This window comes from Flavobacterium sp. DG1-102-2 (assembly GCF_033042555.1).
GTDB lineage: Bacteria > Bacteroidota > Bacteroidia > Flavobacteriales > Flavobacteriaceae > Flavobacterium.
The window spans coordinates 113,116-170,786 of the sequence record NZ_JAWLIK010000009.1 but is presented as its reverse complement, the minus strand read 5'-3'; the positions used below and the strand labels follow the sequence as shown (position 1 = coordinate 170,786).

44 protein-coding genes (2 of these 44 only partly in view) are annotated in these 57,671 nt (G+C 40.9%); 18 read left to right on the top strand and 26 right to left on the bottom strand.

The window, feature by feature from the left end; genetic code table 11:
• On the top strand, window positions 1-478 hold the 3' portion of the coding sequence (locus R1T16_RS13800) for a hypothetical protein (RefSeq protein ID WP_317501700.1). It extends 449 nt beyond the left edge of the window; the window shows 478 of its 927 coding nt (coding positions 450-927); its start codon lies off the left edge, out of view; its stop codon occupies window positions 476-478.
• A gap of 46 nt (window positions 479-524) precedes the next feature.
• On the opposite strand, the gene R1T16_RS13795 is transcribed toward R1T16_RS13800, so the two are convergent.
• On the bottom strand, window positions 525-1,916 hold the full coding sequence (locus R1T16_RS13795; protein ID WP_317501699.1) for a recombinase family protein: 1,392 nt from the start codon (window positions 1,914-1,916) through the stop codon (window positions 525-527).
• Complete coding sequence (locus tag R1T16_RS13790; protein ID WP_317501698.1) at window positions 1,916-2,824, bottom strand: ParB/RepB/Spo0J family partition protein; 909 nt, start codon at window positions 2,822-2,824, stop codon at window positions 1,916-1,918. The genes R1T16_RS13795 and R1T16_RS13790 overlap by 1 nt, the downstream gene beginning before the upstream one ends.
• Before the next feature lie 482 nt (window positions 2,825-3,306).
• Here R1T16_RS13790 and R1T16_RS13785 point away from each other — a divergent pair, with 482 nt between their 5' ends.
• Genes R1T16_RS13785 through R1T16_RS13775 form a run of 3 tightly spaced genes read left to right on the top strand, consistent with a single transcriptional unit; the run spans window position 3,307 to window position 5,466 of the window.
• A complete protein-coding gene (locus R1T16_RS13785) occupies window positions 3,307-4,590 on the top strand; it encodes a hypothetical protein (protein ID WP_317501697.1) in 1,284 nt (427 codons plus the stop codon).
• Window positions 4,583-4,909, top strand: coding sequence for an STAS-like domain-containing protein (locus tag R1T16_RS13780; protein WP_317501696.1), 327 nt, complete (start codon window positions 4,583-4,585; stop codon window positions 4,907-4,909). Before R1T16_RS13785 ends, R1T16_RS13780 begins: the two co-directional genes overlap by 8 nt.
• Window positions 4,910-4,944: 35 nt before the next feature.
• Window positions 4,945-5,466, top strand: coding sequence for a hypothetical protein (locus R1T16_RS13775; RefSeq protein WP_317501695.1), 522 nt, complete (start codon window positions 4,945-4,947; stop codon window positions 5,464-5,466).
• A 119-nt stretch (window positions 5,467-5,585) separates the two neighbouring features.
• Here the strand turns inward: R1T16_RS13775 and R1T16_RS13770 are convergent, their stop codons facing one another.
• The 4 genes from R1T16_RS13770 to R1T16_RS13755 all read right to left on the bottom strand — a co-directional run bounded on the left by R1T16_RS13770 (window position 5,586) and on the right by R1T16_RS13755 (window position 9,710).
• Window positions 5,586-6,812: a BT4734/BF3469 family protein gene (locus R1T16_RS13770; RefSeq protein ID WP_317501694.1), complete on the bottom strand. Its 1,227-nt coding sequence runs from the start codon at window positions 6,810-6,812 to the stop codon at window positions 5,586-5,588.
• A 123-nt stretch (window positions 6,813-6,935) separates the two neighbouring features.
• The gene (locus R1T16_RS13765; RefSeq protein ID WP_317501693.1) at window positions 6,936-7,241 is read right to left on the bottom strand and encodes a helix-turn-helix domain-containing protein; all 306 of its coding nucleotides are present in this window, start codon (window positions 7,239-7,241) and stop codon (window positions 6,936-6,938) included.
• Between the two features lie 177 nt (window positions 7,242-7,418).
• On the bottom strand, window positions 7,419-8,429 hold the full coding sequence (locus R1T16_RS13760) for a hypothetical protein (RefSeq protein WP_317501692.1): 1,011 nt from the start codon (window positions 8,427-8,429) through the stop codon (window positions 7,419-7,421).
• On the bottom strand, window positions 8,430-9,710 hold the full coding sequence (locus R1T16_RS13755) for a phage integrase SAM-like domain-containing protein (protein ID WP_317501691.1): 1,281 nt from the start codon (window positions 9,708-9,710) through the stop codon (window positions 8,430-8,432).
• A gap of 313 nt (window positions 9,711-10,023) precedes the next feature.
• Between R1T16_RS13755 and R1T16_RS13750 the strand changes: the two genes are divergently transcribed.
• Both R1T16_RS13750 and R1T16_RS13745 read left to right on the top strand, forming a co-directional pair.
• Window positions 10,024-10,314 carry an RHS repeat-associated core domain-containing protein gene (locus R1T16_RS13750; RefSeq protein WP_317501690.1) on the top strand — a complete coding sequence of 97 codons (291 nt, stop codon included), beginning with the start codon at window positions 10,024-10,026 and terminating at the stop codon, window positions 10,312-10,314.
• The gene (locus tag R1T16_RS13745; RefSeq protein ID WP_317501689.1) at window positions 10,278-10,874 is read left to right on the top strand and encodes a hypothetical protein; all 597 of its coding nucleotides are present in this window, start codon (window positions 10,278-10,280) and stop codon (window positions 10,872-10,874) included. The genes R1T16_RS13750 and R1T16_RS13745 overlap by 37 nt, the downstream gene beginning before the upstream one ends.
• A 1,360-nt stretch (window positions 10,875-12,234) precedes the next feature.
• Here the strand turns inward: R1T16_RS13745 and R1T16_RS13740 are convergent.
• The 3 genes from R1T16_RS13740 to R1T16_RS13730 form a co-directional block, all read right to left on the bottom strand.
• A complete protein-coding gene (locus R1T16_RS13740) occupies window positions 12,235-13,290 on the bottom strand; it encodes an Omp28-related outer membrane protein (protein WP_317501688.1) in 1,056 nt (351 codons plus the stop codon).
• A 57-nt stretch (window positions 13,291-13,347) separates the two neighbouring features.
• On the bottom strand, window positions 13,348-14,109 hold the full coding sequence (locus R1T16_RS13735) for a T9SS type A sorting domain-containing protein (protein ID WP_317501687.1): 762 nt from the start codon (window positions 14,107-14,109) through the stop codon (window positions 13,348-13,350).
• 103 nt (window positions 14,110-14,212) lie between these two features.
• Entirely contained in the window at window positions 14,213-15,688 is a 1,476-nt protein-coding gene (locus R1T16_RS13730) for a T9SS type A sorting domain-containing protein (RefSeq protein ID WP_317501686.1), read from the bottom strand.
• Between the two features lie 333 nt (window positions 15,689-16,021).
• Between R1T16_RS13730 and R1T16_RS13725 the strand changes: the two genes are divergently transcribed.
• The 3 genes from R1T16_RS13725 (at window position 16,022) to R1T16_RS13715 (ending at window position 19,568) form a co-directional block, all read left to right on the top strand.
• On the top strand, window positions 16,022-16,498 hold the full coding sequence (locus tag R1T16_RS13725) for a TlpA disulfide reductase family protein (protein ID WP_317501685.1): 477 nt from the start codon (window positions 16,022-16,024) through the stop codon (window positions 16,496-16,498).
• Window positions 16,499-16,502: 4 nt separating this feature from the next.
• The gene (locus R1T16_RS13720; protein WP_317501684.1) at window positions 16,503-18,203 is read left to right on the top strand and encodes a DUF6029 family protein; all 1,701 of its coding nucleotides are present in this window, start codon (window positions 16,503-16,505) and stop codon (window positions 18,201-18,203) included.
• A 384-nt stretch (window positions 18,204-18,587) separates the two neighbouring features.
• Window positions 18,588-19,568, top strand: a complete 981-nt coding sequence (locus R1T16_RS13715) for a Gfo/Idh/MocA family oxidoreductase (RefSeq protein WP_317501683.1) — start codon at window positions 18,588-18,590, stop codon at window positions 19,566-19,568.
• Between the two features lie 53 nt (window positions 19,569-19,621).
• On the opposite strand, the gene R1T16_RS13710 is transcribed toward R1T16_RS13715, so the two are convergent.
• On the bottom strand, window positions 19,622-21,940 hold the full coding sequence (locus tag R1T16_RS13710; RefSeq protein ID WP_317501682.1) for an Ig-like domain-containing protein: 2,319 nt from the start codon (window positions 21,938-21,940) through the stop codon (window positions 19,622-19,624).
• Window positions 21,941-22,145: 205 nt separating this feature from the next.
• On the opposite strand from R1T16_RS13710, the gene R1T16_RS13705 reads away from it, so the two are divergent.
• On the top strand, window positions 22,146-23,141 hold the full coding sequence (locus tag R1T16_RS13705; protein ID WP_317501681.1) for an AraC family transcriptional regulator: 996 nt from the start codon (window positions 22,146-22,148) through the stop codon (window positions 23,139-23,141).
• Window positions 23,142-23,181: 40 nt separating this feature from the next.
• Here the strand turns inward: R1T16_RS13705 and R1T16_RS13700 are convergent, their stop codons facing one another.
• A complete protein-coding gene (locus tag R1T16_RS13700; RefSeq protein WP_317501680.1) occupies window positions 23,182-23,772 on the bottom strand; it encodes a hypothetical protein in 591 nt (196 codons plus the stop codon).
• A 183-nt stretch (window positions 23,773-23,955) separates the two neighbouring features.
• Here R1T16_RS13700 and R1T16_RS13695 point away from each other — a divergent pair, with 183 nt between their 5' ends.
• Complete coding sequence (locus R1T16_RS13695; RefSeq protein ID WP_317501679.1) at window positions 23,956-24,828, top strand: helix-turn-helix transcriptional regulator; 873 nt, start codon at window positions 23,956-23,958, stop codon at window positions 24,826-24,828.
• Here the strand turns inward: R1T16_RS13695 and R1T16_RS13690 are convergent, their stop codons facing one another.
• Window positions 24,829-25,578, bottom strand: a complete 750-nt coding sequence (locus R1T16_RS13690) for a DeoR/GlpR family DNA-binding transcription regulator (RefSeq protein ID WP_317501678.1) — start codon at window positions 25,576-25,578, stop codon at window positions 24,829-24,831. It abuts the gene before it with no gap.
• A gap of 107 nt (window positions 25,579-25,685) precedes the next feature.
• Between R1T16_RS13690 and R1T16_RS13685 the strand changes: the two genes are divergently transcribed.
• The gene (locus R1T16_RS13685; protein WP_317501677.1) at window positions 25,686-26,228 is read left to right on the top strand and encodes a 5' nucleotidase, NT5C type; all 543 of its coding nucleotides are present in this window, start codon (window positions 25,686-25,688) and stop codon (window positions 26,226-26,228) included.
• A 46-nt stretch (window positions 26,229-26,274) separates the two neighbouring features.
• Here R1T16_RS13685 and R1T16_RS13680 read toward each other — a convergent pair whose 3' ends face one another.
• The 12 genes from R1T16_RS13680 to R1T16_RS13625 form a co-directional block, all read right to left on the bottom strand.
• Window positions 26,275-27,753 (bottom strand): alpha-L-fucosidase, encoded by a 1,479-nt coding sequence (locus tag R1T16_RS13680; protein ID WP_317501676.1) that lies wholly within the window; start codon window positions 27,751-27,753, stop codon window positions 26,275-26,277.
• A 10-nt stretch (window positions 27,754-27,763) separates the two neighbouring features.
• Window positions 27,764-29,275 (bottom strand): family 43 glycosylhydrolase, encoded by a 1,512-nt coding sequence (locus R1T16_RS13675; protein ID WP_317501675.1) that lies wholly within the window; start codon window positions 29,273-29,275, stop codon window positions 27,764-27,766.
• Window positions 29,276-29,359: 84 nt separating this feature from the next.
• Window positions 29,360-31,597 (bottom strand): glycoside hydrolase family 3 C-terminal domain-containing protein, encoded by a 2,238-nt coding sequence (locus R1T16_RS13670; protein WP_317501674.1) that lies wholly within the window; start codon window positions 31,595-31,597, stop codon window positions 29,360-29,362.
• A gap of 17 nt (window positions 31,598-31,614) precedes the next feature.
• Window positions 31,615-33,780: a glycoside hydrolase family 3 C-terminal domain-containing protein gene (locus R1T16_RS13665; protein WP_317501673.1), complete on the bottom strand. Its 2,166-nt coding sequence runs from the start codon at window positions 33,778-33,780 to the stop codon at window positions 31,615-31,617.
• Between the two features lie 3 nt (window positions 33,781-33,783).
• Window positions 33,784-35,784: a glycoside hydrolase family 97 protein gene (locus R1T16_RS13660; RefSeq protein ID WP_317501672.1), complete on the bottom strand. Its 2,001-nt coding sequence runs from the start codon at window positions 35,782-35,784 to the stop codon at window positions 33,784-33,786.
• A 100-nt stretch (window positions 35,785-35,884) separates the two neighbouring features.
• Window positions 35,885-38,284: an alpha-xylosidase gene (locus tag R1T16_RS13655; protein WP_317501671.1), complete on the bottom strand. Its 2,400-nt coding sequence runs from the start codon at window positions 38,282-38,284 to the stop codon at window positions 35,885-35,887.
• 28 nt (window positions 38,285-38,312) lie between these two features.
• A complete protein-coding gene (locus R1T16_RS13650; RefSeq protein WP_317501670.1) occupies window positions 38,313-40,790 on the bottom strand; it encodes a glycoside hydrolase family 2 TIM barrel-domain containing protein in 2,478 nt (825 codons plus the stop codon).
• Between the two features lie 59 nt (window positions 40,791-40,849).
• Window positions 40,850-41,701 carry a hypothetical protein gene (locus R1T16_RS13645; RefSeq protein WP_317501669.1) on the bottom strand — a complete coding sequence of 284 codons (852 nt, stop codon included), beginning with the start codon at window positions 41,699-41,701 and terminating at the stop codon, window positions 40,850-40,852.
• Window positions 41,702-41,728: 27 nt separating this feature from the next.
• Window positions 41,729-43,321, bottom strand: coding sequence for a RagB/SusD family nutrient uptake outer membrane protein (locus tag R1T16_RS13640; protein WP_317501668.1), 1,593 nt, complete (start codon window positions 43,319-43,321; stop codon window positions 41,729-41,731).
• 10 nt (window positions 43,322-43,331) lie between these two features.
• On the bottom strand, window positions 43,332-46,439 hold the full coding sequence (locus tag R1T16_RS13635) for a TonB-dependent receptor (RefSeq protein WP_317501667.1): 3,108 nt from the start codon (window positions 46,437-46,439) through the stop codon (window positions 43,332-43,334).
• A 47-nt stretch (window positions 46,440-46,486) separates the two neighbouring features.
• Entirely contained in the window at window positions 46,487-47,812 is a 1,326-nt protein-coding gene (xylA, locus tag R1T16_RS13630) for a xylose isomerase (RefSeq protein WP_317501666.1), read from the bottom strand.
• The gene (locus R1T16_RS13625) at window positions 47,781-49,307 is read right to left on the bottom strand and encodes a xylulokinase (protein ID WP_317501665.1); all 1,527 of its coding nucleotides are present in this window, start codon (window positions 49,305-49,307) and stop codon (window positions 47,781-47,783) included. Before R1T16_RS13625 ends, xylA begins: the two co-directional genes overlap by 32 nt.
• 247 nt (window positions 49,308-49,554) lie before the next feature.
• Between R1T16_RS13625 and R1T16_RS13620 the strand changes: the two genes are divergently transcribed.
• Both R1T16_RS13620 and R1T16_RS13615 read left to right on the top strand, forming a co-directional pair.
• A complete protein-coding gene (locus R1T16_RS13620; protein WP_317501664.1) occupies window positions 49,555-50,274 on the top strand; it encodes an NUDIX hydrolase in 720 nt (239 codons plus the stop codon).
• Window positions 50,275-50,492: 218 nt separating this feature from the next.
• Window positions 50,493-51,401, top strand: coding sequence for an IS1595 family transposase (locus R1T16_RS13615; protein WP_317501663.1), 909 nt, complete (start codon window positions 50,493-50,495; stop codon window positions 51,399-51,401).
• Between the two features lie 54 nt (window positions 51,402-51,455).
• Here the strand turns inward: R1T16_RS13615 and R1T16_RS13610 are convergent, their stop codons facing one another.
• A complete protein-coding gene (locus R1T16_RS13610) occupies window positions 51,456-52,454 on the bottom strand; it encodes a substrate-binding domain-containing protein (RefSeq protein WP_317501662.1) in 999 nt (332 codons plus the stop codon).
• A 101-nt stretch (window positions 52,455-52,555) separates the two neighbouring features.
• Here R1T16_RS13610 and R1T16_RS13605 point away from each other — a divergent pair, with 101 nt between their 5' ends.
• The 4 genes from R1T16_RS13605 to R1T16_RS13590 are packed head-to-tail and all read left to right on the top strand — an operon-like array spanning window position 52,556 to window position 57,566.
• A complete protein-coding gene (locus tag R1T16_RS13605) occupies window positions 52,556-53,611 on the top strand; it encodes an aldose epimerase family protein (protein WP_317501661.1) in 1,056 nt (351 codons plus the stop codon).
• 15 nt (window positions 53,612-53,626) lie between these two features.
• Window positions 53,627-54,796, top strand: coding sequence for a galactokinase (gene galK, locus R1T16_RS13600; RefSeq protein WP_317501660.1), 1,170 nt, complete (start codon window positions 53,627-53,629; stop codon window positions 54,794-54,796).
• Between the two features lies 1 nt (window position 54,797).
• Window positions 54,798-55,847, top strand: a complete 1,050-nt coding sequence (locus R1T16_RS13595) for a UDP-glucose--hexose-1-phosphate uridylyltransferase (protein WP_317501659.1) — start codon at window positions 54,798-54,800, stop codon at window positions 55,845-55,847.
• A gap of 48 nt (window positions 55,848-55,895) precedes the next feature.
• Complete coding sequence (locus tag R1T16_RS13590) at window positions 55,896-57,566, top strand: sodium:solute symporter family transporter (RefSeq protein ID WP_317501658.1); 1,671 nt, start codon at window positions 55,896-55,898, stop codon at window positions 57,564-57,566.
• Window positions 57,567-57,633: 67 nt separating this feature from the next.
• On the opposite strand, the gene R1T16_RS13585 is transcribed toward R1T16_RS13590, so the two are convergent.
• On the bottom strand, window positions 57,634-57,671 hold the 3' portion of the coding sequence (locus tag R1T16_RS13585; protein ID WP_317501657.1) for a hypothetical protein. 634 nt of this gene lie beyond the right edge of the window; 38 of the gene's 672 nt are visible here — the last part of the coding sequence; the start codon falls outside the window, past its right edge; its stop codon occupies window positions 57,634-57,636.

Below are 57,671 nucleotides of genomic sequence, written 5' to 3'. Positions count from 1 at the left end.
AAACTGGCTGTCTGATAGCATGAGTAACTTTATAAACCATTATGTACAGCAAGAAAAGCAGACTGTATTGATTGAAGAACAAAAAAGAAAGGAGCTAACCAGTCAGATAGCAAACGAAATGAACTATAATGTCGGGGGCTTTACTACAAATGATGTTACTGAAGAAAAATATAACCCATATACTAAGACCTATGAAATTGTAAGCAAAGACACTTCGCTTACTAAAGTCTATTTTGACATAGGCTACCTCCATTATTTTAGACAGGCGTACAGTGGTTGGAGATTATATACATGGAAATATACCCACGCTGCCGATAATTACCACATCATTACTGATATTAATACGGGAACTCAAATAGAAATTGGCAAATTGTTTGACTGGATAATATTCTCAGAACAAAAAGTTGGTGATGTATATACGAAAAGATACATCTATCGAAACTTAAAAAAGGATAAAACGGTTGTGCCCAAATACTGAGATTAACAAATCTTTAATTCCCGCTCACAAGGCGAATTTTTTTATTTCATATCGTAGGATACTTCTTATTGTATTTCTTGCAGGAGGTTTTAAGCTGGTGGATTAGTAATTTAGTAGTTTCTTCAATTCTACTACTTTCTATTTTTGAAGCATTATACAAATGGTTATTCTTAGAAAGGATAAGATAGTTTGAGAGGGTAAAATCTTTTATAGAAAGTAAAAAAAAGTCATCTATCATTTTCTTCGTGTCTGGAACAACACTTACAGCCAAAACATTGTCAAATCTTCTATTTTTTTCCGTAATTAAAAAGCAATACAACGGGGTATCATTGTTCTCATGCCTTATACTGAAAATAATTGGTAGTTCCGATAAAACTTCATAAGCTTCAAAATACAACAACCCTATATTCAGTAACCATTGAAATATATCATTCCTAACTAATTTCCTTGCGTGTTTAATAGCATTAATCCCTTTTCTATAATTACTGGGAAACATCCAGTATAATCGTTCTTGACTATCTTTAAAGATTTTCTCATTTACAACTGCTTTAAACGCATTAGGCACTATTACCCATTCTGAGCGAGGATTTCTATGCGATTTCTGCTTTAACCTCCCCCAAGTTTTGTTATAAATACGAGTACCTACATAAGTTTCGTTATTAAGAATTTTTACCACCTTTGACTTATCCCATAACTTATTATTGGCTGACAACACATTTTTTTTATTTAAGTATCCGACAATATCATGTATCTCGTATTGCTCATTTACAAACAAATCAAATATTTCTTTTACGGTTTCCGTTGTTTCATCGCCTCTTGGGGTAAAAGAAACTCTTTCATTTGCAATTTGCTTGTGTTCTCCCATATTTAAAATACGGATTGGTTTTTTGTTTACATCGAGCAACTGTCGCACCATCCCATAGGCTGCCGTCCCACCTGCTGAATAGCCTTGTTCTGAAACTTTTATACATCCATAAAAAACTTTTTCACTCAGTTGCCGACTATATTCTGCCGCCATATATCTTTGAAGAGAAGTCTCTAAACTCGAAATAAGTGGATTATTGGCGTCGGGAAATCCTCTGGAAACATACACCACTTCCTTTCCAAATTTCGTACATAGGTGAGTATAGTACGCTGCTTGGTCTTGGTCTTGAAATCGCCCCCACCGTGAGACGTCATAAACAAGCACATAGTCAAAAGGTATGGCATTTGAATTTTCAATCCAATTTGTGAACAGGCGTTCAAATCCGGGTCGGCTGGCAAGCAGTCCACTTTTTCCTTCGTCCGCTTCTTCATGAATAATTTTTATGTTATTGTCACGAGCAAACCGCTCAGTGTACTGCCGTTGAATAGCTACTGAGTTTTCTTGTTTATCCTCTGCTGAATGTCGATAATAAGCAATCGCTTTCTTATCAACTTGTTTAAAAGCACCTAACATTAGTACATAAAAGTTTCCATAAGCTTATATAGTTCTGTAAATGCTGTTTGTTCTTTTTCAGTCAATTTCATGTCTACATTCTTTTTCCCACTTAATTCTTTTATTAAACTCTGAATTTGGGTTGATATACCTGACAGTCGTGTCAACTCACTTAAATGTTGCACAGACATTTTAGGTTCTGAAAGAAACTGCTCGATATAATCTTCGTGTAAGGAAGCTGTCATAAAAACCCCTGACAGGAGAGAAAAATCACGTTGTCTATACAATAGGTTATCGCTTATTTTTTCAAAGAGGATTTTTACAATGTCATCTATCTGAAACTGTTTGATTCTTCTTAGGTTTTTCAGCACTCGGATAAAACCTATTCGTTGATACTCTTTAAGATTATATTGAGACATCAATTCCAGATAATCCATTCTTGTGTTTCTTAAATCTTCGAAATGGTATAGGTTTTTTTGAGTTATGCCGATTAAATCAGCAATTTCTTTTGGACTTGCTTTTTGATACTCAGTTTTAATTCTATTAATCGCATTTGCTTTTTCGATAGGTCGCCAGCTTCTACGATTATTTTGCATTTCGTATCTCCGAGCCTCAAATTCCCCATCGTTCATTTTTGGGTATATGCGACATGGAACTGTCTTAAATTCCAATTCTTTCGCACAAGCAAACCTTCTATGCCCATCCATAATAATGTATCGCTCTGGAGTAAGCTCACTCACTTTAATAGGCTCTTCTATTCCATAGCGCTTGATTGACTTTAGAAGATGAGAATGGTCACCTCCACCCCTCAATTCAAAGATTTTACGTGGTTGGTTAGGGTCTGTTTCAACTACATCAACAGGTAGCTCCAGAAATGTAAGTGGATAAGACTTAAAAGTGTCAATCAAGTTATTGCTGTCTTCACTCATAATAATACTGTTTTAGTTTTTGACGTAACTTATGAATCAGAAATATACCATCTGTATTTCAGTTAGTTATAAAAATTAGATTAAGCTTCGGTTAATAAAGTGGAAGAAATATGTAATTTCAGGAGAAGTTAGAGAATATCTTTATAAAGTAATTGTCATTAGCATAATAGACAAACAGAACAAAACAGGAATATAATTAAGATATCACTGTAGAATATTTATAAGGCTGCTAAGATGTCGGCTTAATAAAAACCATCTTGGAAGTCTTGTTTCGACTTTTCAATTTTGGTATGTGAAAAAATTAAATAACTTTACTTGGATAAGCATCATAATAATCAACAACACATTATTAATTTATTAATAATAACATTCATTTGAAAGACACGTACACATCTCTGAAGTTATCACTCAAAAGACATAGAAGAAATCTAAGGAGTAAGAAGAAAAAAAAACTACGCCGATACGAATATAATAATGACTACTTGACCCTGAAAAAAGAGCTGCAGGGTGATTTTTCATATGAAAATCAATTAGTAAAGTGGTTGCCTTATAACTTAACATATATACTCACGCATGAGCAAGCAAAATTTTTTGAAGACGTTGCTTTAACTTCTTCGTTTAGCGATTTGTATACTGTAAAAGTCCCAAAAAACTTTTGTCTTATCTCAAACTCGAAAATATCTTATAAATTTATTAAGGAACTAACGGCAGTTCTTTTGTCGGACAGATATCGGCAGGTTGAAATCGATTACCACGATTGTAAATCTATTGATTTATCAGCGCAAATTTTTATGGATATTATCCTACAGGATATTCACAGATTTATAAATAAACGCAATAGGCATAGGAAAACTCGAGCCTTTATAAAAGGCATGTCTGGAATCAATATAACAAACCCTGACATTCAAAAAATTTTATTTTCAGTCGGCTCGCCAGCAATAATCCATAAAAAAACTCATTACTTTAGTGATATTGTTACCTATAAGCTATGCACTCATAATAAAGCCTCTGCAAAAATAGAGAATGCAAAACGTAAAGAAATCGATACTACAGAATTGGTAGAGTATGTAATTGCATCACTTAAGACTTTAAATAAAACCCTCACAGGAGATAGTTTGGAAGATTTAAGTACTGTTATTGGTGAAATTTTGATTAACGCAGAAGAACATTCTACTACAAATTATAGGTTTTCAACCGGCTACTTTCAAAAAATTGATAACGAAAAGTTAGACAGTGCTTACGGAATTTTCCATTTAGTTATAATGAATTTTGGAGAGTCTATATATGAAAAGTTCCTATCTCCAGAGTGTACCAACACTGCAATATTATCAAAAATGAAAACGTTATCTCAAAAGTATACTGTAAATAATTGGTTTACTCAAAAGTTTGAAGAGGAAACATTATGGACATTATATGCATTGCAGGAGGGCATAACGTCAGTTTCCACTACTAAGTATAGAAGGGGTAATGGCTCAATTAGATTTATCGAAAGCTTCTTTAATTTAAAGAGTTTAGATAGTGAGGATGATAAAATTTCGAGATTATCCATCCTTTCCGGGAATACAAATATTATCTTTGATGGTAAATATAAAATATCTGAGAAAATTGTTGGCGCCGAAAAATTTAAGGTTATGACTTTTAATTCAAGTGGTAATATTGAAGACAAGCCAAATAAAAAATATGTAAAAAGGGCTTCAAATTATTTCCCAGGAACAATTATTACTGCAAAAATATTAATTTCTAAAGATGACATCGAAAATGAATAATGTTATAGATTTAGAGCTGTTTAGAACTCCTCAATCAAAAATTTTTACTGGTAGGGATAGGGGTGAGCAAGTCCGTGTTGAATCGGGAATTGATGAACTTAGTAAGTCTTTCGATACCATTGAATTTATAATACCAGATAATCTCTTTTCTATAAATCCCTCTTTTTTTGAAGAGTTGTTTGTAAATGTTGTTACTGAACTTGGGGAAGAACGTTTTTTTAGGAAATTTCATTTTACTAACAGAGGCTCATATTCTTATGAAAAACCACTCAGGGAGGCAATCAATCGAATCCTACGAGAAAATACAGCTTTGGATTAATGTTTATTGATGTCGAAGTTGTACTTTACAAGTGCATGTCCGCTGGAGAAGATTCTGGTTTATTAGACGGAGCTGACAAAGTTGCCAATATAGTAATAGCCACCTGTACATTTTTCTTTTCTATCTATATATACTATAAAACATTTAAGAGAGACGAAACTAAAGATGCTGAAAATAAAAGATTAGAGCTGTTCAAAACGTTGATATTAGAGCATAACTTATCACATTTTTATGCTTTTTTCGATAACATTATTAGCCATTCAAATGTCCTTCTAACTCGAGTGCTAACACCACAGGAGAAGATGGCTATCAACGACAATTACCTTGATGAACTTCATAATTTTAGAATGAGATTCTATGATATGATAATGGCTATTGATGCAGACTTGTATTCATCAATCAAAAATGAATCAGATAATCTTGTGGACGAACTAACAGCTCATTTATCAAGCTCAACACTTAGCCTTCATTTACCTTCCGTTTACCAACACAACATTATTACTACTGTAAGCAGATATAGGACGAGCATTTTAAAAAAGATGTACGAGTTTAAATAATTGTATCCCCTATAAAGTGTGTATGTTCGAGAATGATGTGCAAGTGATAAGAAATAGAGGCATTATAACTTAATAAAAGCAGGGTTAACCTAAATACTGGCAACCCTGCTTCCGGTTCTTTATTCTCGCTCTAAGAAATCAATATAGCTTCGGAATTCGTTCCAATATCTCTTTATTGTAGACAAGCTCATTCCAGTTTTTTCGGTTATACTTTTCTGAGTTATTTCGCCATCAATAATAAAGTTCCAAGCTTCTAAGGCTTTATATATTTTTTGTCTGGTTTTAGAACGTTGTATCTGTCCTAATTCTCTATTTACAATATCCATCTTCTCTTTTCTTGTAAACTTCATTGCCGGGTTAAACAAGATTCTCCTTTCCTCATTGTAGTGCATCTTTAAAGTATTACTTCTACGACCATTTATCACACTGTCGACTGTCTTATTTATTTCTTCATTACTAAGCTTCGGATACATATTTCTATTAATCAATTGTCCCAGAGAGCGTAGAAATCCTGAACCCTTATTTAAATTTAGCAAAGCGAATTGCGATAAAATCTGATATAGAGTTGCGTTCCTTGCACCCTGAAAAATTTTTTGGGGTATATACGGATTACATATAAATTCCTTTTCCTTAAATACAATATAAGGTGTATCATCAATAAAATAGCTATCTATGTTATTGTATCTGATATCTGAGCCGTTAGAAAAGGTGTCACACGTATCTATACATTCTTTCTCTTTTTTTAGATGGTTTGATACCTTAGTTTCTAAACAATTAAACTCCTTAGAGCATTCATTGAAGTACAGGTCAGGGTCATAGCTTAAAATAGTTTGCTGTGTGGCTTTTGCTGCATGTACATCTACCCTAATACCTATCTCCTGAGCTACTTGCAGGTAAGTTTCCTTAAAGTTCAAGAGGTTTAAGTTTTTCACTTTGACAAGTATAGCATAACCTGTTCCAGACAAAGATTTCCACTTTGCAAAAATGTACTCACTATCTGGGATAGCGTCTACATCGTCTACGTCCAAGTACAAGAAACCTGTAGGTTCGGTTATGTTGCTATTGTTTGCGTAATTTTCGAATATGAAGTTAAACCTAAAGGTTGGTAAAATTTCAGTCTTTATTTTTTGATATTGTTCGCTCTTCTTCCCAAATTCTCTGGCTTTCAATATCCAAACACGTGACTTATCACCATGTTTAATTGAGGTTAGAACTTCTTTAATAGATATCACCTTATCAATCTTCGGTTTGTTCGCTGCCACATAAGTTGTAACTTCTACAGATAGTGGACTTTTGTTATTCGCATCTCTGCAAGATGGATTGCTGACTACATTAATATGTTTCATTTTCGTTTTTGTTAATAGACATAGGAATACCTCCACGGTATTTAAATCCGTGTCATAGTTTATAATAAATTCTTGATTTGGGCTGCGCAGCCGGTAGATATACCTTAAAAGGTATGATGGTGTTTAAGCAACTTGCTTAGAGGGTAATTTTCGTGGGTGCAATAGAGTGAGTGCGTCAAGTAGCTCAGACTTTTTGTAATATCTTTTACCAGAAGTGCCATAGGCTTTTATTTTTCCCTTGTTTGTCCATTCCCATAAGGTAGAACTATCAATTTGCAGGAACTCGTATGCCTGTTTTCTGGTTAGTAATTCTACATCACTGCATGGTTGTAGATTTTGAATGATAGCTGTAACTGCCTCCTTTACACTTTGTGTAATTAATCCCTGTAGCTCATATGGCTGCATGTGGATGATTTTAATTTCCGTCATTTTAATATTATTTATTTTATTACAGCGAAATTACGACAAAATTAAAATTTACGGAAAAAAGGGGACTAAGGTTAATGATAATTTAGTTTGTAAATAGCAGTTAATCAGGTTATTTACTATATGTTTAGATAGAGTATAAAGATAATAAATTTATAAAGGGGACTAAAAAGAGACTAATTATAAGAAGAAATACTCCCCTTCAACTCTATGAAGCTTTGCTCTCTTTGATGGCTTGTCAAGACTTGAACCTTCATGAAAATTATATAAGTCTCTAAGTTTTTTAACCCCTTTTGTTTTGTTACTGTAAGCGGTTCGGAATAATTTCTTGTTTTCGCAAAATTGATAGAACTTTACAAATAGGATTGGAGTTTGAATCCAGGAATTATTATCTCTATTTATGAAATGTCTTTCCATCAATTTCTTCTCGTAAACGAGATAGGTATTGAGTTTTGCATCATTTTCAAAGAGGTCGTTTAATATTTCTGCTTTGGAGGGCTTCTTATCTAATAGCTTGCTATATGTGCCATTGAGGTGTAGTACATAAAATTCTAAGTTAGTATTTATGTTTGCAAGGACTTCATTCAGTTTACTATTAATGATTGAAGCACATATTTTTAAATGTGGTTTAGCTCGACTGTTTAGTAGTTCATTATTTTTGATTATTGCCCTATTTAACAGTGAGATAAATCGACTTAAGATAGTTAAGCGGTGTTCAAGGTCAATCTCTTCATTTAAGACATACGAAATCACATTATCAAACTCTTCTATTGGATACTCTTCATAGATGTCCCGTAAAAGGTCACTGGCGTTTATTTCCATTTGAAAAGATTTGATAGCACTAATCATGACATCTTTTTCATAATCATCCAGTGAAGATTGTTCTATAAATTTTATGGATGCAATCTTATAATCACTGTCATAATATGTTGAAAAAGGTAATAAGTGAAATGTAGACCAACTATCAGTATCTTTAATTTCTAAACTGTTAGCAATTCCTGTTAAGATGTCAGGAAGCTTCTTACTATCAAAATCATTAAATTTTTTTAGTATGATTAAATCTTTCTTAATGAACTGTCGCTTAACTGACTGATAATTATGGAAAGATAAGAAATCAGATATAAATATTGATATCCCCTCTATTCCGCCGGTGAGGTATTTTTCTGCTTTTTTTATAATGTCTGCTTCCATCTATCCAAAATATGTATCCATTTCTATTGCCATATCCTTGTTGCTTTTTCCAATGTAATTTAAGAACATTGTTTCCGTACTATGACCTGTCACATATTTCAGATATGATGTAGGCACTTTTCCATAAAAATTTGTAGCAAATGACCTCCTTCCAATATGGGATGTGATAAGTTCCCATTTTTCATAAATTCCAGTCTTACTTCTGAATACTTGGCTTTTAGGTTCTGTTTCAGAGTGTATGCTGCCTTTTATCTTTTGATTTATCCCGGCTATCTTACAAACTTTCTTTATGAACTCATTATAACGTTGGGCTGATATGCTGTATGGAAAATTTCCATCTCTCTTATTTAAGGTTTCTAATACTTCTTTTAGTAGAAGTATGGTCATTAGTTTTCCAGTTTTTTTCTGTGTAAATTCAATAAGGCGCAATTCCTTAGTTTCTTTGGTTTTTGGGTCAATCTTATCTTCCGTTCTTATCATATCTTTGGTAAATCGCATAAAATCAGATACACGTTGACCTGTATAACAAGAGATTATAAGCCAGTCTCTTGCATTTTGTAAACTATCACTGAGTTTACTCTCATCAATATTTTTAATCATGGCTAATTCTTGAACGGTCAGATATATTTTTTCCGATTTTTCCTTATCGACTTTGATACTGTCGAGTTGAGAACTCGTTTCTACCCCCATATAACGAGCATGTCTACAAAAGGTTTTAATAAATGAAAGCTCTCTCTGGATAGTATTCTGAGCATAATTTTCTTTATGGTAGAAATCAACAAACTCATTTTTGAACCTGTCATTTATATCTTTAATATAAATTGGCTTTTTTCTCTGCTTTTGTAGCTTTTCCATCTTCTTTCTTATAACAGTAAATTTTTGGATAGAAGAACTTTTTAACTCATGCCTTCGGTAGCTAATGTAGAAATCTATGTATTCTACTAAGGTATTGGGAGTCTCCTCATCTTTATGAGGGTTGTAATAAAGCTCCAGAATATTAATTAGCCATTCTTTATCTACTAACTCCGGCTTGGTCGCGTCGAAAGCAGTAAGAATAAATGTGCTTATCTTATTCATTTCTGCTAAAACGTCTGCTTTTAGATTAGCATCGTCAATATCTCTTACCCTTTTATTGTGTATATTGTTCCAGTAATGTTTCGTTACTACAAGTTTTGAATTGGTGGCAATATTTTCGTCTTTACCGTTTAATCTGTACAGCAGACGGATGTTTAACTTGGCAGAATCTTTCTTTGAGCGATATAAAAAATTAACTGAAGCCATAATATAAATTTTACCATACAAATATAAAAATAATGTACGATATTTGTACGGTAATGTCAAAATATAACCAAATACATCCAAATAATTACAAACAAAAAGTAAGCTGTTTTGTTTGTAAACCTTTGTTTTACTGATACATTTTAGGTGATTTACAGCTATACTGTAAAATATCAATTTTGGGCGTATGCAGTCCCTTCCTCTCTGCTGAATAAAAACCCTGTAAGATTATTTTTATCTTGCAGGGTTTTTATTTTTTTATCAATTTTATGCGGAGTTTGAAGAAGGCCCAAGCGGAATGTACAAAATGAGCGAGATGGACTGGAGGCATTATGACCCGTTTTTAGGAAGGTTTAATGCCGTTGATAAGTTGGCTGAAAATACATTTGGATTATCTAATTACGTTTTTGCTAACGACAATCCGATTCTTTTTTCTGATCCGAGTGGCTTGGCTGGTATTCAAACCAATTATGGAGTAGATTCATTTGGAAGGAATAGATTTGATGATTATGGTACCTTTATTACGCCTGATGACAGGGGGGGGCTGTTTCATTTGATATGGCAAGCTATATGGGTGGAGGTAACGGTTATAGAGGTCCAAGATTAGGAGGTATAGGATCAGGTGCCTATAATAGTATAGGAGGTTATGGAGATGTTTATTACAGGGACTCAATTACAGGAAACATTTATGCATATATGATCTCGGGTATTCCTATCCCTTCGGATATTCCTGGGGCATATAAAAATTCAGGGCTTTTGTTGACTAGAGAGAAAATAATGATTGGTAATGAGACAAGTATTAGTGTTGTAACTCCGAACTTCATGAAGGTGTCAGAAGTAGCAGGTAATGCTTTAGGTGTCGCAGACCTAATACACGCATCAAAAGTCGGAAATTGGTTAAGGAGTGGTAGAGCTGCATCTTCGTTTTTAAAAACATCATTTAAATACACAGGAAATGCACTTGGGGCTTTAGGAATGCTTTATACAACATATCAATATTTTAATAAGGAAATCAATTCTAATGAAGCAATAGTGGATCTGTTTATGGCGGGTATAGGTATGTCAGGTAATCCATATGCCGTTTCGGCTAGTCTTGCGTATTTTATTGGGAAAGGAATCTATGAATATTCCACAGGTAATACATTATTTGACAAACCTCAAAATTAAATGAAAAGAGCTTATAATTACTTTCAATTTAGAATTTATACTTATTACAGAGACAAAAATAACAATGATAGTGAAAATCTTCTTGTTTTTTATACTACTAGCGTGATGACGCTCATAACTCTCATTAATTTTATGTGGATTTACTATTTACTTATATTATTAGATAGTTTTCCTGATTCGTCAAATAAATATTATTTACTTTTAAGTTTTTGTGTTGTTTTTGTGTTACACTATTTAAATATAAAGAGTAAAAAATTCTTAAACGTAGGTTTTAAAAAAGATGTAATGGGAGGATGGATGGTAATTGGAATATTTGTTTTAACTGGGATAATAACTATAATTATAAGTAATCTTTATAGGAATAAGATCTAAGCGAGGCTAAAATCATGTAAGATTATTTAAAATTTATTTATGGATTTTCGCAATTCAATAACATTTTAATTTAAATATGTTAATAGATTCAAACAATCATCTCAATAATATACTTAATATTTGCTTGAAATTAAAATGCCACGTTTTTGAGGTTTACGGATGGGATTCGACTCCCATCTTCTCCACATAATGACAAATAACGCCACTGGAAGACAGTGGCGTTAATATTTACGGATTGTTTAGTTGTACAAAACTTTGAACATCTTGTTGCTTTTCTGTTTTTTCAAATAAACAAATTAAAAAATTATGAAATTTTTTTTTGACTTTCTGTTCTATCGCATATATTGGTGGAATAAAGATATTTTAAAGGAAAAAAACACAGTATTATTTAATACCATCATTGGCCTTTCTGCTTTTTTTATATTTAATATATCAACTTTACTTTTTTCTTTTTTTCTATATTGTTTGAAAGACTCATCAGGATACCCAAAATGGTTTCATGTTGTAATGATGATTTTAACTGTAGTAATCACTTATACTATATATGTGCCGAAATATAAAGTAATCATTGCTAAATTTAGTAATACAAAGGGGTTTGCAAAGAGAGATATTTATCTTTTGGCATACATTCTAGTTACTATAATATTATTTATATTTATATCAATTCAATTCAGAAATTTTGTAGATACAGATTAATAAGGGTTATATTCCAGATATTTTGATATATCCTTCTGAGCTTACAGAGGAAAGTTCGAACCCCTTCTTCTTAACTTAAAAAAAACCTGCAAGATTCCATTTTATCTTGCAGGGTTTTAATTTTTTTACCAAATCAGAGCAGGTGTAACATGGCTGCATACGAGCGGTAATGTGTGGATTTATAACGCTCGTACTGTAAATCCGCGCCATCGGGAGATGATTTTGTGATATTGCCACAAACAAAAAACCATCCGCGTTAACGGATGGTCTCTCATTATTAAAAATCAGAATCTTATAAGAGTTCCATTTCCTGGGCTTCTCCCTGGTCAACCTTTCTTACGTTGACCACCTTACCGGTCTGGTCTACCACAAAAGCAACAAAGTTAACCTTTGCAGCATTGGTTACATTAGCCGGTACAGGTACAGAAAATGATTTTGTATAGGTAGTACCTATCGTTGTTTGTGTAGTGCCTATTTCCTCTCCTAAGATAGGGGTAAGGCACGCACGTAGTACGTGATTGTGTGTATAGCCTGCAAGGATATCTACACCGTCATAGTATGACGTGTAATTATGCTGATCATACACTAACCCGTCTTCCAATACATAAACTACAAGTTTAAGGTTGTTAGTAAAGTCTTTACCAAACATTACATTGACATCCAGATTTATAGTTCCGTTTGCTACTTCTGCATCCATAGCAAGGCCCAGTTTAGGATTCTCCCCTTGTGTAAGGGCGATCGCCTGGTCTACATGGTCTGGCTCAAGGCTTTTCCATTGTATAGTGCGGTTTAGGAAACCCTTAGGGTAACCTTCTGCGCCAAGGGCATTTTCAAGCTGCGAAGCATCAAAGTTATACGGGTCGTAGTTAGGGCTTGAAGGCACAGAACTTGACCTGTGGATACCTACGGCAATTGCGTTTTCTGCCTGATTGTGCACCAGCTCTATAGCCCATGCTACTCGCGGGCAGTAGCCGCACCATGTACCTGTGTAATCTTCAATTAGCATGTTTTTCCTGAAGTTTACACCAGAACCGTCATGAAAATTAATTACAAGCGGAGCCGATTGCACCGTATTATATGTTGCTGTAACATCAAAATTACCTACCGTTGCAGAGCTGAAGGTATTGCCTTCTATCGCCTGCCCATCTACGGCAAATACCGCATCTTCGGTATAGTCGTTACCATCTTTGTCTTTTACCGTGAAGGTAATCGTACCGCCTATAAGCTGTACAGAATGGTCTGCGGTTAAGATGATATTTTGCTGCGACTTTAGTATTTCATAGTCGGTAGAGCAGCCTGCAAAAATCAGGGAAACTATAAAAATCAGGATAAAATTCTTTTTCATCATATAGAGATTCATTACATAATCTTTCTGTTACTTCAGGCAGATTATGTCATGAGGGTATTAGTTCTTAACAATCTTGATAGTAGCTGTCTTGTTTTCTGATGTAACAAATTTAGCCATATAAACACCTGCGCTTAGTGAAGAAAGGTCTACTGACTGTGTACCGTTAACAATAGCAGATTTTTTGATTGACTGGCCGCCGATGCTGTAAATTTCTAATTTGGCATTTACGGTAGCCGAGATATCAAGTGTACTTTTAACTACAGTGTTGTTTACGATTACACCCATGTTCTTAAGTGAGTTATAGTCGTTAAGACTAGCTGTAGGAGCATATTTATAAGAGAAGTTGCGTAAAACCATTGGGTTTGCCACATCATCCATAAGTACCACGCTAAAGGTATACGTTACATCCTGGCCTGCTGTATCGCCTGCGTGACCGTTTAAGAAGTGGTCGTCTGCAACGTTAGTTTCTCCCGGTTCAATTTCTAAACCATTAGTAGGATATGCTTTTGTTGTTATTTCTGCATAACAAGTACCAAAAACGCAAAGCTGAACATCTTTAGCTTTACCATCTGTTCCTGTTGCATTGTTTGAAATAGTGTTAACCCTGATACCAAATTTGTGGGTATCAAGCGTGTTGTTTTTTATAAGAACGTGAACTTTTGCCACTTCACTTGTAAGGTTAGGGCTTAGCTCATTAAAAACAAATTCCTGTCCTTCTGTAATTTCAGCGCCGCCGTTAGTGGTAATTGTGTAGTTCTCTACCTGTGCCTGTGCAAAAGAAGCAAATAAAATTCCTGCAAATAGTAAAATCTTTTTCATTGTAATCTTTTTAATAGTTGTATTTAAGTAAAAAGGCTATCGGGAACTTAGATTATTCCCGATAGCTTTATTTTAGCATGCTATGTGTCGTCTTTTTGTAAGACTATTTGATGATCAGTTTTTCTGTTCTCTGAGCAGTTTCGCTTTTTATCTGAGCGATATATACTCCGCTTTGAACAGCGCTTAAATTGATAGAACCACCATCTTCAATTCCTTTAGCAGCATAAACTACTTTACCTGTAAGGTCAAGAACTGTTACATCTATAGCTTCAGCTGTAGCGAAGTTAAAGACACCTGCAGATGGATTAGGGTAAACTGCAAAGCCTTCAGCTTTGATAGTTGGGTTTGCAAGTACACCTGTCGTTTTAAGCGTGTTTTGCTGTACTAAAGCTAAACCGAAGTTACCTACAGTGATTGTAGCTACTGCCTCTGCCTGTCCGTTAGTGTATACTGTAATACCGTGTGTAGTAGTACCTAAAGACCATCCGTCTCCAAAAGTGTCAAGAAGCTCAAAGCTGTAGCACTCAATACCTTCAGGAAGGCTTATGTTATGTGTTTTTGTAGTATTAGCGTCTGCTCCGCCAGCACCTTGTGAACCTGGGCCAGCCTGGTATGCAGGCGTTGTGTATACAACTTCGTCGCTGCTGTTTCTAATTTTTACAGAGATCTCTCCCGGATAGTTGTCTGTGTGTACATTAAGAGTGATGTTGTTTCCAGAGTCTGCAGAGCTAAACACGTTTACGTCTGTGTTTGCAAGTACAGCAGAATAAGGAGCAGCTGTGTTAATGTCTGTAAGCTCAACTGTATACTCAGCACCAGCTGTAGGCGTTACGTTAGCAAATTCTATCGCTGCTGATGTAGCATAGCGCGCAAGCGTTCCTGTATAAGGTTGTGTTGCAACTACTTCACCGTCTGCCTTAAGTACCACTGTAGCGGCAGTGATTGGGTTTGTACCATAGTTAGTGAAAGAAGCACTAACAGTACCTGTTCCGCCTGTACCACATATTCTTAGGTCCTGCGCGGCAGCCTGCGCATGGTTTTCAACTGCAGGAAGTTGTGCACAACCTGTGTTTATGCTTGTTTCTATACCTGTAAAAGAAAGTCCTGCATTTGTGTTAGGCATAAGCTTAACCTTTCCGTCAGGGCAAATTCTCATTACAGTAGGGAAAAATTCAAGTTCAAAAAGTGTAGAGATGTTTGCATCGTCTATAATAGGGTATTCGCTTCCTGTAACCCAGTCACCCTGAGTGTTTGATCCTGTTCCGTGAAGGTCAGCATTTGTAGTTTGCGGGTCACCCTCAACAAAAAGCACAACTACATCGTCGCTGCCATCTACACCATACGTTTTGTAAAGTTTGTCAAGTACGTGGTTGTTATGAAAACTCCAGCATGGTCCGCACCATGTAGCAGATATATCAAGGATTACCGTTTTTCCTGCAGCAAGATATTCAGATAGCGTGTGTACGTTACCGTTAATATCTGTTGCTGTAAAGTCTGGAGCTGTAGAGCCGTCTGCGATTTGCGCATTTGCAAAAAGGCCACCAAGAAGTGTAAAGCCTAAAAGTAAAGTTTTTTTCATAAGTAATAGGTAATAGTTTTTTGTAATATTCAGTAAACCGGTTATAATGTCCTGAAAGTTATGTCACTGTGAACATAACTTAAATTTTTCTCGAAATTATATAAAAAAATGACATGACAAATTTTTTTTTGAAAAATAATGTATAAAATGCACTTTTAACCTAAAAAAAGTTTACATTCCTACCATTTCTATAGAGTTTTAGTGAGGAAAATGTAACTATTTTAAAGATTTGGGTGCATTTTTAACGTGCATAAATGTGTAAGCTGTTAAAATTTTTTTAATATTGCCCACGCAATTTTCGGTTGCGCACTATTTACTATAAAAAACACAATTATGAAAAAACTTGCCTTTTTGTTTCTATTTCTTTCGGTATCAGTATTTGCGCAAAAAGAGATGCCGTCTGTTACCCTTAAATCGGTAAATAATAAAGATTTTAATGTTAAGAGCGACTTCGCAGAAAAAGATAAGCTGTATGTATTTACATTTTGGGCTACCTGGTGTGTGCCTTGTATCAACGAACTGGATGCTATTAATGAGAATTATGCAAAATGGTCTAAAGAACTTAACATGGAGGTAATAGCTGTTTCTATAGATGACAGCCGCACACAGAAAAGGGTAAAGCCTCTGCTTAATGGAAAAAAATGGCCTTACACTGTGCTTCTTGACAATAACCAGGATCTCAAAAGAGCTTTAGCCGTGGCTAATCCGCCATATACCGTGGTTGTAAAAAATAAAAAGATAGTATATGTACATAATGGTTATAGCCAGGGAGCTGAAAAAGAACTATACAACAAATTGAAGGCACTATAGATTGATGAGAAAATTACTTTTACTACTGCTTCCTTTAGCAGCCGGTTCTTTATATGCTCAGGAAAATGATACTATAGAAAAAAAAGACTATGGTAGAATATACGGTGGTTTTGAATCGAATGCACAATGGTATCTTAATGATAAAGGGAGAGAAATAAAGCATCCCGAAGATCCTGTTCGCTCTAATAACTATTTGCTTGTAAACTATCAGTTTAAGGGATTCTCTGCCGGAGTGCAGATAGAATCCTATGAGCCTAATGCGCTGTTAAATTACAATCCCGGATTTAAGGGTACTGACATCGGTACATATTATGCTGCCTACAAAACTAAACATGTAGAACTTACCGCGGGTTATTTTTATGAGCAGTTTGGCAGTGGTATGCTTTTACGTGCGTGGGAAGACAGGACACTTGGTATAAACACGGCACTTAGAGGAGGCAGAATGATTTTCAGGCCTACAGATGATATGCGTTTTACGCTTCTTTACGGAAGGCAGCGTAGTGGTTTTGATGTTGCCCATGGCGATATATACGGCTTTGATTCGGATATAAACCTTAATAAGCTGTTCAATTTTGAGGTTAGCGACCTTTCTTTTGGCGCAACCTATGTAGGGCGTTACGAAAAGATAGATCTTCCTGATCCCGGATTTGATGCGCTTACAAATATGTATGCCGCACGATTTAACTTTATCCATGATGCATTTTACGTTTCAGGGGAATACAACTACAAACAAAAAGATGGGGTACTGGTAGGAACACAAAATGTGTTGACCAACACCTTTGTAAAGCCGGGTAATGCAGTACTGGTTAACTTTGGTTATTCTAAAGAAGGCCTTGGTGTAGATGCTACGCTTAGAAGGACGGAAAATATGAAGATACTCTCTGAAAGGGAGCCTACAGGAACGGGAGATAACCTTACTACGAGCCTTAACTTTAATGACAAGGTGCTGAACTTTACACCTGCTTTAACAAAGCAGCACCACTCTAACCTGGCAAATATTTATGTATACCAGGCGCAGTCTAAGGTAGACTTTTTAGACCCTTCGATCATGATGTCTGGTGAAACAGGCGGACAGGTGGACATTTTTTATGACTTTGCTAAAGGAACTGCAATAGGCGGTAAATACGGAACTAAAGTAGCAGTAAATATGTCAAGCTGGTATAACCTGCCGGGTCAGTACAGGTCAAGCCCGCCGGATTATAACACTAATTTCTTTGGGGTAGGTACTAAGTATTTCTCTGACTACAATGTTGAGGTAAAGAAAAGGCTGAATGAAAAATGGCTTACCGGTTTCTATTATATTAACCAGTACTATAACAAGGCATGGTTTGGCGGCAGCGATATCGTAAAAACAAATATCGTTACCGGAGAAGCTACATATAACTTTTCTGAAAATAAATCTATCCGTGTAGAGGCAGAGCACATGTGGGCTGATAAAGACATGAAGAACTGGGCAGGTGGTACTGTTGAACTTAATATAAACGACAAGTATTCGCTTTACGTTTGGGACATTTATAATTACGGCAATGATGATAGTGCTAAACAAACGCATTACTACAATGTAGGCGGGGCTTACCGTATAGGGGCAACCCGTATAGCAGCTAACTACGGAAGGCAGCGTGGTGGTCTTGTATGTGTGGGTGGTGTTTGCCGATTTGTACCTGAGAGTACCGGTTTCACCCTTTCGATAAGTACGGCTTTTTAATTACCAAAATAGTTTATATATAATTTGTCCCCATGGAGTTTTCATGGGGATTTTTTTATGCTTTTTCAATCGCAATTTTTTAAATTCCAAAAGCGTAACATTAAAAAAAAGCACCTCACAATCAGTTGTTTGCAAATTCGATTTTTTGGCTAAAAATGATGTTTAGAGTAGGCAAAGCGTAAAATTAACAGCTTGTTTTAGAACTTAAAATTCTGATAATTATTGCTTTACAAGGATATGTTGCAGCTTCTTGCAATGGGAGAATTAATTTTGACTTTGGTTTGCAATATCCTGCAATATTTATTTTTACATATTGTCTTTAAGACTATAAGTGTTTTTGTCTAAAAAATACTATTTTTAGCTTTACAAAGACAAACAGACCAAATGACAAATTATCCTGAAATTATCCGCTGGGGCATTATAGGCTGCGGCGATGTTACCGAACGCAAAAGCGGACCCGCCTACCAAAAAACAGAAGGCTTTGCGCTACACGCTGTAATGCGCCGCGATGCCTGCAAAGCCGCCGATTATGCTAAAAGGCATAACGTGCCTAAGAACTACAGCGATGCCGCTGCCCTTATAAACGATCCTGAAGTTGATGCCGTATACATTGCCACGCCTCCCGATACCCATGCACATTATGCACTTATGGTAGCTGAGGCCGGCAAACCGTGCTGCATAGAAAAGCCCATGGCGCCATCGTATGAGGAGTGTGTCGCAATTTGCAATGCCTTTGAAGATAAGGGGCTGCCTTTGTTTGTGGCTTATTACCGCCGGTCACTGCCAAGGTTTTTACACATCAAGTCATTGATAGATAATGGAACAATAGGTGAGGTGCGCCACATTAACTGGCACCTGAGCAGGACACCTTCTGCGGTGGATATATCAGGCGAATACAACTGGCGTACCGATGCAGCCATTGCTAAAGCAGGCTACTTTGAAGACCTTGCCAGCCATGGGCTAGACCTTTTTGTGCACTATTTTGGCAATGTGAAAAATGTATCGGGCAGCAGTCTTAACCAGCAGGGGCTTTACTCTGCAAAGGACGCTGTAGTAGCATCCTGGGTACACGAATCGGGTGTTGCGGGGACAGGCAGCTGGATCTTTGGCAGCTTTGAAAGAGTAGATAACGTTGAGATCATTGGCAGTAAAGGCAAGATTGAATTTGCCGTATTTGAAGAAGTGCCTGTTGTAATCACAACAGCCGATAAAAGGGAAGAAGTCGTTATAGACCACCCCGAAAATATTCAGCTGTATCATGTTAAGAACATGAATGACCACCTGAGGGGCAGGCTGCAGCATCCGTCAACGGGGCTAACGGGAGCGCATACAAACTGGATATTAGATACCATGGTAGCACTATAAATAAAAAGTCCCCTGCAGTAGTGCGGGGGACTTTTTTGTAAAGTACCAACTGACTAATTCTTTACAATTTTCTTGGTAATTATTGTTCCTTCAGTTGTTTTAGCGATCAGGATATAATTGCTTTGCGGTAACGCACTTACGTTAATGTTATTACCTTTGCCTTCCATTACTTTTCTTCCGTCTACAGCGTAAATCTCTATAGTATCTATTTCAAATTTAGACTGAAGCCTAATTACCGTTTGTGCCGGGTTAGGATATAGCACAGCAGTATCGGCAGTGAAATCGCCAAGGCCTAAAACCTGTCCTGTAACCGTGATTTCTATAGCATCTGTAACGGTATCGTCATCTGTGCTTGTAGCCTGTACAGTCGCTGTTCCATTAGTAATAGCAGTTACAAGTCCGTTAGCATCAACAGAAACTACGGTATCTCCCGAAAGTACTTGCCAGGTTACATCCTGAACCGAGTTTGATGGCAATACCAAAGCTTCAAGCTGTAATGTACCGCCGTTAGTAGTAATTACCGCGCCTGTATCATCTGCCACTTTAACTTCAAGGCTTGCCACGGCAACAACCTGGTTGGTAATCACAACTTCAATAGAGTCAAAGATTGTAGCATCCTCTGCGCTTACCGCCTGAACAGTTACCGTTCCGTTATCGATGGCTGTTACCAGTCCGTTTGCGTCTATCGATGCATACTCACTACCTGCTGTAATGCTCCACGCTACGTTTTGGTTTGAATTTGATGGAAGTACCAATGCCGATAGCTGAAGCGTTCCATTGTCTGCTGTAATTGTAGCTGGAAGGTTATCAGTAACCGAAACCTCAAGGCTTGCCACGGCAAGGACCTGGTTAGTAATTACAATATCAATAGTATCAAGAATAGCCGCATTTTCTATGCTTACTGCCTGAATGCTTACTGTTCCGTTATCAATTGCTGTTACCAGTCCGTTTGCATCTACCGATGCATACTCACTACCTGTTGTAATGCTCCATGCTACATTTTGGTTAGCGGTTGCAGGCAATACGGATGCTGCTAATTGCAGTGTTCCGTTATCTGTGGCAATTGTTGCAGGAAGGTTATCAGCAACCGTAACAGCCACGTTTTGTACAGGAGCAAGCTGTCCGCTTATGGTAATGGTAATAGTGTTTAATACCGTTGCGTCTTCGGCGCTTACGGCTTGTATTGTTACTGTACCATTTGCTAATGCTGTTACCAGTCCGGTTGTGCTTATTGTTGCATTTTCAGTCCCCGCAGTTATCTGCCATAGCACCTCCTGCGCCACGTGCGACGGTACTACCGAAGAGAACAACTGAAGGCTGCCGCCATTTTGGGTAATTACCGGGTCTTGTGCATTAGGGGTATTAATATACAGGTTTAGAGGCGCATTGCTCAACTCAAAGTAGATCTTGATATTCGGGCGGTCTTTATACTGTCCTCCGCCACTGTTATGGTTAAGGATAAGGTTTTCATTCATTGGCACGGTGTTTATAGGCCATGCGCCAATCATGTAATCTTTATAGCCTGCTGTAAACTGCCATACTATAAAATTGCTGAACTGCGCCGTCTGCCCGTTTTGGTACATTGCTGTGGCAATTTCAAAAGCACCTCCTGTATAGGTAAATGCTTCTTCAAAGGGAAAATCGATCCACCCTATTGTTGCAGGCAGGTCGAAGGCAGGATTGTCGGTAACCTCTGTATGCGTGGCAAGAATATTACCATAAGTGGTCGTCATGTCTAATGGCGCAATGGTAGAAGAATTTCTCGCAAACATCCTTAACCGAAGGTCAGGATAGGCATCGCCACCTACGGCATTGTTTATCTTTTCGAAAGCAACACCTGTAATGTTTGCACCATTCGGAATGTTTATTGACTGCATTTCGTTTTGGGTGTACAGCATATTAGCAACCGACCCGTTTCGCTGTGCGATACCGGCATACATCAGCGGCCCGTAAGAGGCGCCAAATAAAGCAAATGCATCGGCTCCCGATCCTATTACTCCATCATAGGTAGAATTAAGGCTAAGGGTTGTAAAGTTTTGTACCGCCCAATCGCTGTAAACAGCATCGCTGCAATGGGTACGTACTTTAAACTGATAGGCAGATTCTTCTGTAAGCCCGGTTACCACTACGGTAGCAGAGCCGGCTGTTCCCTGCTGTACTATCGTAGCGCTTCCGCTAAGGCTTAACTGCCAGTCATAGCCCAGCTCCGGCTGTGTCTGCAAGCCTGTCCAGCTGATTTTGGCATAGTGCATTCCTTTTCCCGCGGTAAAGATAGCCGCAGGCTGCGCACATTCCTGGGCACTGAGGTTAAAAACAAATAACAGCAACAGTGCGGTTGTTGTTATTTTAAACGTAAAATAATTGTTTGACATTGTTATATAGTTAAAATTGTATCGGTACGTCGCTTATGGTTTAAATAACAATAAGCTGTTAGATTGTGATATTTCCTTTTAAATCTATTTATTAATATTTAGACTAATTATTAATAGTTAAATTTGCGCAAATTTCTGCAACAGTTAGACTATGACTGTTTGCTTAAAGGATTTATAAATAAGCCAAACGGATATTTTAGCAATTATGGAAAATAAGGGCCAATTATACGACACGGATTATGAAATTGATATTTCATTAAACAATTCTCTAAATATAACTCCAGATTCTTTAGATGCTACGTCTGAAGGATTTGGCGAAACCTTCATAAAAAAAATAGATTTTAGGGGGGTGCGCCTGCTGTATGGCAAGTTGCTTTTTTTAAAGCCGGTGCCTGTGCAGGTGGTTAACGATAATCCGCATATCGAGATGTATTTTTCGCTGTCGGGTAGAAGAGATCTCTGCTTTACGCAAAGCAGCCAGCGCAGTACTGTTATTTCAGGATCTCATAACCTTTACTATATTCCTGATTCCGAATTCTACATTGAGCCTCAAACTGGAGAAGAAGAGAACATCTCATTGCAGGTACAATTTACTGAAGACTACTTTAAGCGATTTATGCCTACAGGACATTCGGTGTTTTCGTCTTTTATAAAAAAAATAGAGGATAAGCAGCTCGCTGTTCTCGGGGAGAAAGAGCTAAAGATAACGCCAGAGATGTATACCCTGCTTAATGACATTGTGCATTGCGAAAAGAAAGGGGTAATCAAACAACTGTTTATAGAGACAAGCGTGCTTAAGCTGCTGCTGCTTCAGTTTGAGCAGTACCTTTCGGCATCTGCCCAAAAGGAGAAAAGCTTTATCAAGCCGTATGATATCGAAAAGCTTAATGTTGTAAAGCAGCTTCTGGAAGAGAATGTTGCTTATGCGCATTCGCTGGCAGAGCTTTCAAGAAAAAGCGGGCTGAATGATTTTAAGCTCAAAAAAGGGTTTAAGGAATTGTTTGGCACTACGGTATTTGGCTACCTGCACGGGCTGCGTATGGCACGGGCCAAAGAACTGCTTACCACAACTATAAAGACCATTGCAGAGATAGCCGAACTTTGCGGTTATGCCTATGTGCAGTCGTTCTCTACCGCATTTAAGCAGCATTATGGCATTACGCCCGAAAGGTACAGAAAACAAGAAAGGCCCCTGCAATAGCAGGAGCCTGTTTCTATAACCAAACCTAACCTTATTACTATTACCTTGCGGCAATAGTTTCAACAAACATTTTGTTATTGTATTTCATTACAAAAGTTACTTTCTCTGCATTGATCTTTTTAGTATCAAATTTTTTAGAAAGGTTAGCTCCTGTAAATGTTTCGTTGTACAATTCAACGTTATTCTCGTCATACAGCTTTACTTCAACCGGTGTATTGTTAGTATCTTTAATGTTTAAAGAAACAATACCTTCGTTAAAAGTAAGTACAGGCTTAAGTACTTCGGCGATAGCTTTTTCAGAAACTGAAGCAGATTTGCCATCAATTTTGATTTCATAGCGCGCTACTTTAGTACCGTTCTCTGCCTCCAGGTAATAATTACCTGCCGGGAAAGCTGTCAGGTTGTATGTTCTGCTTATCTTACCGTCTTTAGCTTTAATGTTCTCTTCAAAAAGAACATCACCGTCTTTAGATGTTATAGATACGTGTGCTTTTGTATTGTTGATTGAAAAATTGATTAATTTTCCAAGACCGCTTCTTACGCTAACAGAAAAATCTGCATCGTTTGCTCTTACTCCAAACGCAGTTAAAAATACTGCAAGGGCTAAACCTAATTTCACTACATTTTTCATACTATTTGATTTTTTTGGTTTAACAAAAATTTTATAGTGCTAAATTACTTTTGTTGTCTAATACTATGCACACCTATATTTTCTGATATATATGCTATATTAACCTTTCGAAAACGTTATAGGTTGTTTTAATGTAAATAATGGCAATTTTTGATTACATTTGATTAGCTAAAATATTTCAAAATGAAAAATTTAAAGGCAACTTATGAGGTAATTGAGCCGGCTTTTGGCAGCTCCTTTTACTATTCTAAATATGTGCAGAATGCAAACATAAAAGCCCACCTCTGGCATTATCATCCGGAGATCGAGTTGGTTTTCGTAAACGGGGGTACGGGCAAACGCCAGATAGGCAGCCATATTTCCTATTATACCGATGGCGACCTTATACTTATAGGCAGCAATTTGCCGCACTGCGGGTTTACCGATGACCATACCGGTAACAAGAACGAAACGGTGATCCAGATGAAACCCGATTTCCTTGGAGGCGCGTTCCTTGCACTTCCCGAAACTAAAAACATCAACCTGCTTTTTGAAAGGGCTAAGGGCGGCATTGCCTTTGGCGAAGAAACAAAAAAAGCGATAGGCGAAAGGATAGAGCTGATGGAAACCCAGCCGCCATTAGAGAAACTGCTGTCTATAATAAGTATTCTTAATGAGCTGGAACACGCTAAAGACTACAAGGTGCTAAACGCCGAAGGTTTTGCCCTGGAAACCCAGCTGCAGGATAACGACCGTATTAATATGGTATTCAACCATGTTAAGGATAACTTTAGGGAAGTGATTGAGCTCGACGATATGGCCAATATGGCAAGTATGACCGTACCATCGTTTTGCCGCTATTTTAAAAAGGTAACCAACAAAACCTTTACCCGTTTTGTAAACGAATACAGAATCGTGCATGCCTGCAAGTTATTGACAGAAAAACAAATGAGCGTTGCCGATGTTTGTTACGAGAGCGGTTTCAACAACTTTAGCCATTTTAATAAATCATTCAAAGATTTTACAGGAAAGAGTGCTTCACAGTACCGTAACGAACACAAGGCGTTGGTGCAGTAGTTACACCACCTTAATATCCATTGCAGTATATACCTTTAAGGAAGGGTGTGTTGGATCTGCTTCTGTAACGATAATATCAATGTCGGTAACCGGACATATATAATACGACTCTACCGTATTGCTTTTCTCAAGGGTAGAAAGTGCGATGGTTTTTTCGGCGCGATCTATCATTATCTTTTTTATCTGCGCATCTTCATAGATCATAGACGATATACCCATGGTATGGTGAATGCTGCATATACCCAGTATACAAATATCGGCGCGGACTTTTGCAAACGTGTCTATGGTGTCCTGGCCCATAGTGGTAAAGGCCGTTTTATTCAGGCGTCCGCCGGCAAAGATGACTTCGGTATTTGGGTGGTCTTCCAGAACGTTGGCTACCGGGAAACTGTTGGTCACTACCGTAATCTTTAATTCTTTAGGCAGGGCAGCAGCCAATGCCACAATAGAAGTTCCACCGTCAAAAAAGACTACCTGTCCGTCTTTTAAGAATTGAAGGGCTTTTTCTGCTGCTGCCTTTTTATGGGGCTGGTTGTATTTTTCCCTGTCCCTGTAGTGTGCCGGTATGGGCGAATGTGCAATAGCACCGCCACGGACTGCCTTTAGCAATCCCTGGGAATCAAGCTCTTTTATATCGCGGCGCACGGTATCTTCAGATACGTTCAGCAGCTGGCTCAACTGGTCCAGCCTTACCTTATTATCTTTTTCAAGGGTGTCTATAATAACCTGTAAACGTTCTTCTTTTATCATGTTAACTGCAATATGTTGCAAAGATAACAATTTGATAGCAAACATTTATCATTTAATTTTGCAACATATTGCAAAGTTTTGTAAGTTTGTTGCAAAATATAGCAATTATGAAAAAATCAATTGCCATCGATATGGATGGCGTACTCGCAGACGTAGAGGACCAGATACTGGACTGGTACAAAGAAGAAACAGGTTTGGTAATGTCAAGGGACGACATGAAAGGCAGGCCCGAAGAAGAATTATTCCCTGACAGGGCAGTACTGAGGAAGATATTAAACAAGCCGGGATTCTTCAGGACGCTTCCCGTAATGGAAGGTGCAAAAGAAGCTGTGGCAAAACTAATGGAAGAGTATGAAGTGTATGTGGTATCGGCGGCAATGGAATTCCCGTTGTCATTGTTTGAAAAACGCGAATGGCTTTCAGAACATTTTCCTGCCATAAGCTGGAAGAACATTGTTTTTTGCGGCGATAAAAGTATAATCGATACCGATTATCTTATAGACGACCACTGTAAAAACCTTGACTTTTGTAAAGGCAAACCATTAATGTTTACGGCTTTCCATAATGTAAACATGGATCATCATGAAAGGATAAGCCACTGGAACGAAGTGTCAGATTTATTAAAGAGGCTCGAAGGGGTAGAGGTGTAATTTGCCTCACTCCCCTCCCGTGAGAGAGGGGTTCAGGCTGGCTTTATTATTTCAATTCTAATTTAATAACAAAAGCTTTATCATCAATTTTTTTAGAAGGTGTCTTTACATGAACACCTATGGCATCTTGTGTAAAAGTTACTTTTTCGGTGCTGCCTAAAACAGACACACTTTTCACTTTAGGTGCCTTTTTGCCTGCAGTGCCTAAGGCAGATAATGTTACCACGGCATTTTCGCCCGGCCAACCCAGCACTATTGCATAAACGGTTTTGCCTTTTGTGGTATAGCGTATGTCCTGCGGGCCGTAGTTTACCTTATCTACAAACATTCCGCCTTTTTCCAGTTTCGTTGGGCCTTCGCCAAAAACGGTAAAGGGACGTGTGGCATAAATAGCTTCGCCGTTTACATCAAGCCATTTCCCAATTTCTAGTAATATAGCCTGCTGATTCTGCGGAATTATTCCGTTTGCCATAGGCGATACATTGAGCATCAGGGCACCATTTTTGCTCACGATGTCGGCTAAGAGGTCTACGATCTCATTAGCGGTTTTCAGGCCAAGGTCGTTCGTATAGCTCCAGCTGCCTACCGATACCGTTTCATCTGTAAGCCAGAACTCTTTGGTAATGGCATTTTGACGGCCTTTCTCAAAATCTTCAAGGCTTACTGTTTTTGGCAGTTCACCTTCTTTGTGGGTAATAACCACCTGCTTGTTCTCTTTTACCGAATGGTTAAAGTAATACGCTACAAACTCCTGTTTTGTCTTTTCAGGAATTTTGGTCATTTTGCTGTCAAAATAGATGAGGTCGGGAGAATAGCTGTCTATCAGTTCTTTTAGCTCGCCATACCAGTTCTTGTAGAACTGCTCCGGTGCGATATTGCCGTATAGCTGCGCCAGCTTTGGGTCGTCAGATGAGGTTGGCATTTTAGGATTATACGGAAAATACGACTCGTCATTAAGCCACTTATCAGGGTTCTTCTTGTTGATCTGCAGGTTACGGTCTTTGTGGAAAGAGGTAACCAATTTCATGCCCTTGCCGTGTACAGCTTTGGCAAGTTCGCCCACCAAATCACGGTGCGGACCCATATCCATACTGTTCCAAGGATTGATTTTACTATCCCAGTTGCTCCAGCCGTCATGGTGCTCAGCAACTACTCCCGCAAACTTAGCACCTGCTTTTTGGAACAGGTCTGCCCAGGCATCGGCGTTAAAGCTTTCGGCATGGAACATCGGAACAAAATCATGGTAGCCAAATTTCGAAGGCTCTCCGTAAAGTGAAACGTGATGTTTATATTCGTCGCTTCCTTCAACATGCATAAGGCGCGGATACCAGTCATTGGCATATGCCGGAACAGATAATACCCCCCAATGCGCATAGATGCCAAACTTAGCATCCTTAAACCACTCGGCGGTCTCGTCATATTTGGCAAGCGACTCCCAGTTGGCCTGGTAAGGGCCGTCATTGGCCTGGGCAAAAGCAGGCAGGTTTAGAGCCAGCAGCCCAAACAGGTAAAATGTTTTTTTCATAATATAAAGCCTATTTTTCAGGCGTATAGATAAAATTCTTAAAGGTTACGCTGCCTTCGCCAACGGCAGAGAGTCCTATCCTCAGGCTTGTAAAACCACTCAGCACATTATGATGAAATCCCGATACCTCGGCAGAGTTCTCAATCTTACTCCATTTTGTGCCATCAGGGCTAAAGAACATATTTACAAGCTGCCCTCTTTTTTCAAGGCGCAGGTAAATATGCCTGCCTACGGTGTTTTTTTCGGTAGGAAACTGCCACGAGCGCAACGCCGCCATAATATCGGTACTGTTTGCGCCTATGCCGGTATGAATGCGGTCAGCATAAAATAATATGAGCGATGCTGTTGCATTGCCTTCAATCACTGCTTCTACCTGTGCAGTATACGAATGGTCTGCCGGTATGCACGATAACGGATCACTGTCTCCAAGACCTTTGCCCTTTGCTTTAAGCTTCAGGCCGTCTTTGCTAAGGCTGAATCTGGTTGTGTCAAAATCTTTAAAGAACTGCCATTGGTTTCCTAATGCTCCGCCCTGAAAGGTATCAGACAGCGAATATGCCGCAGCAACAACTTTGCCTTTAGGTTTATGCATATGCTCTTCGGTCTTTATGTTATCGGGATTTTTAAACCATCCGTCCTTTGTCCATTCCACAGGCTGAAGCAGCGTTTGGCGGCCCATATTGTAATGGTTATTCTCATAACCATGAAAAACCATCCACCAGTTTCCGGCTGCATCATCTATTATTGTAGAATGTCCTTTAGACCACCATTTTTCAGCATCATTACCCGTTTTTATGATAGGATTGTATGGTGAATTTTCCCATGGGCCAAATGGCGATTTAGACCTTGCAGAAACTACCATATGGCTCGTTGCAGGCCCTGCTGTACCGCCTTCGGCGACTGTAAGGTAATAGTAATTACCTTTTTTAAGGATCTTTGGGCCCTCCATGCAAAAACATTCTATAGACCATTCCCTGGGAATAGGCCAGCCGTCATAAACGTGTTTTGCAGGTCCTGTTACTGATAATCCGTCTTTAGAAAGCGGCACATAATCACCGGCACTAAAATACAGGTAGCGATTGCCTTTTTCATCTACTACGTGGCCAGGATCTATACTGCCTATCTTAAGGTCTATAGGTTCACTCCAGGGCCCATTTATATTATCGGCCCATACTACATAATTGGTATTACTAACAGGGAAATAAATATAGTATTTGTTATTGTACTTAACCAAGTCAGGCGCCCAAACCGATCCCACGTTTTTATGCAGGGCATGGTTGACAGGTTCCCAGTTTACCATATCCTTAGAATGCCATATAAGCAGCCCCGGGTAATAATCAAAAGATGAATGCACGATATAGAAATCGTCTTTGTCCCTTATGATAGATGGGTCGGCATGATCACCCGGAAATATTGGATTTACAAAATAATCTGCACCTTTAGCGCTATTGGAGGCCTGTGTCTGTGCGTAAGTTATTTGCCCAAAAGCAAGTAACAGCAAAATAAAGTAACTGTTCTTCATGTACATAGAAATAAAAAGCCACGAATTATACTAAAGCCACAAATTTTAAGATTCGTGAAATTGCTATAATTCGTGGCAGAATAATTATTTTATAGTAACGGTAATCTCCTGTTTAATATCTCTTGACGAGTTACCTATCTTAAACCTGTAAGCACCCGGCTCAACCGTCCATTTTTTAGAAGCTGCATCATAATAAGCAAGTTCCTGTGCAGGAATGGTGATTGTAGCTTTTTGTGTGCTTCCTGCTTTTACCAATACTTTAGTAAAGCCTTTAAGCTCTTTAGCAGCACGCTCAATCTTACTTCCAGATTTGGCAGCATACAGCTGAACCACCTCTTTACCATCGGCCTTACCTGTGTTTTTCACATCAAGCGTAACTGTAATTGTTTCGTTTGCAGCATACGATGCTTTGTCTGCTTTTGCATTAGCCAATTCAAAAGTGGTGTACGATAGCCCGTAACCAAAAGCATACAGAGGCGTTACATTTTTGGTATCAAACCAACGGTAGCCTACAAGGATGCCTTCTTTATATTCTTCAGTTGCTCCACCAGGAAAACTGTTTGTAGCATGTGCAGGAGAATCCTGTATTTTTTTAGGCATTGTCCAAGGCAGTTTACCTGATGGGTTCACTTTACCTAAAAGTACATCTGTGATGGCATTACCTGCTTCAGAGCCATTATACCATCCCCAAAGGATAGCAGAGTTTTGCGCTACAACATTGTTAATGTCATATGGTGCACCGGCTACAAATACAACAATGGTTTTAGGGTTTGCAGCTTTAACGGCAGCAATAAGTTTTTCCTGTCCAAAAGGCAGGCTAAGATCCCTGCGGTCAGAAGCTTCTGTTTCATAATCACGGTTTGCACCTACAAATAGTACGGCAACATCTGATTTTTTAGCAGCTTCAACAGCTTCTGCAACCATTTTAGGATCAAGTTCGTTTACTGTTTCTTTTACCTCCTGTGTTACTTCGCCAAATTTCATTTCTTTTTTAGGCTTGAATTCTGTTTTGTAACCCCGGGCATAATTAATAGTAACCGATTTTGGCAGTTTTGCTTTTAAAGCGTCAAGAGGGGTAACCTCATGTTTTGTTTTAACACCTGCACCAAAACCACCCTGAGCGTGTCTCTGCATTGCATTGGCACCAATAACCGCTACGCTTTTTAAAGCAGATGCATTTAAAGGTAAAAGGTTTTCTGAGTTTTTAAGCAGCACAACCGATTCTGATGCAATATTGTATGCATCTTTATAATGTGCCTCTGTAGCAATGCTTCCCTTTGCACGGCCGTCTTTTTTGCCCATTGCCTTCACGTTGTAAAGCAATTTCAGTATTCTTTTAGCGTGTTTGTCAACTTCTGCAACAGATACAGATCCATCCTTTACAGCCTTAATAAGCGGATTAGCAAAGAAATGATCGTCAAAAGAAGCGGTAGGCGTGCCCATCTCAAGGTCGGTTCCTGCTTCAAGCGCTTTTTTAGTAGTGTGTACCGCAGCCCAGTCAGAGATCACGATACCTTTAAAGCCCCACTCATCCCTAAGGATAGATTGCAGCATATATGGATTTTCGCATAAATAGTCACCACGGAATTTATTGTAAGCCCCCATTACCGTAAAGGCATGGCCTTTTACAACAGCGTCATGAAATGCAGGCAGGTAAATTTCGCGAAGCGTACGCTCATCCATCTGTACATCTACAGTTCCACGGTTTGTTTCCTGGTTGTTTGCAGCGTAGTGTTTGATACATACGGCAACGTCATTTTGCTGAACACCTGTTACATAAGGTACAACAAGGGTTTTGTTAAGGAATGGGTCTTCGGTCATGTACTCATACGTACGTCCGCCAAGCGGTGTACGGATAATATTGAATGCCGGCGCAAGCAGCACGTCTTTGTCACGCGCACGGGCTTCTTCGCCGATGCTTTTTCCAAAAGTATGCGCCATTTCAGGATTCCAGGTAGCCGAAAGTCCGCCGCCTGCAGGATAGAAGGTAGCAAAATCGTCGGTGTTACCGGCCGGAGCCCAGCTGTTACGAGAAATCTCTTCACGCACGCCAAGCGGCCCGTCTGCCATGTGCACTTCAGGAACACCAAGGCGCTCTATACCTTTGTTGGTAAACATACTATAACCGTGCAGCAATCCTATTTTCTCTTCAAGCGTCATTTGAGATACGATCTTTTCTATCTCAGCATCATATTCATCAGTCATGGGAGTACCTTCATAAGCAGCGGCTATCTCGCCGGAATTTTTGGTCTCCGAATCTTTTTTGCATGATACAATTACGAGCATAAGTGCAGCGGAAAGGCATAACATTTTGTTTTTCATATTATATAGATGTTTGTTTATTGGGTCTTTATTGATTTTGTTACCATAACAGCGTCAGACGATCCGCCTGCCTGCAATTCCAGCGTGCCTTTTTCCAATTCAAAGCGCTGGTTTTTTGTATTCCAGTATTCCAGGTCTTTTGCTCTCAGGGTAAGGGCAACTGTTTTAGTTTCGCCTGCTTTTAGCGCAACACGCTTAAACGCTTTCAGTTCTTTGGCAGGGCGTTCCACTTTAGAGGCGGTGTGCTTAACATAGAGCTGTACCACTTCTTCGCCGTCGCGGCTTCCTGTATTGGCAACCGTTACATTAACCGTAATGGTTTCACCTTTTTTAATAGATGCTGCTTCTGTAGCAATGCCTTTGTATGCAAATGTTGTATAGCTCAGTCCGTAGCCAAAGGCATACAGCGGCTTACCTTTAAAATACATATAGGTACGCCCATTACGAATGTTATAATCCAGTAAAGGCGGCAAATCAGAAATATCACTTACCCATGTTTGCGTTAACCTTCCGGCAGGATTGTAATCGCCAAACAGCACATCGGCAAGGGCAGTGCCCGTTTCCTGGCTGTTGTGGGCCATATGCACGATAGACGGGATGTGCTCCTGTGTCCAGTTAATGGCATACGGAAAGCTGCTCATCAACACCACAACCGTGTTAGGGTTAGCCTGGTGCACTACTTTAATAAGGTCTTCATATTCTAACGTGATAGACTGCCTGTCTACCGATTCTTTACCATCACTTGGTACGGGGCAGTCTGCCCAGCCTGCATCGCACCACGGATGGTTGCCTGCAATCACTATGGCAATATCGGCTTCCATAGCCAGCTTTGCGGCTTTTCCGTCAATGTTGTTTAAAGCGTATGTAATTTCTATACTTTCGCCTGCTTTGGCTTTAATGCCGTCAAGCGGGGTAATGGTATAGGGCGGTGTACCGCTATACCAGTCAAGCAGTACTTCGTTGGTACGCGGGCCAATAACAGCAATGCGTTTTACTTTCTTGCGGTCTATTGGGAGCAGGTTTTTTGACGCATCATTCTTTAATAGTACGATGGATTTTTGCGTTGCTTCAAGTGCCAGTTTTTTGTGGGCATCGGTTTTCCACGGGTCAACAGCATCTTTATCGGTGCCGATGGCTGTGTACGGATTGTTTTCTGCCGAATCCAGCATTCCAAGTTTTATCATCACACGAAAATCACCACGGATAACGGCTTCTATTTCTTTTTCCTTAAGGTAACCGTTAGCTACTGCGCCATATACACCATCTATATATTCATCTAAAAACTGGTTAATGCCCGCTTTAACCGCTGCGGCAGCCCCCATGAATTTATCAGCATAATATTTATGGTCGGATAACAGAAGTCCAAACGCGCCACCATCGGTACAGATGATGCCATTCTGACCCCATTCCTTTACCGTGATGTCTTTAAGCATTGGGTGTACCATTGCCGGTATGCCGTTTACTTTATTATAGGATGCCATGTAGGCACGCGAACCGCCATCGGCCACGCCCATATAAAAGGGAACTGAGTAATACTCGCGCCATAATCTTTCATCAAAGTCAGATGAGGTATAGGTACGTCCATCCTCATTACTGTTGGCTAAAAAGTGTTTCATCAGGGCGGCAGTCTGCCAATAACTAGCATTGTTACCCTGAAGCCCTTTTATAAAAGCAGTTGCCATTGTACCATTAAAAAAGGCATCTTCGCCATAGCTTTCCTCTGTACGTCCCCAGCGTGGGTCACGGGCAAGGTCGGCATTTGGGGCACGCACTACAAGGCCGCCACGATTGTACTTTTGGTACGCATAACGGGTTTCTTTCCCTTCCACATCAGCTACTTTTTGCAATAGTTCTGTGTCCCAGGTTTCGCCAAGCCCGTAAGCCTGCGGAAATGTGGTAGTGGTAAGAGGCGTTTTGTCTTTGCCTCCCCAAAATCCCGGAGCGCCGCCCAGAGCAAGCCCGTGCAGTCCTTCCACATGCCCTGTTCCTTTAACGCCAAGGCGCGGAACAGACGGATTAGTGCTTAGTGCCTGTATCTTTTCGTCCAGCGTCATCAGCGACAGCAGGTTGTCAATACGCTTCTCAGTATCCAATTTAGGATCCTGAAAAGGGTATTGCTTTTTCTGCTGCGCCGAAAGCGATGCTGTTACCAGTAACAATATGTATAAGGCATACTGTTTCATGGATTATAGTTTTTTGAAACGGATAGCTGTACCGCCAGATGTTGGCAGCATAAAAGTTAGCTTATCTTTAGATGTAACCTGTTTTTTAGTAACGGCTACATCACCCGGATTGTTTGTTTCTGTAGTGCCAGGGGCATCACTGTATATCTGTGCCTCATATTTTGCAGCAGGGTCAAGGAATGACAGCGACACGTTTAGGTTACGTGCATCTTCATTGGTAATACTCCCCAGGAACCAGTCTTCGCTATTACGGTCTTTACGGGCTGTAGTAATGAATTTGCCTATCTGCCCGTTTATGATCTTAGTATCTTCCCAATCGGTAGGTACATCTTTAAGGAACTGGAATTCCGGCTGGCCTTCGTAGTTTTCAGGAAGGTCGGCAAGCATTTGTATCGGCGAATATAATACTACATATAGTGCTAATTGTTTAGCAGCAGTTGTGTGCACTCGCCTTCCCGGATACCCTTTTTTCACTTCCACATCTATGACACCCGGTGTAAAATCCATCGGTCCTGAAAGGAAACGTGTAAATGGCAGTATCGTTTCGTGGCTTGGCGGGTTACCATCGCTCCATGCATTGTACTCCATACCGCGTGCGCCTTCGCGCGCCATCATGTTAGGATACGTCCTGCGTTCTCCTGTGTCTTTTACCGGTTCGTGAAAGTTAACCGCAAGACCGTATTGGGCAGCTTTCTCTAACACATAACTGTAGTAGCGCACGCCATACTGGCCCTGGTGCCATTCTTTAAGGTTCATCATAGAGCCTACCTGGCCAATTTTTACATTGTGGATGCCCACTTTTTTGTATAATGCAAAAGCAGCATCAATTTCTGTAAGGTAATTGTAAATGTTAGATCCCGTTTCATGGTAGCCAATGATCTCAACGCCCTTAGAACGGCCATATTTTACAACCTCTTCAAGGTTAAAGTTATCGGCATTTTCGGTAAAGCTAAACGTGTGTATCTGGTTTTTGTACCAGTCAGGCGTCCATCCTTTGTTCCATCCTTCAATCAGCAGGTAGTGGAAACCTTCTTTAGCAGTAAAGTCAATGTATTCTTTAGCACGTTTTGTGGTAGCGCCCTGTTTGTCGCTTTCCCAGAAGGTATATTGCCCAATGTGCATGCCCCACCATATACCAAGGTATTTTAGCGGATGCACATACGACACGTCTTTAAGCTTGTTAGGCTCATTTAAGTTCAGGATTAGGTATGACTCGATAAGATCGCCTGGCTTTTCGCCAATTTGCAGTGTTCTCCACGGTGTGGTAAACGAACCCTTGGCACGTACCAGTATACCGTCAGACCACGGCATAAGATCTGCTTTAAAATTTGTGCCTGTAGTATGCCTCAACGTCATGGCAGCAAAATCCTTAAGGTCTGCCTCATGGAAACTGATAACATTGGTTTTGTTTTCGATGGTAAGCGGTGTGTGTACTACATCCAGTTTGCTCACCGGTGATTTGGTAAACAAATATTCCATCTGCTGGTCAAGGTAAGCAGGTATCCACCATGCCTGTCCGTCTTCTTTTAAATTGAAAGCGGTAACCTCATTAGTAATATAGATACTGTCTTTAATGCCCTGCTCAGGGTATACATACCTAAAGGCAACACCATCATCAAACGCACGGAACTGTATTTCTAGCTTGCGTTTGTTCTTGTCTTTGCTGTTCAGTTTTACAACCAGTTCGTTATAATGGTTGCGTATGTTTTTCTTTTCACCCCAAACCTGTGTCCAGGTGTCGTCGTGTGTTGAAGTCTTTACATCTGCAATTTCAAAGTTTTTGGTAAGGTCTTCATTTTTAAGGATGAAACCCATTGCAGATGGCGTGATGATCTCAGCTGCACCATGCTTTACAGCATAAGTAGGCGCATTGTTTGTCAATGCAAAATTGATGGTGTTCTTACCTCCCGGAGAAGTAAGCTCGTAAGCGGTCTTTTTTGCCTGTGCATTTACAGCAATTGCCGAAACTAAAAGGGCAGGCAGTATAAATTGTTTTAATCTCATAATATTCATTTGTATCAGGCAAGATATTAAAAAACCCGGGAACCGGAAGTCAAAACAGTTCCCGGGGGAATTTAAGAACTAACCCAAATAACTCAAAAATTTATTTTATCAACTCTGTTTTAAACGTTATTTTTCCGTTGTACGGATTTTGGCCTACAGTAAAGCTGTTTCCAGATCGTGCCGCAGATACGGTTTGCACCTTATCGCCACCCGGCAGGAATACTTTTCCTGTTGCAGTTGTGGCAGCATCTGTAGCAAATACCTTAAGTGTAAGCTTGCTCCAGTCCATATCCTGTGTGCTTTGTGCCAATGCAATGTGAGGCAGTGCCGTACCATCTTTAACCAATACTACGATTGGAATGTCTCCGGCTTTTATCCTGTGCCATCCGCCCTGGTATACTTTCTTAGTCTGGTAATCTATCCATGTTCCTGCAGGCAGGTAGACGTCTCGTTCGGTAACTTCTTCAAATAAAGGTGCCACTAAAAGGTCTGATCCAAACATATACTGGTTGTCTATTAACCATGCTCCCGGATCGTTAGGGAATTCAACAAAAAGAGCACGCATCATCGGCAGTCCTTTTTCTGAGCTTTCTTTTGCCTGTGCATAGATGTATGGCATCAGTTCGTAACGCATGTTATCGGCAGCGCGGTATCCTTTAAGGAAATCTTCGCTAAACAACCATGGCTCCCTTGGTGGTTCGCCGTGGCTGCGCACATGAGAGGTAAGCATTCCAAACGGGGTCCATCTCCTGTATAATGCTTCCGGCGATTTTGTAGCAAACCCGCCTAAATCATGGCTCCAAAAGCTAAAGCCTGATAAACCTAACGACAGTCCGCCGCGAAGCGTTGCTGCCATAGCGCCGTTGTTAGTCTCGGCATCACCACCCCAATGCAGCGGGTAGCGCTGGCTTCCTGCCCAGGTGCTTCTTGCCCATATAAGGGTATATCCTTTTTCGCGCTGTGTCACTTCGGCAACGGCCTTGTTGTAACGTAACGGGTATAAATTGTGCTCATAGAAACCTGTGCGTCCGCTGTGGTAAAGCCCATCTGTAGGTGCAGCTTCGCCAAAGTCTACTTTAAATACGCCAACACCCTGGTCAAACAGGTGCTTAAGCTTGCCCTGGTACCATTTTACTGTTTCAGGGTTGGAGAAATCCAATACCGCGTCTTCATACGGAATATTTCCTTTTTTATCTTTTACCGCAAGGTTGTTGTTTACGATCTCATTGAATAAAGTATTCTTTGGCGTAAAGTAAGGCAGCTGCCAAAGACAAACGTTAAAGCCATCTTTTTTCATGTCTGCCATCATTTTTTTAGGGTCTTCAAAACGTTTTGAGGCAAACTCATAATTGTTTCTCCAGTCAACGTCAAACCAGCCTGTATCAAAGTGGATAACATCACTCGGAATCTTATATTTTCTAAGGTTCTTTGCTACTTCGCGGCCTTCTTTCTCAGAGAAGTAAGTAATACGGCTCATCCATAATCCAAATGACCAAAGCGGCGGCATAGCTGCTTTACCGGTAAGGTTAGTATATTCGTCAAGAATGTCTTTTGGTTCTCCTAAAAAGATAAACAGGTCGGCTACATCGTCGCCTATCATCATTTTGTTAGCGCTGGCGTAGTATTTACCAAAGTCCACCGTGATAGGTGCAGAGGTATGCATAAACACACCATAACCGCGTGAACTCATGTAAAACGGAATAGGTTTGTACATGGTTTCGTTCTGAACGCCATTGGCGTCATCTGTCCACATGATTACTTTTTGCCCGCGTTTGTTAAACTGCGTGAACGACTCACCACAGCCAAATATTTTTTCGTCCGGCTCAAGGCCGAATACAGGCGCAACGTTTCTTGAATAATCGTTGTTGTTCCTTACAAAAGAGAACGGAAGGGTAGGCGTGTACGTATTCTGAAGGTCGTCATTATGCAACGTTGAGGTTAGCATTTTGCCTGCTGCATCATAAATTTTTACGTGCCATGGCTTGCTCTCAATAACCACTTTACCGTGTTTGCTCACATATTGGTGGCCGGTAGCTGTCTTGCTGTACTTCCAGCTCTCAGGGTGGTTAGGTGCCGTGCCGTTAACCAGCATAAGCGATTCTGCAACCTGGTTGAACTGCGGGCCCGATGCATTTTTTATCCTCACGGTACGGTCAGACACAAACTCAATGCTAAAAGGCAGCACAGGAGCATCGGCATACTCAGTTGCCGGAAATTCGTTTGCTTTTTCAACATCAGGCTTCATCATCATGTTATTAAAGGCCTGGCGTGTCTTGTAATTGTAACGAAGGTATTTTACGGTTCCTTTTCCGGTGGCAGGGTCAAAAGACGCCAGCTCATCGGCAAAGTAGAACGTGTTTAAGTAATTTTCAAAGTTTTTACTGATATCTACCGGCGCGTTGAGTACGTCAGCGTTCTGTACCTGTGCCACAGCTTCATGCCCTGAGACCAGGCTAAGGGCCAGGCCGAGGAATGCTGCTGCAATAGTTGTTTTTTTCATTATATAGATGTTTGTTTTGGGTACTTAATTATTCGGCTGTAATCTTTATGGTTGCAGCCTTAAGGCCTTTAGCGCTTGCAGTAACCTCTATAGTCCCTGCCTTTTCATGGCTTTGTATTACAACAAGGCATTTGCCGTTAAGCGCGGTGTGCTTTGTGCCTTTGTATGACTCATGGCTTACCGGGTCGCCGCTGCATACACCCACGATCTTGCCGTTGCCCTTAATGCTAAAGTTTATCTCGTTGTTTGCCGTTGCAGCAAAAACACCGTTGGCATCATAAATATCTACCGTAATAAAGCTAAGGTCAGTGCAATCAGCTTTAATGGTAGCGCGGTCTGCGGCAGCTTTAAGGGCAGCAGGTGCACCTGCAGTTTTTACTTCTTTTTCAAGAACGGTTTTGCCTCCTTTGCGCGATATTGCTTTTAGCGTTCCCGAGGCATAAGGCACCTTCCACATTACGTGGAGGTCGTCGCCTTTTTTACTTTGTTTGCCTAAGGATTTTCCGTTAAGGTAAAGCTCAACTTCATCGGCATTGTTATAGTAAGCCCATACATCTACCGTTTGCCCTGCTTTCCAGTTCCAGTGCGGTAAAATGTGCAGTACGTCTTTATTAGTCCATTCGCTCTGGTACATATAGTACACATCTTTAGGAAAACCGGCAAGGTCTACGATACCAAAGTACGAACTGATAGACGGCCACAAATAAGGCGTAGGCTCGCCGATGTAATCAAAACCTGTCCAGATGTAAAAGCCCGAAAGGAAATCGTATTTCTTCATTACTTTCCAGGTCGCCTCATGGGTAGAACCCCATGGCGTTTGTACCTGGTCGTAAGCCGAAACCGTATTGCCCGGGTTACCGTCGTGAAACGGAATATCCCAGCGCTTAGGCCATTGTTTTATTTCTTCAGAGTTTTTGTCATAATAGCCCCTAGTCTGTAACCCCGATGTTGTTTCGGTAGCGATAAAAGGTGTTTTAGGAAAATTTATCTTGTGGTTGGCATACGTTTGGTGAGCATAGTTGTAGCCAATAAGATCCAGTGCGCCGCTGCCTGCAAGGGCATTAGGCTGTGCAGCTGTTTCGGTAAACTGTATATTGATATCACCGCTTACAATAATTGGCGGGTTCATTGCCGCAGTAACCGGGCGTGTAGTATCAAGCGCTTTTACAATGCCGGCAAGTTCTTTACCAATGCGTGCGCCGTTCTCATTCCACTGCTCAGGAATCTCGTTACCTATGCTCCAGATAAATACACTAGGGTGGTTCCTGTCGCGCAGTATCTGCGCTTCAAGGTCGGCCTTGTGCCATTTTGCCCATGCGGTGCTGTAATCGTCTTTGTTCTTAGGCTGTTCCCACATGTCAAAAGCCTCATCCATAACAATAAAGCCCATCTTGTCGCAAAGGTCTAGTAATTCAGGGGCGGGCGGGTTGTGCGATGTGCGTATCCCGTTTACGCCCATTTCTTTCATGATCTCCAGTTGGCGCTCCATGGCGCGGGTATTAAATGCCGTTCCCAGCGGGCCTAAATCATGGTGAAGGCAAACGCCTTTAATCTTCAGTTGTTTTCCGTTTAGTAAAAAGCCTTTGTCAAGGTCAAATTTAAAGCTGCGGATCCCGAAAGGCGTTTCATAGCGGTCTGCTACATCATCGCCTATTTTAATTTCGGTTATAGCGGTGTAAAGCTCCGGTGATTCTACATTCCATAGTACCGGGTTGTTTACAGTTGTTTCCTGTTTAATGGTTTTTTCGGCGTTTGCCTCAATAGAAACTTTCTGGCTTACTGTAGCCGTTTCTTTATCTCTTTTATATAAGGTAGTGGTAATGGTAGCCTCTTTTGCCTCAGCATATTCATTTTTAATAGTAGCAGCTATGACAACAGTTGTCTCATTGGCAGATACTTTAGGCGTGGTTACAAAAGTGCCATACTGGCCTACATGAAGTTTGTCTGTAGTTTGCAGCCATACATTCCTGTAAATTCCTGAACCCGAATACCAGCGTGAATTAGGTTGTTTTGAGTTGTCTACCTTTACGATTATCTCGTTTTTTGTATCGCCAAATTTAAGATAGGGTGTAAGATTGTATTCAAAGCTAATGTATCCGTTAGGGCGTTTACCCAGGTAATGGCCGTTAACCCATACTTCGCTGTTGCAGTATACACCGTCAAATACGACAGATGTAATTTTTGTACTGTCGGCCGCGGCAACGGTAAATGTTTTTTTGTACCAGCCAAGTCCGCCTGTAAGCGCGCCGCCACCGGTTCCGGCAGGGCTGTGCTCGTCAAATTTTCCTTCTACGCCCCAGTCGTGCGGAAGGTTAAGGGTGCGCCATTGTGTAGCGGCACTTATAGTGTCTTTATCGTTAGCAGCATCGTTTAAATGAAACTGCCAGTTTTTATTGAAGGTTACCTTTCGGTTATTTTCTTTAGTATCGCTGCTGCTGCATGCTGCTATGGTAAGCAGTGCAGTCATGGCAAGCGCCTTAAAGAACGATTTCTGAATTTTAGTCATAGCTGTTTTGGTAAAAAAACCGGTAAGCGCTTTTGGAGTACGCTTACCGGTATTATGCTTTATTCTTTAGGCTTAAAGTGGAAAACGATCTGGCATGGCCCATCATTAGGGTTTCTCGCCTGGTCACGTTTTACAGAAAGGCGTAACGAATTCTCTGTTACTTCAACAACATTTATGGTTTTCCAGTTACTTACATCTGGGTAATAATCACCACCAAAAAGCAGTTCTGCCGCACCGTTAAAACTCATGCTGTGCTTATCAACATTATAAGCAAATGTTGCTGTTTTTGTTGTCTGGGCATCGCTGTTAAGCGCAGTCTGGGTTACGCTTACATTATAGCTTCCGTCAAGGTCAAAAGTCATTTCTCCCCAGTTCTTGTTTGGCATTACCCATTCATTACCTGCATAATCAGGAAACCAGTTCCAGTAATCTGCCCCAAGAGCATTGTAAGGATAGTCAAAACCGGCCCAGCCAATAGGGCTTGCCATGTCCAGTACCCATGTCTTGCCTTCTGCACCTTTAGTTAGGCGGGCCCATTCCGGCGCGCTAAAAAAGGCATCATCATTTTGTGCAATGTTTACTTCTACAGGAGTGGCGTCAACCCTTCCACCTCTTGTAAAGGCAGTGAAGTATACCGTGTATTTGCCTGCAAAAGGAAACGTTACCTGATTTTGATCCTGGTTAGAGTGGCCAAGATCGTTACCTTTAGAGTCAATATAGTTCCAGTACGGGATTATATCGTCTGTGGTATTTGTCATTGTAACCACATTTCCGTTAGTAGTTACATTGATCTTAATATCTGAAGGCGCAAGCGATATGCCCGGCAGGCTGTCGCGGTCTTCCTGAGGCTCGCACGAAAACAATGTTCCTACGGCAACAAAGGCAACAAGAAATTTAAAAACATTTTTCATAATCGTCTGTTTTATATTGTTTGCAGATTACCATCCAGGGTTTTGCTGTATGGTTCCGTTAGATATTAATATTTGAGACTGTGGCAGTGCAAACCATCCTAAGGTCTCTGTCCTAAAGCTTGTTTCAAAACCACCCGGCATGCTTGAAGCGTCTACAGCAGTTTTAGTAGTGCTCATGTCTTGTCTTATAAGGTCAAACCAGCGGTGTCCTTCAAGAGCAAACTCAAGGCGGTGCTCATTCATTATGCTTGCTTTTGTAACAGGAACACTATGTGTATCGTTACCAAAGGCGCGCGCACGCACCCTGTCAAGACAGTTTTGTGCAAAACCTGCATTGCTGTCAAGGTTAAGTTCTGCCGCCATAAGAAGTACATCAGAGAAACGTATTACAGGATAATCTTCGTAGTTGTCAATCTGGAAATCGCCGCCACCTATAGAAACAAGGTTTTCTCCTGCTTCGTTAGTAATTGGGCAGAATTTTTTCCATCCGTAACCTGTATACTGGCGTACACCTGCAGCTACAGGATCGTAACCAAGATTTTCTGCAGTGTAATCTATAATGGTAGCATTCCTGCGGATATCCCCATCCTCATACGCATCGTATAGTGATGGCGTTACAGTACAGCCGCCCCATCCCTGAGCATAAGGAGCCTGCGCAGCAGATGCACCCCTCATAGCGATGTTTACAGCAAAACGGTTACCTTCGTGCAGGTCCCAGTTTGCAGCACCAGAGCTGTTATAACGAATTGCAAATACCATTTCGTTATTGCCTTCGCCTGCATAAGGAGTACCTGTAGACGCTGCCGAAGCAAGCCAAAGGCTTCTAAAGTCGGCAACAAGGGCGTGGCCGCTGTTGTTTACCGCATCATTAATATACGTTACCGCCTCGGCTTTAGTCACTACACCTGCAAGATCAGGTTTTTCATAGTAGTCCGTATAGAAAAGGAATGCTTTAGCCAGATAGCCTTCTGCAGCCCATTTTGTAATACGGCCGTAGTTTGCGTTAGATGCCTGAGAGTAATTTTCTGTACCAAGGTTATCTGCAGCAAATTTAAAGTCGTTAGCTATAAGCGCATAGGTAACCTCTGCCGATTGTCTTGGCAGCTGGTACTCATTTGCTTTTATGGTATGGTCAAGCGGAACGATATCGCCAAACACACGGGCAAGCTCAAAGTGAAAGTGCGCCCTTAAGAAACGCGCTTCTGCCTCATATCTTGTTTTAAGCGCAATATCATTGCCCCATTCTACCTTATCAAGGTTTTCAAGAAGTATGTTAGCCCTGTAGATACCTATGTAGCAGGTTTCATATATAGGGTCGTTCATTTCCTTGTCGGTTACAAACTGAAAACGGTCAAGCTCTACGGCAACATTACTGTCGGCAGTACCAAAACCGCCGTAGCAATCATCTGATGCCGTTTCTGTGTTAATGATAAAACCGCCGTAGCCTTCGCGCTGCAATACGTCATAAACGGCAGTAAGCCCCTGTAGCGCATCTTTTGGCGTTTTATAGAAATTCTCCTCTACCTTATCGGTATAAGGGCTGTTGGTTATAAAATCTTCAGAACATGCTGTTATGGCAAGTACCGATGATAAACATACTATTTTAATATACTTTTTCATTTTCAAGCTTTTAGAAATTAGCACTCAGACCTAGCATAAATGTTCTTGGCTGCGGGTAGAAACCTACGTCTATACCTCTTGCCCATGTTTGGTTTGTGTTACCAAAACCAACTTCAGGATCCATGCCCGGGTATTTTGTAAAGGTAAACAGGTTGTTTGCCGATACATAAAGCCTAAGCTGGCTAAAGTGTTCTTTTATTTCATTACTAAGTTTAGAAAGGTCGCAGCCTAAAGTAACCGTCTTGATCCTGAAGAAATCGCCATCTTTCATGTAGATGTCAGAGAATCTTGTGTAGTTGCCGTTGTCTGTTGTTCCATATGTAACCCTTGGCGTAGTGTTAGATGTGCCCGGTCCTGTCCATCTGCTAAATACATCTGTAGTGTAGTTGTAGAACGGCCTTGAGTAATCGTGTACACCATAAGCAATCTGGTTTCCGCCTGCGCCATACGTATAGATAGAAAGGTCAAACGCTTTATAATTTAACTGGAAGTTAAAGCCATAGTAGTAGTCAGGGTTAGGATCACCAATTTTTGTCTTATCATCTGCAGTAATGGCACCATCGCCGTTACGGTCTATAAACTTAACATCTCCCGGCTGTGCGTTAGGCTGTATAAGTGTTCCGTTTTGAGAATAAGCATTGATCTCATCCTGCGTCTGGAAAATACCACCAGTTTGCAGTCCGTAGAAGAAACCGATAGGCTGGCCTTCCTGAACGCGGTTCATCTCGTCAAGCCCCTGGAATAAAAGGTTGCTGTCCCCGTTAATGATACCGTTTGCATTTGCAACACGTGTTACCTCGTTTTTGTTGTGAGAGAAATTAGCGTTTACGCTTACTCTCCAGTCGTCGCCAAAGCTTTTTGTATAGCCTAAAGCGATCTCAAAACCTTTGTTAGTTACGTCTCCACCGTTAATAAAAGGAGCAAGTGCACCGGCATATTCCGGAACCGAAGCCTGTACTAACCAATCTTTTGTTTTTTTGTTGTAGTAATCAAAAGTAAGGTTAAAGTTGTCAAACAGGGTAGCATCTAAACCGATGTTAAGCTGCTCAGAAGTTTCCCATTTAAGATCCGGATTACTAAGGTAATCAGGGCTGGCGCCTATGTAAAGCGGAATTTCGTTTGCACCGGTACCAAAGTGGTAACCTTTATCAAATGAACTGATAGTTGACATATAGGCAAATGTTCTTGGGAACTGGTCATTACCGTTTTGTCCCCAGCTGCCGCGTATTTTAAGGGCATTAATCACTTTTGCATCTTCGCCATAAAAAGCCTCACGGTCTACATTCCACGCACCAGAGAATGATGGGAATACTGCATATTTGTTGTTAGGGCCAAATTCAGAAGAACCGTCCCTTCTTATTGTAGCAGTAACGATATATTTGTTATCGTAGTCATACAATAATCGTCCAAACTGAGAGTAAATGTTGTAAGGCGTTTTACCACCTGAAACCGTGTTAAGGGTTTTGTCTGTAGCGTTGCTAAGGTAAGCATGGCCAAAGTCTTCAAAGATCAGGTTTTTACCTGTAGCGCTTGCAAATTCAGAAATACGCTCACGTGCAGAGATACCTGCAAGAAGGTCTAAATTGTGTTTGCCAAAGCTTGTTTTGTACTGAAGGGTGTTATCCCACGTCCATGAAAAGTTATTTGTGTTAGACTGCGTAACCGATGAGATCGTGTTGTATGTTACGCTTGAAAGCTGGTATACCGGTAAGAAAGAACGGTAATTGCTGTCGCTAACATCTATACCAAAAGATGTCCTGAAAGTAAGCCCTTTTACAAGGTCAACCTCTGTAAATACATTACCTACGTAACGATTGGTCTTTGTCTCATTAAAGTTGTTGTAATATAATAAACCTACAGGGTTTGTAATATCAGCGCTAATGTCTGATGATCCAAAGCTTCCGTCTGCATTATAGGTAGGGAAGTTAGGAGGTGAGTTTAAGAAACCTCTTATAGAGTTATTATAAATTCCGTCATCTGCAATACCCGTACTTTTTACGTTAGAATAGGTAAAGTTCTGGCCTACCCTCCATGAATCCCTTACATTATAAGTAGTATTCATGGTAAAGCTTACACGGTCGTACTGAGACTGTCCTGTGTTACCCCCTATAAGCCCTTCCTGGCCGTAGTAAGAAAGTCCCATATTGTAAGTCGCTTTTTTATCGCCACCAGATACTAATAACGAGTGGTTTTGTTTCATAGCGCCCTCTTTAAAAAGGTCGTTTTGCCAGTCGTGGTTTTGCATCTCATTAATTTGCTGCGTAGAATATAACGGAGCCATGCCTGAATTTACACGTGCCTCGTTCATTATCGTAGCATATTCTCTTGCGTTTAGCAGGTCAAGTTTTTTGTATACTTCCTGAAAACCTGTGTAGCTATTAAGCGATACATTCATTTTACCTTCTGTACCTCTTTTAGTAGTTACAAGGATAACACCGTTTGCCGCGCGCGCACCATATATAGAAGCTGCTGCAGCATCTTTAAGTACGTCCATCCTTTCGATTACCGAAGGGTCAAGGTACCCGATACCGTTATCTACAACAACACCATCTACCACATAAAGCGGTGTACTGTTACCTGTTGTACCTGCACCACGAATGTTTACCACCATCCCTGCACCAGGCTGACCCGATGTAGACGTGATGTTAACACCAGATGACTGCCCTTGTAAAGCGCTTGTAGCATCTATACTGTTCGTTTGCTGCAAGTCTTTACCGCTTACTACAGTTGTTGCAGCACTCGATACCTTTCTTTTTTGCGTACCGTAACCTACCACAACCACTTCGTCAAGCTCAGAAGCTTCCGGTTTTAATGATACGGTAACTGTAGACTGGTTGTTTACCGCAGTTTCCTGGGGAGCAAAACCTACAAAGCTGAAAACCAGCGTTGCGTTAGGGCCTACGGCAATCTGGTAATTTCCGTCCAGGTCAGTAGAGGTACTGTTAGACGTGCCTTTTTCCATTATCGTCACCCCCGGCAGGCCCATGCCGTCATCGGCAGCGGTTACCTTACCTTTTACTGTTTTCTGCTGGGCAAATGCCGAAGAAAACACAAGGGTAAACAGTAATGTCAAGCAAAAAGTAACCATCTTAGACGGAATCGTAATTTTACTTTTCATAATTAATTAGAGTGTTAGGTTATTTGTTATAGTGTTTGTTGTTTTTCCTAGTACGCGTTAGCAACTAACTGTTCAAACAGTTCCTGCTTGCCGCTCATAGGCTGGGGTTCTCCATTTTTACGTGCAATTTCGTTAAGGTTTTCTAAAGTGAGCTCTCCTTTTTCAAACCTTGCGCCATCACCGTTGTCAAATGATCCGTAACGCTGGGTGCGTAGTTTTTTGTATTCAGTATTTTGTAGAATGTGGTCTGCACAGATAAGGCCTCTCGCAAACGTATCCATACCAGATATGTGTGCTATAAATTTATCGTCAAGGTCTATTGAGTTACGGCGCACTTTAGCATCAAAGTTTACACCGCCGCCCTGCATTCCTCCGTTTTCAAGGAAAACAAGCATGGCCTGTGTAATTTCGTAAACATCTATAGGAAACTGGTCGGTATCCCATCCGTTCTGGTAGTCACCACGGTTAGCGTCAATACTACCAAGCATTCCTGCATTTGCAGAAACCAATAGTTCGTGCTCAAAAGTGTGGCCAGCAAGTGTAGCGTGGTTTACTTCGATATTTAATTTAAAGTCTTTTTCAAGTCCGTATGTCTTAATGAAATTAATGCACGTTGCAGCATCAAAATCATACTGGTGTTTCATTGGCTCCATAGGTTTTGGCTCCAGTAAAAAGTTACCTGTAAAGCCTTGTTTCCTTGCATAGTCGCGTGCAGTTGCTAAAAACTGGCCCATGTGGTCCTGCTCACGCTTCATGTTAGTATTCAAAAGGCTCATGTAACCTTCACGGCCACCCCAAAATACGTAGTTCTCACCACCAAGGGCAATAGTAGCATCCATTGCTATCTTAACCTGTGCGCCTGCATAAGCTAATACATCAAAGTTAGGATTAGTAGCAGCACCGTTCATGTAACGCGGGTTGCTGAACAGGTTAGACGTACCCCAAAGCAGTTTAATGCCGGTTTCCTGTTGTTTTTGTTTAGCATATTCTACCATTTCCTGGATGCGTCTTTCAAATTCTGAAAGCGACGAAGCTTCATCTACCATGTCCACATCATGGAAACAGTAATAAGGCATTCCAAGTTTTGACATGAATTCAAAACCGGCATCCATTTTTTCTTTAGCTCTTGCTATAACATTTTCGTGTTTGTCCCAGGCAAAAGTTTCGGTAGGGCTTCCAAAAGGGTCGCCGCCTTTATTGTTTAGCGTATGCCAGTAAGCCATGGCAAACTTAAAATGGTCTTTAAGGGTTTTGCCCGCAACTACGCGGTTTTCATCATACCATTTAAAAGCAAGCGGGTTAGTGCTTCCTTTACCTTCATATTGTATTTTATCTACAGTGCTAAAAAATGACTGGTTCGTTGTTGTGCTCATTGTGTTGAATTATATTAATAGTGTTTTTCCAATTTTCATAGATCTCGCCATAATACTGTACCAGTACAGGGTTAGGTTCAATCGTGTCAAGGCAGGTAAGGCTTTCAAAAGCTTCTTCAAGGGTAGTAAAGTAACCAAAGCCGTATGCTGCCCCGCGTGCAGCGCCATCGGCACCTGCGGTGTTATAAAGTTCTACTGTTGTTTGTGTGGTGTTGGCAAATATCTCACGGAATACAGGGCTAAGAAACAGGTTGGCCTTACCGGCGCGTACCACGGATCCCGATGCACCTACCGATTTCATAACATCAAAACCGTAGTTCATGGCAAACACGATACCCTCGCAGGCAGCGCGTACCACGTGTGGCGTTTGGTGTATGTTAAAGTTAAGGTTCTGTATGCCCGATGTTGCCTGTTTGTTGTTAAAGATGCGCTCTACGCCGTTTCCAAACGGGTAAAAGCGTAACCCTTCGCTCCCTATCGGGGCTTTTGCAGCCTCGGCGTTAAGCCTTTCATAAGAAATAAGCTCATTGCTGCCCGCCGACATTATCCTGCGCAGCCATTGGTATAAAATGCCCGATCCGTTAATGCACAGCATAACGCCGTTGCGTTTTTCGGTTTCGGTATTATTTACGTGAAGAAAAGTGTTGATGCGGTTGTTAGCGTCATAATTGTCTTTATCGCTAACGGCATATACTACTGCCGATGTTCCTGCTGTAGTAGCAATTTCGCCGGGACGAAGAACGTTAAGTGATAACGCATTGTTAGGCTGGTCGCCTGCGCGGTAAGTTATCTTAACATCCGGGCTAAGGCCAAGCTGAGAAGCAACTTCTGGGTTTATATCGGCCTGGTGGCCAAAGTTTTCTACGATTTCCGGCACAAGGCTGTGCGGAATCTGCATCGCGTCAAGCACTTCGGTAGCAAGGCGGCCTTCGGCAAAGTTCCACAAAGTGGCTTCAGATAATCCCGACGTGCTTGTTTGTGCTTTGCCCGATAGTTTTGCAGCGATAAAATCGCCCGGCAGCATAAAGTAAGCTGCTTTTGCAAAAACTTCCGGCTGGTTGTCTTTTACCCATTTAAGTTTAGAAGCGGTAAAATTGCCAGGGCTGCCTAAAATTATGTTTTGGGCATTCTGGTGGCCCATCATGTCATAAATGCTGTCGCCTATTTGTGCAGCACGGCTGTCGCACCAAATAATTGACGGCCTTACAGGGTTCAGTTGCGCATCGGTAAGTACAAGGCCGTGCATCTGGTAGGCAATGCCTATCCCTGCTATGCGTTTTAGCTCAACATTGTGCTTGCTGCCTAAATTGCCTATGCCTGTTTGAACATACTCCCACCATTGTGATGGGTCCTGTTCTGCCCAGCCAAATTTTGGTGCAGTGATCTCCATCTCAAAATCAGGAACGCTTACCGAAGCAATAACGCTTCCCTTGTCGGCGTCAAACACCGACAGTTTAATTGATGAGCTTCCTAAATCTATTCCTAAAAAATACATAGTGCTGTTTATTTGCTATTTGTGAACTAACTATTAAGAAATTTTCGGGCCAAATATACTACAACGTTTTTTCTTATGGTTAATTTGACCACAAGTATAAAACATTATTTTCATATTAACAAAATATTAAGCTTAAAATTTTATTATTAGTAGTTGTGGGTTAGTTTGTTAGCAGATGTTCAAAAAAATAAGGTTTGTTGGTTATTTTGAAAAAATACCTATATTCGTTGGGTTTTAAATGCGAATGATGGCAAAGAAAGTTATAGATAAAGAATCGGGCAAAGTCTCAGAGCGTTCAGTGATAAACGCGATTACCATAGACAGTGTTATTTTCGGTTTTGATAAGGGCAGCCTTGAGGTGCTGCTTGTACAGCACGGTGAGGGTATCCGAAAAGGCGAATGGGGTCTTCCCGGAGGATGGATACTGGAAAATGAAAGCATTGATAATGCCGCCCACAGGCTGCTTGCCGACCTTACGGGACTTGATAATATCTACCTGGAGCAACTAAAGGCTTTTGGCGAACCCGACCGTTTTCCACTAGGACGCGTAATTACCATTGGCTACTATGCCCTTGTAAAAAGGGAAGACTATAACATTCGCGCCGGTTTTACGGCATCTGATGCCAAATGGTATAAAATTGCAGATGTACCCAGCCTTATCTACGATCATAACCAGATATTAAATTACAGTTTGACCAATCTGCAAACCCGTGTTAAACAGGCGCCGATAGGTTTTAACCTGCTTCCCGAAAAATTTACCCTTTTTGAGCTGATGCAGCTGTATGAAGAAATACTGGGGGTAGAGATGGATAAATCGAACTTCAGGAGAAAAATACTGCGTATGAAACTTCTGGTTGCCCTTGGCGAAAAACAAAAAGACGTTTCGCACCGCGCCGCAGAGCTTTATGAATTTGACCCTAAGATCTACGAAAAGCTGACGAAGAAAGGTTTTAACTTTGAGTTTTAGATTTTTTAACCACAAAGTACACGAAGAAAGTACAAAGGATACAGCTTAGTAGAAACGGAATATTTATAGAAAATTAGAGGGAGTGATTTAAACGCTCCGGAGAATGGGCTGTCTCAGACGTGAGGCAGCCCATTCTTTTTCCTCACCGCTGACCCCTCTCCGATGGAGAGGGGAAATCATGCCGACTTACTCATGCGCTAATCGATTCACGAGTACAGTTGCTCCCCTCTCCTTCGGAGAGTAATATAATAGAAGTATTTACAAAGTTTCCTGATCAGGAAACCTGTATAAGTTATCTTGAGCATATCCGTTGGCAAAACGAGCCTATATGCCCTTATTGCGAAAGTAAAAAGAATACGAAGCGCAAAGGTACAATACGCTATCAATGCAATAGCTGCAATCGTAGTTATAGTGTACTTGTAGGAACTATTTTTGAAGACACAAAGCTATCATTAAACAAATGGTTTTTTGCCATTGCATTAATTTTAAATGCAAAAAAAGGCCTGTCTTCTCTTCAACTGGCCCGCGATATTGGTGTTAACCGTAAAACAGGCTGGTATCTGCAAATGCGTATTAGAAAAGCAATGGATGAAGGAAATGACACTGATTTATTCAATGGCATAATAGAGATTGATGAAACTTATATTGGAGGAGCGAAGGGGAATCACTCCAAGGGCAAGCGCCAGGACAGACGCGATAGCGGTCGGAATATAACAGGAATGCAGCACAAACAGCCTGTAATAGGGCTATTGGAACGTGATGGGCGCCTAAAATTACAAGTTCTTGAAAAAGCACATGGCAAAACGATCAAGCCAATTATTCAACAAACTGTATCTCCTGATGCCAGTCTGGTTACCGATGGTTTTGGAGGATATGCAGGCTTGGATAAGCACTATAAAGAGCATCAGGTACTAAATAAAAATAAAGAAGAATATGCAAGGGGACAATATCATACCAATACCATAGAGGGGTTTTGGACATTGCTAAAAAGAGGCATATATGGTCAATACCATAAAGTATCCATAAAGCATCTACAGGCTTATTTAAACGAATTTACCTTCAGGTATAATCACAAAGACAGTAAAACTAATTTTGACATATTAATAACCAAAATGATACTCCCTTAAATGCATCTGTCAAATGATGGGCTATTACTCTTCGGAGAGGGGCTGGGGGTGAGGTTATAACGACCCCCTCTCAATCAATCTGCTTTTATTCTCTATTTGTGTTTTAGCCTGTTTTAGAATCATTTCGGCGAGCAGGTGGCCCATTTCGGTAAAGTCGGTAGAAATGGTGGTAATACCGTTGCCCACAACTTTTTTTAGCGGCGTATCGTTGTAAGATATTATGCCAATGTCTTTGCCTATCTGTAAATTTTTATCGCGGGCCTGTTCCAGCACGCTAACCAGGTGACGGTCGTTAGGGATAACGTAGGCTTCACCGGGCAGCAGGATACGGTTCTCAAAATCGGGAATTATTTCATGCCTTATTCCGTTATCAGTACAGAATTTAGTAAATCCCTCGGCCATGCCGGGCGGCTGCTTGAAAGCGGGGAATATAAGTACCATCTTTTTGTATTTATATAATTTCTGTTGTCCCGCGGTAAGGGCGTTGTAAATATCCTTTACAAAGTTTTGGTGTACCGATGGGTAGTCTTTCAGTTCTGCAGTGGTCTGGTCAAGAATAAACACATCGTTCTTAGGCAGGGTTTTTATAATTGCAGCAGCACCCTTAAGGGTAGTGGGCATAATGATGTACTTGGAGTAGTCGCCATTATTCTCATTGATAAGTTTCCTGAAGACGTCAATGCTGAAGTAATGGAAAAAAATATCGATCTGTGCATTGTTTGCCATTGTTTCTATAAAGGCATTGTACAGGTCTTCTTTGAAGGAGTTGAATTCGTCAAACAATAAAAAGATGCGCTGCTCAAAACTGAATTCCTCGCTTTTTATGTAATAGCCTTTTCCAAGCCGGGCATAGATTATGCCTCGTTTCTTCAGTTCGTCATAAGCCAGCAGTACGGTGTCCCTTGACAGCGAAAATTCTAATGCCACTTTATTTACAGAGGGCAGCTTATCGCCACGCTTCAGGCGCTTTTCGGTAATAGATGTTTCTATCGATAAGATGATCTGTTTGTACTTGGGCAGGCTGCTGCGGCTGTCAATGTTTATTATTTTCATAGTATTGGGTAAACTGGTGGCTAATATACAAAAACTGGTAGGTACTGGTATGACTGATTGAGATTAACTTTTACTTTTGGTGCTGATTCGATAATAAAATTATGGAAAAAAATCACATTTCTCATTTTACAACTGATAGTATTGCGAAATTATTTGGCGCCCTGCCGGATGGTACAGCTGTTCATTCTTACACACTTACAAACAGTAAGGGGCTAGAGGTGACATTCATTACCTATGGTGCAGCTATAAGTTCGTTGCTGGTAACAGGGAAAGATGGGGTTAAGACCGATGTGGTTTTAGGATTTGATAGTGTTGAGGGTTACTTAGCATCGTACACAGTGCCAAGCCCGCCTTACTTTGGTGCAGTTATAGGACGTTATGCAGGGCGTATTGCCAATGCGGCCTTTACTATTGACGGACAGCAGTATAATCTTGACAAGAACCATAATGAGAACACGCTTCACGGTGGGCATTTAGGTTTTTGCCGTGTGGTGTGGCAGGTAAAAGAAGTGAAGCAGGAGGCAGATAACGCCTCAATAACTTTTGAATATACCAGCCCGGATGGCGACCAGCATTTTCCGGGTGAACTGGTTACGCAAGTTACCTATACGCTTACGCCGGACAACGAAATCAAGATTGACTATAAAGCTCAAAGCAGCAGGGATACGGTTATAAACCTTACCCAGCACAGCTACTTTAACCTTGATGGGCATAAGGGCAATGTACTTACGCAGCAGCTTATGGTAAATACCCCGGCAATCCTTGAGATTACCGAAGACGGCATACCTACGGGCAAATATATAAAAGCGGCAGATAAGGGATTTGACTTTACATCTCCGGCGGGATGCCCTGCGTCTATAGATAATTCTTTTGCCCTTACCGATGCTTCGGCGCCGGCGGTAACCCTTGAAAGCGAGAGCACCGGACTAAAAATGACGGTGTATACAGACCAGCCATCGGTGCATATTTATGTGGGCGGCAATTGTTTTGGGCAGGTAAAAGGCAAAGAAGACGCAGAATACCACGCAAACAGCGGTATTTGCTTTGAAACGCAAAACTATCCTGATGCGCCAAACCATACTAATTTTCCTAATGCCATATTGCGCAAAGGGGAAACCTATACCCAGAAAACCATCTGGAAATTTGAACAGTTATAAACGACCAGCGATATAATGAAAAAGAAATTAGTAAATCAGGTAAAACAATACTTTGAAAGTGCTTTTGCCACAGCGCCGCAGCACGTATTCCTTTCTCCGGGAAGAATAAATGTTATAGGCGAGCACGTAGATTATAACGATGGTTTTGTGCTTCCGGCAGCGATCAATAAATATATATGCTTTGGTATATCAGCGTCGGGCAGCTCTAAATGCACGCTTATTGCCAAAGATCTTGACGAAACCTATACGTTTGACCTTAACGATGAGCTTAAGCCAACCGATGTTATGTGGGTTAACTACATACTTGGGGTTATCCATCAGCTAAAAGACAGAAGCAAAAACCTTAAGGGTGTAAACATCGCTTTCAGCAGTACAATACCTATGGGGTCTGGTCTTTCGTCTTCGGCTGCATTAGAGTGCGGTATCGCTTATGCATTCAATCATATGTTTGGCCTGGGCCTTTCTAAAGAAGATATTGCACTGATAGGCCAAAAATCTGAGCATACATTTGTAGGTGTAAATTGCGGTATTATGGATCAGTTTGCCAGCGTATTTGGTAAAAAGCGCAGTGTGATAAAACTGGACTGCAATACACTGGAATATGAATACCATAAAGCAGATTTTAAAGAATATTCACTATTATTGCTGAACAGTAACGTAAAACACACCCATCTTACATCGGGCTATAACGTGCGCAGGCAGGAGGTAGAAAAGGGGCTGGCGATCTTAAAAGAGGCTTATCCCGGAGTAAAAACCTTCCGTGACTGTAATGAGGAGCAGGTAAAGGCACAGCGTGAAAAACTGGGCGAGACCATATACAACCGCTGCTTATTTGTGGTTCAGGAAATACAGCGTGTGCTGGATGCGGTAGATGCGCTCGAGGCTTCAGATTTTGCTAAGCTTGGCGCATTGATGTTTGCTACACACGACGGCCTTTCTAAAGAATATGAAGTAAGCTGCGAGGAGATCGATTTCCTTGTAGATGCAGTGCGAAATAACGAAGATGTACTTGGCTCTCGCATGATGGGCGGCGGTTTTGGCGGCTGCTCCATAAACCTTGTGAGAAAAGGTACAGAAGATGCCCTTATTGCAAAAGTAAGCAGGGAATATAAAGATAAATTCGGCATCAGCCTTGAGCCGTACAAAATAAAAATAGCAAAAGGTACAACCCTTTATAAAGATTAATATGCAGGTATTTGACAATAATGAGCATCCGCACAGGCGATACAATCCGTTAACAGGGGAGTGGGTACTGGTATCTCCACACCGCAGCAAAAGGCCGTGGCAGGGACAAAAAGAAGCTGCTGCAAATACAGCATTGCCGGAGTATGACCCTGAGTGTTACCTGTGTGCAGGCAATCTGCGCTCTAACGGAGTGCGCAACGACCAGTATACCGACGTTTTTGTTTTTGATAACGATTTTCCGTCGCTGCTTACGGACGCGGTCACTACACCCGACACTTCATCTCTTTTTCAGCTAAAGCCGGAAAGGGGCATTAATAAAGTAATATGCTTTTCGCCAAAACACAACCTTACCATTCCTGAAATGGAGGTAAGCGCGCTGGTTAAGGTAGCCGAAGCATGGAAACAGCAATACAGAGAACTTGGCAGCAAGGATTATATAAACCATGTTCAGATTTTTGAGAACAAGGGCAGTGTAATGGGGTGCAGCAACCCGCATCCGCACGGGCAGATATGGGCGCAGTCGTCGCTCCCTACTTTGGTCGAAAAAACACAGGCAAGCCTTTTAGCCTACTACGAAAAGAACGGGAAAAGCCTTCTGGCAGATTACCTTACCGAAGAGCTTGCAAAAAAAGAGCGTGTTGTTATAGAGAATGACCATTTTGCCGTTGTGGTTCCTTTTTGGGCTACATGGCCGTATGAGACCATGATAATAAGTAAAAGGCATTTTGGCAATATTACCGAAATGACCGAAGAGGAAACACAGGCATTTGCCGAGATATTAAAAAGGATCACGGTAAAATATGACAACCTTTTTGAAACGTCTTTCCCGTATTCATCGGGTATCCACCAAACCCCAACCGACGGAAAGCCGCATCCTGAATGGCATTTCCACATGCATTTTTACCCGCCGCTGTTGCGTTCTGCCTCTGTAAAGAAATTTATGGTAGGCTACGAAATGATGGCCGAGGCACAAAGGGATATCTCTCCCGAGAAAAGTGCCGATATCCTCAGAGGCCTTTCTGAGGTTCACTACAAAACCAAAACACCCTAATACCCAAACCCAAACACTTTAACCAAAAAACAACAAACACGTTAAACTATGAAAGCATTATCTACTGCTGACTATATCGTTTTCTTGTTCTACTTTGTGCTCATTGTAGGATACGGATTCTGGATATACAACCGGAAAAAGAAGGAAAGCACAAGTAGTAACGACTACTTTTTAGCAGAAGGCTCACTTACATGGTGGGCTATTGGCGCATCGCTTATTGCGAGTAACATCAGCGCAGAACAATTTATCGGCATGAGCGGCAGCGGCTTTAAGATGGGCCTTGCCATTGCCACTTACGAATGGATGGCGGCAATATCGCTTATTGTGGTGGCCGTTTTCTTTATCCCGGTGTATCTTAAAAATAAGATATTTACCATGCCGCAGTTCCTTAACCAGCGTTACAACGGTACGGTTGCCATGATCATGGCGGTATTCTGGTTACTGCTTTATGTAGTGGTAAACCTTACCTCTATCCTGTATCTTGGTGCACTTGCCATAAGCAGTATATCAGGTTTTGACCTTAACCTGTGTATGGCGTTCCTTGCCATCTTCTCTATCTTTATTACTCTGGGCGGTATGAAGGTTATCGGGTATACCGATGTTATCCAGGTATTTTTCCTGATACTGGGCGGACTTGCAACAACGTACCTTGCACTTAACCTTGTAGCCGATAAATTTGGAGGTTCGGGTGTGGTAGATGGCTTTAGCTATATGACTACCCATGCCAGCGACCACTTTCACATGATATTTGAAAAGACAAATACCAACTATGCCGATCTTCCGGGGTTGTCGGTACTTATAGGGGGTATGATCATCATTAACCTTAACTACTGGGGATGTAACCAATACATTACGCAGCGTGCCCTTGGCGCCGACCTTAAAACGGCACGTGGCGGTATCCTGTTTGCATCGTTCCTTAAGCTGTTAATGCCTATTATCGTGGTGTTACCGGGTATTGCAGCGTATGTACTGCACCAGCAGGGCGGTTTCCAGACGGAGATGCTGCAGGGTGGCGAACTTAACCCTGACCGTGCCTATCCTGTACTGCTTAACCTGCTTCCGTCAGGATTAAAAGGGCTTTCGTTTGCAGCGCTTACAGCAGCAATCGTGGCATCGCTTGCCGGTAAGGCAAATAGTATTGCAACGATCTTTACGCTTGATATCTACAAGCAAAAACTTAATGTAGAGGCTAACGAGCAAAAACTGGTTAAAGTAGGTAAGATAACTGTTATCGCTGCCATGATAATCGCTATACTTATCGCTCCGTTTATGGGTATAGATAAAAAAGGAGGATTCCAGTTCATACAGGAGTTTACAGGATTTTTGAGCCCGGGTATCTTCGCGATGTTCATACTTGGCTTCTTCTGGAAAAAAGCAACGCCTACAGCAGCATTGTTTGCCATGATAGGCGGGTTTATATTCTCGGTATTCTTTAAGTTTCTTCCGGGCTTTATGGATCTGTCGTTCCTTTACGACTGGGGCTTCTCGGTTCCGAATGCAGAAGGTATTTACGAAATTCCGTTTATCGACAGGATGGGCTTTGTGTTCCTTATCTGTGTAACGGGCATGTTCTTTATAAGCGTTAAAGAAACGCGCAAAGGTGTAGCTACAAACGGCCTTGAGATAGACACGTCTATGTTTAAGGTATCAAACAGCTTTGCTGTGGGTGCTATTATAGTAACTGCAGTTATTGCTGCGCTTTACACCTTCTTCTGGTAGCATTTTGTTGAGAGAATTTGTATAAAAAGAAAGACCCCTCGTGCAGCGATGCAGAGGGGTTTTTTGATTATCGGGCAACAGGCAGTTCGATAATTTCGCCTTTAT

Coding starts and splice junctions, on each gene's coding strand:
- R1T16_RS13795 (WP_317501699.1), bottom strand. CDS start 1,916: ATGTTAGGTGCTTTTAAACAAGTTGATAAGAAAGCGATTGCTTATTAT.
- R1T16_RS13790 (WP_317501698.1), bottom strand. CDS start 2,824: ATGAGTGAAGACAGCAATAACTTGATTGACACTTTTAAGTCTTATCCA.
- R1T16_RS13780 (WP_317501696.1), top strand. CDS start 4,583: ATGAATAATGTTATAGATTTAGAGCTGTTTAGAACTCCTCAATCAAAA.
- R1T16_RS13775 (WP_317501695.1), top strand. CDS start 4,945: ATGTCCGCTGGAGAAGATTCTGGTTTATTAGACGGAGCTGACAAAGTT.
- R1T16_RS13770 (WP_317501694.1), bottom strand. CDS start 6,812: ATGAAACATATTAATGTAGTCAGCAATCCATCTTGCAGAGATGCGAAT.
- R1T16_RS13765 (WP_317501693.1), bottom strand. CDS start 7,241: ATGACGGAAATTAAAATCATCCACATGCAGCCATATGAGCTACAGGGA.
- R1T16_RS13760 (WP_317501692.1), bottom strand. CDS start 8,429: ATGGAAGCAGACATTATAAAAAAAGCAGAAAAATACCTCACCGGCGGA.
- R1T16_RS13755 (WP_317501691.1), bottom strand. CDS start 9,710: ATGGCTTCAGTTAATTTTTTATATCGCTCAAAGAAAGATTCTGCCAAG.
- R1T16_RS13750 (WP_317501690.1), top strand. CDS start 10,024: ATGGACTGGAGGCATTATGACCCGTTTTTAGGAAGGTTTAATGCCGTT.
- R1T16_RS13745 (WP_317501689.1), top strand. CDS start 10,278: ATGGGTGGAGGTAACGGTTATAGAGGTCCAAGATTAGGAGGTATAGGA.
- R1T16_RS13740 (WP_317501688.1), bottom strand. CDS start 13,290: ATGATGAAAAAGAATTTTATCCTGATTTTTATAGTTTCCCTGATTTTT.
- R1T16_RS13735 (WP_317501687.1), bottom strand. CDS start 14,109: ATGAAAAAGATTTTACTATTTGCAGGAATTTTATTTGCTTCTTTTGCA.
- R1T16_RS13730 (WP_317501686.1), bottom strand. CDS start 15,688: ATGAAAAAAACTTTACTTTTAGGCTTTACACTTCTTGGTGGCCTTTTT.
- R1T16_RS13725 (WP_317501685.1), top strand. CDS start 16,022: ATGAAAAAACTTGCCTTTTTGTTTCTATTTCTTTCGGTATCAGTATTT.
- R1T16_RS13720 (WP_317501684.1), top strand. CDS start 16,503: ATGAGAAAATTACTTTTACTACTGCTTCCTTTAGCAGCCGGTTCTTTA.
- R1T16_RS13715 (WP_317501683.1), top strand. CDS start 18,588: ATGACAAATTATCCTGAAATTATCCGCTGGGGCATTATAGGCTGCGGC.
- R1T16_RS13710 (WP_317501682.1), bottom strand. CDS start 21,940: ATGTCAAACAATTATTTTACGTTTAAAATAACAACAACCGCACTGTTG.
- R1T16_RS13705 (WP_317501681.1), top strand. CDS start 22,146: ATGGAAAATAAGGGCCAATTATACGACACGGATTATGAAATTGATATT.
- R1T16_RS13700 (WP_317501680.1), bottom strand. CDS start 23,772: ATGAAAAATGTAGTGAAATTAGGTTTAGCCCTTGCAGTATTTTTAACT.
- R1T16_RS13695 (WP_317501679.1), top strand. CDS start 23,956: ATGAAAAATTTAAAGGCAACTTATGAGGTAATTGAGCCGGCTTTTGGC.
- R1T16_RS13690 (WP_317501678.1), bottom strand. CDS start 25,578: ATGATAAAAGAAGAACGTTTACAGGTTATTATAGACACCCTTGAAAAA.
- R1T16_RS13685 (WP_317501677.1), top strand. CDS start 25,686: ATGAAAAAATCAATTGCCATCGATATGGATGGCGTACTCGCAGACGTA.
- R1T16_RS13680 (WP_317501676.1), bottom strand. CDS start 27,753: ATGAAAAAAACATTTTACCTGTTTGGGCTGCTGGCTCTAAACCTGCCT.
- R1T16_RS13675 (WP_317501675.1), bottom strand. CDS start 29,275: ATGAAGAACAGTTACTTTATTTTGCTGTTACTTGCTTTTGGGCAAATA.
- R1T16_RS13670 (WP_317501674.1), bottom strand. CDS start 31,597: ATGAAAAACAAAATGTTATGCCTTTCCGCTGCACTTATGCTCGTAATT.
- R1T16_RS13665 (WP_317501673.1), bottom strand. CDS start 33,780: ATGAAACAGTATGCCTTATACATATTGTTACTGGTAACAGCATCGCTT.
- R1T16_RS13660 (WP_317501672.1), bottom strand. CDS start 35,784: ATGAGATTAAAACAATTTATACTGCCTGCCCTTTTAGTTTCGGCAATT.
- R1T16_RS13655 (WP_317501671.1), bottom strand. CDS start 38,284: ATGAAAAAAACAACTATTGCAGCAGCATTCCTCGGCCTGGCCCTTAGC.
- R1T16_RS13650 (WP_317501670.1), bottom strand. CDS start 40,790: ATGACTAAAATTCAGAAATCGTTCTTTAAGGCGCTTGCCATGACTGCA.
- R1T16_RS13645 (WP_317501669.1), bottom strand. CDS start 41,701: ATGAAAAATGTTTTTAAATTTCTTGTTGCCTTTGTTGCCGTAGGAACA.
- R1T16_RS13640 (WP_317501668.1), bottom strand. CDS start 43,321: ATGAAAAAGTATATTAAAATAGTATGTTTATCATCGGTACTTGCCATA.
- R1T16_RS13635 (WP_317501667.1), bottom strand. CDS start 46,439: ATGAAAAGTAAAATTACGATTCCGTCTAAGATGGTTACTTTTTGCTTG.
- xylA (WP_317501666.1), bottom strand. CDS start 47,812: ATGAGCACAACAACGAACCAGTCATTTTTTAGCACTGTAGATAAAATA.
- R1T16_RS13625 (WP_317501665.1), bottom strand. CDS start 49,307: ATGTATTTTTTAGGAATAGATTTAGGAAGCTCATCAATTAAACTGTCG.
- R1T16_RS13620 (WP_317501664.1), top strand. CDS start 49,555: ATGGCAAAGAAAGTTATAGATAAAGAATCGGGCAAAGTCTCAGAGCGT.
- R1T16_RS13610 (WP_317501662.1), bottom strand. CDS start 52,454: ATGAAAATAATAAACATTGACAGCCGCAGCAGCCTGCCCAAGTACAAA.
- R1T16_RS13605 (WP_317501661.1), top strand. CDS start 52,556: ATGGAAAAAAATCACATTTCTCATTTTACAACTGATAGTATTGCGAAA.
- galK (WP_317501660.1), top strand. CDS start 53,627: ATGAAAAAGAAATTAGTAAATCAGGTAAAACAATACTTTGAAAGTGCT.
- R1T16_RS13595 (WP_317501659.1), top strand. CDS start 54,798: ATGCAGGTATTTGACAATAATGAGCATCCGCACAGGCGATACAATCCG.
- R1T16_RS13590 (WP_317501658.1), top strand. CDS start 55,896: ATGAAAGCATTATCTACTGCTGACTATATCGTTTTCTTGTTCTACTTT.